Raw genomic sequence first — 57,671 nt, forward strand, 5'->3', positions numbered from 1 at the left:
TTTCACTAACTTGTTGAATTTCTGGCTGCTCATCCGTATCAAACTCATCCTGAATATCTCCAACAATTTCTTCCAAAATATCTTCAACAGTAACAAGTCCAGATGTCCCACCATATTCATCTATCAATATAGCAATATGTGTTCTTTCTTTTTGCATTTTTAAAAACAAATCATGAATTGGAATAGAATCGATAACTAAAATAATTGGTCTCATATATTGCTCTACTGTCTTCTTATTAACAGCTTTATGTTGTACAAACTCAGTAAAAATATCTTTAAAATTCACAAAACCTATTACGTGGTCTTTGTCGCCATCAACAACTGGATACCTTGTATATTTTTCGCGAGACATTTTTTGCAAAGCTTCTTCAGCAGGCATTTCTTTACTTATAATATTCATTTCAGTTCGAGGTACCATTATTTCTTTTGCAATCCGATCATCAAATTCAAAAATTTTATTTACATATTTATATTCAGATTGATTAATCTCACCATTTTTATAACTTTCTGAAACTAACAACCGTAATTCTTCTTCTGAATGAACCTCATCATGCCCCTTCGGCGGTTTCAGCCCTAGCAGCTTCGTAATGATTCGAGCTGAACCATTTAATAGCCAAATGAATGGGAATGCAATACGATAAAAGAAAATTAACGGCTTAGAAACAAGCAAACTCACTTGTTCAGATTTTTGAATTGCAAATGTTTTTGGGGCCAATTCCCCTATTACAACATGTAAAAAAGTAATTAACAAAAATACTAAAGTTACAGCAAAAATGTCTGCTAGTTGAGTAGAGATATTCCAATTTGCAAAAAGCGTATCAAACATTTGCTTTAACGCAGGTTTACCAAACCACCCAATTCCTAAAGCTGTAACAGTAATTCCTAACTGACAAGCAGATAAATATTCGTCTAAGTTTGTAATGACTGTTTTGACCGATGTTGCACGATTATTTCCTTCTGCAATTAAATAGTCAATTCGTGAACTTCTCACTTTAACAATTGCAAATTCTGCTGCAACGAAAAATGCCGTTAAGGCAATTAAAACAATCACTATACTTATACTATATATGTCCAAATACTTTTCCTTACTTACTTTGTAAGCAAGGAAGCCACCTCCTACTTAATTTTATTCAAGTGAAGTAAGCATTCTAATACTCTAACAAAATTCTACATTAGCAACCACCTTTTTATATATTATATGCATACATAAAAAAGATATTTATCATTATGATAATCTAATTCATTTACACTCGTCAAATTATTCTAAATGTTACGATAATACATTTTTATTTAAAAGAACTATTCTCCTCAACTCAATTTCGTGAAAAAACACTTTCTTTGCCGATTCCACACTTCTTTTGTCGCACTAGAAGGGAACTTACTTCATAGCTCGAAATCATTCAACAGGATATATATAGGAGGGATTATTTTGGAATATAAAACACCATTTATCGCAAAGAAATTAGGTGTTAGCCCAAAGGCTGTTGTCCGGATCGCGCAACAATTAAATCTTACGATAGAGAAAAACAAATATGGCCACTTTATTTTCACACAAGAGGATGTCGATCAAATGTTAGAACACCATCGATTTCAAATAGAGCAATCTCAAAATTCTCAATCTACTCAAAAGGCTTCCTCAAATGAAGTTGAGGAATTAAAAACTCAAGTTAATACAATTGTTCAAAACATATCATCGAATGATTTTGAGCAATTAGCTAATCAATTAAACACTATTACGAGAAGACTTGATCGAATGGAAGAACAAATGCAAGATAAGGCAAATGATGTCGTCACGTACCAACTTTTACAACACCGTCGTGAAATGGAGGAAATGTTAGAGCGAATTCAAAAGTTAGAAGCTGCCCTAACGAAAGAAGAACCCATTTATATTACTCCGGATTCAAAACCAACATATGAACGAGAAAAGAAACCGAAGCGCCGCAAAATGATTTTTAGTATATTTGGATTATAATTTTTAGACCCTTATTAAAATAATAAGGGTCTTTTTTAATGAAGAGTTATATCCTATACAAATATTATTCTCTTTATTATACATATTCACTTCGCTTTATTTCGTTAACATAATATTTTTACTGTATTCTGTAATTAATGCCTGTGCATGAGCATTCCCTTGAATCACATCACGAAATTCTTTTAAAGAATACAAATGCGTAACCCCTTTTCGAGCATGAATTCTTACTGGTACACCTTGTAAAGTATCATGAAACTGAAAAGGATTATCTATTGGTTCAATTGGAAAACCAAGTGTAAGTAAATACATATACATTCTTTTTGTTACTGCTGCAATGTACCATTCAGCTTTTGTTTCTAACGCATGTATAAATAAAATAGCTGTTAGCCTTTTGAAATGTCCTCTTCCACGAGACGTTTTCGAAATACTTAACTTGCCTATTTCATATACATTCTTCAAATCTTTTACTAAATCATTTTTAGAAAACGGATAGAAAAACTCAGAATTCGATTGTTCAGGTACCGTATACTTAATACATTCTACTGTACCAATAGGATGTTCATCTTCTATTAATAAAAATCGTGATGGATTTAAATTACGTTCTACGAACATTAAGTTTCTTTCTTCACAAAAATCTCCCCATAGTTGCTCGAACCCAAAATGTTCTTCCTTTGTTTGAACACGCTGGAACATATTTAACCGCCTTTCCCATCGCCGCTCTGTTTTTTGATAACGCTTTCACTATCTATCATATAAGAACAAATCTTCGTATGCAACTAAAAATATTTATGACTTATTATATTCTGCAAAATGAATTAGATTCCAATTTAATCGACTTTTATCCCGCGCTCACATTCCTTTTAATAACACATTTGTAGCACTTTTCAAATCTAAATTACACTACGTTTCTTTCCATACAGCATATAATTCTTCTTAATCTAAAGAAATCCTTTATGAAAAAGGATTTCTTTTACTTCTTAATGCTTTTTAGCCATTTTTCAAAAATTTGTACCATCCCATGTTTTCCAGCTAATTTCTCTTCCCCTTGTTTCGTCTTATATGGATATAACTGCAAGAAAACACCGCATCCAGATTCAATTTTTTTACTATGCATATGGCTTCCTGGATATACACAAATGACTTCATAAATTGACCTTCGATAATAGACTCGCTTTCCATCCTGTTCTTCTACATACTTTATAGACCAGTACTTATACATTTGCTCAGTTGCTTTCGTATTTCCGACGTGCTGAAAAATATTGTACATTGGACTATACTTCACTTCAATAATAATAGAAGATTTATATACGTATTTCCCATCTTCTTTTACATAACAGTCTAAGCGAATATCTGGCTTCTTCGTATCCTCACCATTGTAAAAATTACTACCTTTACTTAATGCAATAAGAGGATGTGTTTCAATTAAGTCATTAAATGCGACATGCACCTTTATATCATCTCGTTCTAAAACTACTGTCGTTCCATCTTGTAATCCATCTACATAAAAATGTTCTTGTATTTGTTCACGGATGGAGTTTCTAGCCTCAAAACCAATTTGCTCTAAAAGTGAAATAACGATAAAAAAAGCGTAATATTCATACACTAAAAACGTTGGCTTATAAACAAATAATAATGATGGAGATTGATCCGTATATTGCGGGAGTACTTCTAAATGATGTAGTAATTGTTGATGTGGTATCGATAAATCATGTAAGTTCATGTTACTTGTTTCAGTAACTTCCCTCCAAAATGAAGAGTGCATTAACATTTGAAAGTATTGTACATTTTCATGCACAATATGCGCCAATATTTTATATTCTTGTATTTTCATTGAGCTCTTTCGTAAATCGGCTTCTTTTAGTAAATGTATATTTTTATATTTTTGCTTCTCTCTATCGGTTACTGATCCATTACGCTCAATTGTTTGTATAATCGTTTTTACAGCTTGAAACTCTTCTGATTTTTTCTTTTTTTCTCTTTCTAATATTTCAATTGTTTGACGTAAAAAACTTTTAGCTTCAATTAAATAATGATAAAATTGCATCGCTTTATATTTAAGAAATGCATTTTCCTTACTATTTTTTTGTTCCATAAACTTACGATTATAATGTTTGGCATAAGGTTTTCGTTCTGCCACTATAGTTCCTTTTCTTGTTGGCTTTCGCTCTTTTCCTTCCCATTTATATTCATTTATAAATTTTGAGCTTGATTCTATTTTCTTAAAGATTTGCTTTATCATTTTCATTTTTTGCGGTAACTTTCTAAGTAACACTAAATAAGAAGAATCCTCAATATCGCTAAGTGCAGAGAAGGTTTTTTTATAGTAACCTCTATCCAAAATCAACTCATTTAAAATTGACTTCACATAGTCTTGAATCATTTCAAATTGATCATCAAAAAAGTTTTTCGGTACGATTTGAAATGCGCCATAATACGTTGTATCTTCTATACGCACTTCAAAATGGTATAGACCACAGCGCCATGGATAAAAGAATTCTGTTTTCCCGTGTTCATATATTAATACTCTTTGTTTTTTTTCATTTATTTCATATTGAGCCTCTTTTATATTTTTCTGTCCCTCATATACTTTATTCCATATAAAAGTAATATTCATTGGGATTTCATAATTGTACTGCAATCTTATTGGTTTTAATTCTTGTACTTTATAAATACATTGAACTAATGCTGTAGTAGATGTACAAAGACGATTTAATAAAATATAATCTCCTTTCCCCTCATTTCCAATGATTAACTTTAATACAAAAGGGAGCGTTTCATTCGTATCAACGATTTTTGTTTCATAACGCCCTTCATTTTGCATATCCATACAACTCCAGTTCTCTACGTTTTTCTCGTATATATGCTAAAGAGTGTTCAAATGTAGATACTCTGTTTGCAAGTGTAGATTGCAAAAGAGGTACTAAGGTCGCCCCCCTTTTTGCTTCTTCAGAAAGTAAAGGCCCAACCATCATTTCGGTCCCTCTGATTTTCGTCAATACACGCTGCTTTATTTGTAAATCAAACCCCTCTTCTCTACTAATCATATAGGTATGGTTATTTTGAAACGGTATGTTTTGCAAATAAGTCGCAATTGCATTTGCACATCGGAAAGAAATCCCCTTAGACGCGTCATGTGATGACAATACGACATGCAACTTATCTAATAGCTCTAATTCTTCTTCAGAAAACACTTCAATCATCGCTTTATTTCTCATCCAATTTATCCGAAATTCTCCCGCCGTTACTTTCAAAGGTGGATGTAATACGACTTTCCCCTGTTCCATGCCCATCTCACAAAACGGAATTTTCTGTAACGTTATTAGGTTCGTTCGGTCTAATAATCGATCAGAGAGCTCTTTCGTTGTTTCATCAAAATTTACAGTACCTACAAATATAATATTTTCTCCAATTTCAATTGTTGATGGAATTGAATTCTCTATGTCCTGTACACCCTCATACAAGTTTAAAATACGATTTTTTGTTTCAAGTTCAAGAACAGATAGAAACGGAGTAAACCAATGCTCAATATGAGACATGTTCATTTCATCAAAAACGATTATATACAGTTGATTTGGATTTTCTTTCGCCTTCATTAACGTCCTAACTAACTTCGCTTCAGATTCAATAAAAGTACCATTTGGATGAAGGTAACCAAGTAAATCATGTGGTTCTTGATACGATGGCGAAATTGGAATCCAAACCAACTCTTCCCCATACTGTAACCCTAATGCTTCTGCATAAGTTTGCACAAAACGTGATTTCCCAACGCCCGGTATACCACCAAGAATCGTTAACATATTTGTTTTTACACTTATATGGAAATTATAAATATCCGTTTCATCCAAATATAACCCTTTATTATGCACCATACTTTGTACATACTGTAAAAAGGACGATTCACGCTCATCCCATTCCCATTCATCTTTTTGTATTTTTATATCCTCTACTTCAACTAGCTTACCTTCTTCATGCATTCGTTTTTTTAATTGCTCATATACATAATCACTTACAAAATATAATTGATCTTCTACCGCTATTTCTACATACTTCGTCCAGTCACTGCAGTTTATATATTTACATTCACGTTTCTGTTCAAAATAGGCGATTGAGCTAATTGATGACTTTAGGGATATGTTTCCGTACAGTCTTCCATCGTGCCACAATAATTCGGGAGGCTCAAAGTCTTTCGGAAATTTTGGCATAAGAAATGATAAATAACCGTTGCTAAGTTTTCGCTCTAAAGATTCTCTTTTTTTATGATTTGTAACTTTAGGTGCCGGAATCATTTTATAGCTGCTTGCTATTTCTTTCGGTTCTTCTGTACATATTAACTCCACGTATACATTTCCTCTTTCATAATAAAGACGAAACATTACTAATTGCTTTTCTAATTTCCTCTTCTTTAATTCCGAAAAGATTTTTTCATTCTTTTTATTGCTACATAACCCTTCAAATACATATGGTTCATTTGTAAATTGTTCCTGTAAAGTGAATGGTATTGGCGATAAGCAGTGTACAAAGAAATTCTCTCCACTCTTCTCTTTCTCAGCTTTTGTAAATTTCCCTAAAAATCTCATATAGTACATTCGTTTTATAAAACTTGGCTGAAGAGCTTTATGTAATTTCACCTTAGTCACCTTCTTTTTTCATACTATTCTTAGTGTATGAAAGAAACGAAAAACTAGAAATAAAAAACCTGACGTTATCCGCCAGGTTCAAAATAAAAACTTATATTAATGAGAAGGAAATGCTTTTTTCTCTTGTAAAATTGCATTATGAGCAATTTTCATTTTCGCAAGTACGTAACGTAATCGATCTTCAGCGTTTTCATCTTTACTTATTTGTAATTCAGCCAAATTTTCAACAGAACTTGCTAAATTTTCAATGACTCCTCTTAGTTCAGGATGATGATTAAAAAAAGATTCTTGCACTAATACTTTCCTTAACTCACTAGCTAAATCAATTATTCTAGACAACTGTTCTTTTTCTTCCATTCTCATCCCTCCTGAATATCTTATGTAGTAAATATTCTCTAAACAAAGAAAAAAGCCCTTTAAATGAAAAGGACTTTTTACATTTTTATATTTCCAGTTAACAACATATATATTGATGTGATAGCCGCAACAATAATTGCCCACATCACATACTTCTCTGCACCTACAAAGCAACGGTTCCCTTGTTCTTTTCTTGCAAACGTGTAAACAATAATTCCAATTCCATACACAATTGAAACGAGTAGTAAATTCTTTAAACCAGCTGCATAAAGAAGCCATACAGAGTAAATAGAAGCAATTAAAGCTAACGCTCCGTTTTTTAATTTAGCGTCTTTTAGTTCGTTTGTAATGACTAATTTAAATTGGAATAACGCTGATAATAAATATGGTAATAAAATTGATGTTGATGCAATGAAATACATAATTTGATATGTTGATTCCGAAAACAAAACGATGATAAATATAATTTGGGCAACACCATTTGAAATCCATAATGCCATGTGCGGTGTTTGCTTCTTATTTGTTTTCGTAAAGACTTTCGGAAATACGCCATCTTTTCCTGCTACATGAGAAATTTCAGAAACAAGTAAAAACCAGCCAATTAATGTACCGACAAGTGAAGCAACTAATCCGATGTTAATCGCAACTGCACCCCATGGACCAACAACGTGCTCTAATACATGTCCCATGGACGGAGTTTCTAACACAGAAAGTTCGCCTCTTGTCATAGCTCCCATTGACAGGACAGAAATTAAAATATAAATGGACATTACTAAAATAAGTCCCAATACTGTTGCCTTACCAACATCTCGACTATTCTTCGCTCTTCCAGATAATACAACCGCTCCTTCAACTCCAATGAAAACCCAAAGTGTTACAAGCATTGTATTTTTCACTTGACCAAGTATAGCGGAAAGTGAGATCGTTCCTTCTCCCCAAAAATCATGTGTAAATGTGTCCCAGCGAAAGGCTGTTACCATTACAACAATAAATAAAACGATTGGAACTAACTTCCCTATTGTTGCGATCACATTCATAATAGAAGCTTCACGGATTCCAAATAAAATTAAAAAATGAAGTGTCCATAATAAAAGTGATGCCCCAACGATAGACGCAACATTATTTCCTCCTTTGAAAATTGGAAAGAAATAACCTAATGTACTAAACAGTAACATAATTGTTGCGACATTACCTAAGATTCCTGCTAGCCAATATCCCCAAGCACTATTAAATCCAATATATTCACCGAAACCAGCACGTGCATAACTATAAATTCCACCTTCAAGTTCCGGTTTTTGTCTTGCTAACGTTTGATATACGAGCGCAAGTGGAATCATTCCCATCGCTGTAATACACCAGCCAATTATTATTGCACCACTGTTTGCTCCTACTGCTAAATCATGCGGTAAACTAAAAACACCGCCACCAACCATTGTTCCAACTACTAATGCGATTAATGGAAAAAATCCTAACTTCTTTTCTATTTGTACCACCCCATCTGTCATTCTAGGTGTTATGTTCGTTCAACTATTAAAGTCACCTTTTTCTCTAATAGACGTTTCTCTTATATTTTTTCAGGAAAACATTACTTATTCTAAAAGAAAATGAGCAAAAATGGAATACTTTTTTGAAAAAATGTATAAGTATGCACAAAAAAACCGCTCATTTTGTAATGAACGGTCATTTCAAACATATAAATTTGTATATTTCTTGTAAATTTAACGAAGTAACTTCTCTTTTTGTAAAAATTGTTTTGCGACTTCTTCACTACTTTTACCATTTACGTTAACTTCATAATTCATTTTTCGCATTTCTTCATCTGTAATCTTTCCAGATAATTTATTTAATACCTTTTCAAGTTCAGGATATTTCTGTAACGTTTCTTTTCTTAATAATGGTGCTCCTTGATAAGGTGGGAATAACCCTTTATCATCTTTCAGCACTTTCAGTCCGTATTGCTCCAATTCACTATCTGTTGAATATGCATCAATTACGTTAACATCTCCAGATTCAATTGCGCTATAACGCAGCTTCGGCTCCATCGTTTTAACATTCGAGAACTTATAGTTATATAATTTTTGCATTCCTTTATAACCATCTTCACGATCAGCAAATTCCAATGTAAATCCTACTTTGGCTTCCTGTGCAACATTCCCTAAATCAGAAATTGTATTTATATTCTTTTGATCTGCTATTTTTTTCGGCATAGCTAGTGCATATGTATTGTTATACTCCATTGGCTTCAACATAATCATATTATATTTCTTTTCCATTCCAATGCGAGCCTGCTCATATACTTCATCACGATTTGTACTCTTTGGTTCTTCTTTCACGAAAGTAGATAAAGCTGTTCCTGAAAATTCTGGGTATATATCTACTTCCCCTGATTTCAACGCTTCAAATACAAATGCTGTTTTTCCAAGACCTGGTTTTAATTGTACGTGTAAATCTGTATCTTGTTCAATAAGCTGCTTATACATTTGAATTAAAATTTCAGGTTCTGATCCAAGTTTGCCCGCAATAACAATATCTTTCTTTTCTGTACTCCAAAGAAATGGAGAAGCAATCATTATACAAACAATACATATCGTCAATATAACACGCTTAGAAGAGCGTTTCGGTCGTTCAAGTATGCGAAGTACTATATCAAAGAATAAAGCGAGTAACGCGGCTGGTACGGCCCCTAAAATGATAAGTGCATGATCATTTCGATCTATACCTAATAGTATAAGCTTACCGAGCCCACCAGCACCAATGAGAGCTGCTAATGTAGCCGTTCCAACAATTAATACCATCGCTGTACGAATACCGGCCATAATGATAGGCAATGCAAGAGGAAGTTCTACCTTCCACAATCTTCTCCAACTATTCATCCCCATAGCTTTCGCGGCTTCTATTAGAGATTCATCTAATTCCCTTATTCCTGTATATGTATTTCGTAAAATAGGTAATAGTGCATACACAACTAATGCGATAATCGCTGGAAGTTTTCCGATTCCTACTAATGGAATTAATAGTCCGAGTAATGCAAGTGATGGCACTGTCTGCATTACTGCAGAAGTTCCTATTATAAATTCAGCCATTCGTTCTTTTCTTGTTAATAAGATGCCAAGTGGCACCGCTATAATTACTGCAAAAAATAATGAAATAAGCGATATTTGTAAATGCTCACTTAATGCAGTTAGTAATTCTATTTTTCGTTCTTGGAACGTTTGTATAAAATTAGTCACTGTTTAGCCTCTTTCCTTCATTTGTTCAACAATGTAATTGACAATATGACGACTTGTTAACGCTCCAATATATTGACCGTTTTTTTCAACTGGAACGACCTCCTCATCACGCACACGAATTAACGCTTCTTGTAAAGAAGAATGTAATGATAGCGCCTGCCCTTCTAATTGCACACTTTGATCAAGCGGCAATACATCTGCTATACTTTTCCCCTGATACCAAGTTCGTCCGCGATTTCCAATAAACTCCTCTACAAATTCATTTTTCGGATTATGTATAATTCCTTCTGGTGTATCTAGTTGAACAACTTTTCCTTCTTTCATAATACAAATGCGATCTCCAAGTGATAATGCTTCTTGCATATCATGTGTTACAAATACGATTGTTTTTTGAATCTTTTTTTGCAACTGTACAATATCCTTCTGAAGCTGTTCCCTACTTAATGGATCTAACGCACTAAATGGTTCATCCATAAGAACGATTTTCGGGTTTGCAGCTAATGCTCGCACGACACCGACACGTTGTTTTTGTCCTCCTGACAATTCATCAGGCATACGATTTCGATAAATATCCGGATCTAATCCAACCATATGTAACAATTCATCGACGCGTGCTTTAATTTCTTTTTTGCTCCATTGCCTCATTTCAGGAACAATTGCAATATTTTCAGCAATTGTCATATGAGGAAACAAAGCAATCTGTTGCAACACGTATCCTATATCCCAACGTAATTCGTTTATATTATATTGTTGAATATCTTTTCCATCGATTAAAAGCGATCCTTCAGTCGTTTCGATTAAACGATTAATCATCTTCATTGTCGTTGTTTTACCGCATCCACTCGGACCGATGAGAACAAAAAATTCTCCCTTTTTAATTTCTAAATGCAATGAATCCACTGCTTTCGTGCCATCTTCATACGATTTTGACACATGATTAAATTGAATCACAAATACAACTCCTTTAATGTTGTTTCCTTTATTTTGATGGAATATGGCATTCATTTCAAATGATACGCTTTTAAATTAAAAAAGAGCTCACATTTGAGCTCTAACGGTCGAACAATATTGTTTTCATAATAGCAGCATATTCGCGAACATACATTTTTCTCTTAGAACGAATTGGTGTTTCAGCAGCTAGTGCCTCCATCTTCATGCCTAAACGCTTTGCAATTATTTTCGTTCGATATAAATGATACGTATTACTTACAACTACTGCATGTTTCACATTATATAAATCCATACTAAACTTTAAGTTTTCATACGTATTTGTAGATTGATCTTCTATTAAAATACGACTCTCATCTATACCGTGTACCATTAAATAGTTTCTCATGCTGTGAGCTTCCGGTATATCTTCATCTTCTCCTTGACCACCTGAAACAATTACTTTCGCTTCAGGATGGGAAAATAAATACTCCACCGCTACATCCAAACGATTTTGAAGAGATAAAGACGGTCTATCTCCAAATAACTTTGCACCCAGTATAAGAACGTACGGAGAGTGATAGCTCAACTTTTCACGAGCAACTTTGTTCATTCTAAACGTCATATAAATGATGTATAGTGGCGGTAATAATAAAATGATAAGAAAGATCCATTTGTTCATAAATAAGTTTGCACTCCCTTTCTTTTTATTATACAGAAAAAGAAAGGGCGGCAGAAGTGTTTTTTAAACGATTGATTTATTAGAAACATTCGCCGCTACTTTACGTTGTGATAGTACATAATAAATAGCGATTCCTAATGAGAAGATCAATATGCAGCTTAATACGTAAAACGGAAGCATTACTCCGGCTTTAGATACACCCGCTGTAAACAGCATTAATAATACAATTCGTATTCCAGTACCAATTAGGCGAAATAAGCTGTCTACACGTCCCATTACTTCGTTTGGAATTTCCTCCATCATCAATACATTTCTCGCCACTCTTGTACCCGCATTTCCAACTGCATGAAAAATTGCAAGTCCATATAAGAAAATTACGGAAGGTTCAATAATCATTGCGGTAATTGAAATTACATAAATGAACATCGTCATAACGATTGAAACTTCTGTTTTTACATATTTCATTATGAGTGGAATACAGATTCCTGCAACAACCGCTCCGACACCGTACATCGTGCCCTCTATTGCGTATACAGAGGCATTGGCTTTAAGTATATCCGAAATATAAACTGGTATTAAATAATTTGCCATCATAACGCCTATAAACGGCATATAAGTGGCCAGTAAGAACCAAAAGAGCTTAGGACGTTTTTTCATAAAGTGAATTCCTTCAAACAATTGCTTCTTAAATGTTATTTTTCTTTTCACTTCTTTTTTCTTTACGTACGGTATACATAAGAAAAGAAAAAATGCTCCAGCAAAAGTTAACATGTCTACTAACAAAATCCACTTCAAAGATACAATTTCAATTAAGAAGCTCGCAGCCGCTCCAGAAATAACTTGTGTTAACTGTCCTTGTATTTCCATCGTTCCACTTAAACTTTTATAATGTTCTGCTTGAAATATCTCTTGGTTGAACGCAAATATTGTAGGATAAAACAATAAATAGTAGAATGATCCGGCTATATAAATAAGAATATAGTGAATAGAATGATAAGGTTGCCCAGCAAATCCCCATATAACCATTATTCCGATTACGGCTATTCCGATTCCTTCGTTACATAGCAATAAAGATTTTCTTGAAAAACGATCAATACTTTGCCCAATGAATGGTGTTAATAAAAACATAATGAGGGTTGCAATGATAGAAACATAACCAAATGTTGTCTCTCCTCCACTCTCTTTAATTAACAGCCAAGGAATCGTTATCATAACAATTCCGGAACCAATAGCAGATAGACTATTGGCTCCTAGAATGTAATACAAGCGAGAATCATGATAAAGTGAGGACATATCACTCCACTCCTAGTTGTTTTTTCACCTCTTTATATACGCTCATATATGCTTTTAATTCTTTAACTACATCATGAATTAATGGTTTTGCATCTTCCCCAAGTTCACCATCTTGCACATGTAATCCATCAAGCACAACTTGTTTTGGAATTGCATTTGCATAAACACCTCTAGCGACCGTTCGCATGCTGTTTAATGCATTTATTCCACCTTTACCGCCACCAGCAACCGCTAACAACGCAACTGGTTTATGAATAAATTCACTACTACTTAAGTAATCTAAAGAGTTTTTCAGCGCACCGCTCATCGCATTATGATATTCTGGTGTACATAATACAACCCCATCCGCAGCTTTCACTAACGTTTTTAATTTTTTTACTGCCTCTAAATCACGTTGTGACTCTTCTCCATTGTATAAAGGTAACTCCTCAATTGCTAAATCATATAATTCCCCTTCAAATTGATCCGCAATATATTTTGCCACCACACGAGTTCGACCAAATTTTCTTGGTGTACCGTTAATAACGACTAGTTTCATGATTATTTCTCCCCTTTGTTTTCAAGTTCTACTTATATATTATCAGAAATTTCTATACAAAACACAATATAAAGAGTTAACTTGTTTCATAAAATAGTATGATAAACAAAAAAGAACTCATACTTTCGTATGAGTTTTGTACAATTACTTTGTTTCATCTCTCATGCTCAATGTACCTAAACTTTCATTTGCTTCAAAATGATTATATGCTTTTTCCGCTAATCTTTTCCGTTCTTCTGGTAATTCTATATATTTCATTACGTTTTCAATTATTTTTTCGTACGGAGTAAACACAATTCCTGGCCACTCTACCTCATCTTCTGGATTACTATTTTCGGAAATAATAAATTTCTTATTTGCGACTGCATAAGACACGCGAGGTGTTTCAAGAATTCCTGATAAATAAAAATGAATATTTAATATAATTTTAGCTCTAGCAATCAATTCATTTCTAACAATTCCCCACGCATTATTTTTAAAAACTATATTTAAATTCGGGGCAATCGCTTTTAGATGATCAAAAATAGCTTGTCGCCTCGGATTAAGAGCACCAATAAACAGAATATCAATATCTTCAATAATCTCATCTTCAAACGCATCTTTTTTTATTTCCAAAGTTGGAGCGTAGTTCATTTCTACATGTTTTATTTCTTTTCCTACCCCTTTTTGTTTAAGCCATTCTATATTTTGTTTACTATAATCCCAAATCACTCTATCTTTTAATAATATTAAATAAAGGGGGTGCGCATATGGACTTCCTTCGTATAGCTGTTCTAAATTATAAACAATTGCATCTTTCGGAAGAAGGTTCGGGTTATATGCGTATGTATGTGCTCCAAAAACAACTGTATTCTTTACATTTTCCAGTATTGTTTCTGATATAATTACTGTATTTCCCTCCTGCTCCAACCTCCACTTTAAAGCTCGCGCAACATCTATGAAACTACCGTATGTCTTTGGGCATATAAAAAGACAATAATCATATTCTTTATTCAAATAAACTTCCATTAATCTTAAATTATTTTTATATAGATCTACATCCGGATGTTTAAGTACCAACTCATTTGCATGTTTTCTTGCTACTTTATATAATCCAGCATAATAAGCAGCTATGCATCTTCTTAATTCGATTCTTTCCCGGTCCTCATCTAATACATCCATGTTTAAAAGAAGATTTGCGATACAATACGCTTTTAAATGATCACGATCATAATAATAGTCTAGTAGTGGCATCAATTCTTCATACGTATTTCCATGCACCGATTCTCCTAGTTCAATCGCCCATCGTATTAATTCCATGATTACTCCACTACTCCTTTAATCGAAAATGTATTTAATAAAATTTCGCATTATTCTCTACTATATTTGCTATATGAAATGGAATCTTTTCTTTTATCGATTCCAAATACTTTTGCGACACCGCCCCTAAATGTTTTTTATGAGGTATATAGAAAGCACTAATAGAAATTTCATAGTCAAATAAGTAATCATACACATGATAATCTACAAATAGTAGATCATCCTTTGGAAAAGGAATTTCCTTCCCTTGCAGAGCATACATCAAAGCAATATTGTTTTGAGATCGTAATCGATACAACCTTGCAAGTTGGTATAATGGTTCAGCCCGGGTTGGTCTATATTCCCAAGCTTTTTGAAAATAAAAAACAGCTAACGCTAAATATTGCTCTTCTTGCCCTTTAACAGTTTCTTTTTCATCAGCATCTGTCACTTCATTTTGTTTATTTGCTGAACGATTTGCTAACTGCTCATAACAAAATCCTATTCGCAATAACGAATAGAATACCTCTTCAACCCATCCTCCTGCTTCCACACGTTTTTTATACCATTTAATTGAATTCTCAAATTGACTTAAATGAAAATAAGTCTGAGCTAAATAAAATAAATATCTTATATGCAAATCTGGCGTTGTTTCTGGGTCGTTTATTCCCTGTAACAACAACCTCTCATCTCTTTCAAATTTATCAGCTTTGCTCCCGCCATCTCCGGGATCATTCACGACAAGAGTCTCTAACCGAGCTACCCTCGTATTGTAATTCGCTCCAACTTTTGAACGATCTATATCCCAATACTCATGAGTAACACCGACAGATTTCCATGGTAAAGAAGCTTTTAAAAGACGTGTAAGCCAATATTTAATATGAACATCATATTGTAATGTAAGATAATGATCTTCCGTTAAGCTCGTTTTATCGAAATTCGGATCAACCTCTAAAATCATATCCGCATCTAATATTAATAAATAATCTGCTTCTGGGTATGTTTTTTGCGCTAACGAAACAGCTAAGCTTCTGTTATAACCAAAGTTTTTAAACGGCTCATGATGAACCGTCCCAGGTATCTCATTTTCCTTACACCAATTTTCAATAATTTCAGGCGTATTATCCGTCGATCCAGTATCACAAATAGAAACAAAGTCTACAATTGATTTTGTTGCATTTAAACATCTTTCCATAATTCTAGACTCATTTTTAACGATCATACAAAGACATAACTTTTTTTCTTCCTTTACAGACTTCACTTGCTCATTTCCCATTTAACCACCTCATATTTTATTAACACGCTCTTCTCATATGTAACAACATTTCTTAGCTATACTGATGACATAAGCACCCTTTTACTATTTATGAAAACTTCATTTTATTTATTCTTACTTTTATGTTGGGACATATTTCATGCTTCGCTTTATATTTGATACAATCAATACAAAAAACATAATACGGGAATCCGTACATTTCAAAGTCTAAGAGGAGGTTATATTTTGTTGGATTACATTTGGCTAGATGACAAATCACCAATTTTAGAACAACTACCAAGAAACTTTAAATCTGCAGCTATATTGCTACATCCTTTTATCCAAATGCCTTTAGGATGGGAAAAGTCTGTGAGAAAAAGACCATATGAGCACATCTATCCTAGCGCTGAAGAAATCATTTATAATGGGAAATCCGTTTCTTGGAAGGAAATGATGTCTTGTAGTGGATTACATTCATACGCAGACCTAGCAATGGCCATGTTGACTTCCATTAGTGCCCTTTCAGAAGAATATAAAAGAGAGGATTTAGCTGAAAAGCTACATTCAAACTTAAAAAAAGATCTTTATTATCCAACAGAAGATTATACGTCTATATTTTTATTACACAAATTACTTAAACTCCTCGGTTCTAAAGGTGCAAAAAATCTATATTTCTCTGAACCAATTCTTGATACAAACGGATTATTACAGGTAAATAATACTACTCCATTAGATATTTGGGACATTAGCAATAATGAGTTAATTATTACTGGCGAAGATAATGAGTATGCGTTTATGAGTATATACGATTCCTTTACAACCTTATTATTAGCTAAAGAAGAAAATATAGAATATATTGTTCATTCAATGAACGTTGAAGCTATCATTTGTGACAAAAAAACGATGATTGATTGGTATTTTTAAATTAGTAATTTCTTAAACTATAAAAAAGAAACTTGCGCTTATACACAAGTTTCTTTTTAAAAACATCCTTATTTTTTCACAACTTCATGTCCACCGAACTGATTACGTAATGCTGAAACTACTTTTCCATGGAATGTATCATCTTCCTGAGAACGATAGCGCATAAATAATGACATAGCGATAACTGGTGCTGCAGCTTGAAGTTCAAGTGCAGTTTCAACAGTCCATTTTCCTTCTCCTGAAGAGTTCATTACACCTTTAATGCCATCTAGTTTCGGATCTTCTGCAAATGCTTTTTCAGTTAAGTCCATTAACCAACCACGGATAACTGATCCGTTAGCCCATACTTTTGCAACATCTTCATAATTGAAATCAAAGTCACTCTTATCTAGTACTTCAAATCCTTCAGCGATTGCTTGCATCATGCCGTACTCAATACCGTTATGAACCATTTTCAAGAAATGACCACTACCAACACGGCCAGCATAAGAATAGCCATTTTCTACTGCTAAATCTTTAAATAAAGGTTCTAATTGGTCGTAAATTTCTTTTTCTCCACCAACCATTAAGCAAGCACCGTATCTAGCTCCTTCTACACCGCCTGATGTACCGATATCTACATAATGTAATCCGAAGCTTTTTGCTTCTTCAGCACGGCGTAACGTATCTTTATAGAATGAATTTCCGCCTTCAATAACGATATCACCTTCATCTAATAATGGATATACATCTTTTAGTACTGACTCTACAACTTCTCCTGCAGGCACCATTACCCAAATTGTACGAGGAGCTTCTAGTTCAGCAATCATTTCTTTTAATGTATGACGTGCAGTAATTCCTAGTTTTCCTGCCTTTTCAACAAGCTCTTTATTTACATCGTATACAACTACTTCATGCTTGTCTTCATATAAGTGTTCAGCTAATGGAAATCCCATTTTTCCTAATCCAATTAAACCTAGTTTCATATTAATCAATCTCCTATTCTATACAAATATATTTAATATCGAAATTAGCCCAAGTGCTACTACAGATAATATAGTCTCCATTGCAGTCCATGTTAATAATGTTTCTTTCACAGTCATTCCGAAATACTCTTTAATCATCCAAAATCCTGAATCATTCACGTGTGATAAAATTAATGACCCTGCACCAGTTGCAAGTGCTAATAATTCAACATTTACACCTGGTGTGCTTGCTGCAATCGGCGCAACAATACCAGCTGCTGTCATCATAGAAACAGTTGCCGATCCAGTTGCAATTCGGATTAGTGCCGCAATTCCCCACCCTAATAATATCGGTGAAATATGTGATTCTTTCGCCATATCTGCAATTGTCGTTCCAATTCCAGAATCTAATAATACTTTATTAAATGCGCCGCCTGCACCAATCACTAACAATATGTTTGCAATAGGTCCAAGGCAATCATTTGTAAATTGTAACACTTTATCTTTTGAGAAACCTTTTGCATATCCAAGACTAAAGAAAGAGTAAATGGTTGCAATTAATAAAGCCACAATCGGATCTCCAATAAAGTGTAATACTTGTGCTAGTTGACTCGTTTTATTTAATGCAACTTCTGCTATTGATGCACCAAGCATAAGAAATACTGGAAGTAAAATTGTAAACAATGTATTCCAAAAGCTAGGAAGCTCTTTTTTATTATCTTTCTCAACAAATTGCTCCGCTATATCTAATGGTACTTCCTTATGTATACGAGCACCAATCCATTTCCCGTAAAGTGGACCTGAAATAATTGCAGTTGGAAGTCCGACAATTAACGCATATAAAATTGTCTTCCCTACATCTGCTTTAAAAATACCAACTGCCGCCATTGCCGCTGGATGCGGTGGAACAAGTCCGTGTACGACTGACAGTCCTGCTACTAGCGGAATACCAATTGTAATAAGTGATACCCCAGTTTCTAACGCAATTGTAAATACTAACGGAATTAATAGTACAAATCCAACTTGGAAAAATACCGGAATCCCTACTAAAAATGCAACGAACATCATCGCCCAGTGAACTCGTTTCTTCCCAAAACGATTAATTAATGTGTTAGCGATACGTTCAGCACCACCAGATTCGGCCATCATTTTTCCAAGCATCGTTCCTAGTGCTAAAACTATCGCTAAAAACCCTAACGTATTACCAAGCCCTAGTTTAATAGAATCAATAATCCCTGGATCTTTTGGTGAAGTTCCAATTAAAGGCATTCCCATTGCTAATCCTACACCAATTGCTGTTAAAATTAATGCGACAAATGGATGCCATTTTACTACCGTAATAAGTAAAAGTAGTATGACAACTGCCGCTAGTACGATCCCAACTACCATTTCTCCCAATCCCCCTATTGTTTACGTTGGAAAGCAGCTATACAATCAAATTCTTCTTTCAAGCGATTGTAAAGTCGTTCATACATATAAAACATTTCTAAATATATAGCCGTATTTTCTTTATTCGGTACATGGTGATGGACAATATCAATCCAATCCTTTACCTCTTCAAGAGAATCAATTTTTCCTACAGCATATAAAGCAACTGCCGCTGCCCCAAGCGCAGATGCTTCATGACTTTCAGGTACAAGCAATTCTTTTCCCATCATATCGGACAACATTTGTCTCCAAAATGCAGATTTTGCAAACCCTCCTGAAACTCGTATTTCAGTAAGTGGCCCTGTACAATCCCTGATTGCGAGTGCTACTGAATATACACTCATACAAACACCTTCCATCACTGCACGTATAAAATGTTCTCGCTTATGTTGAAGATTGATTCCAAAGAATGTACCACGAGCATTTGCATTCCAGTAAGGTGCGCGTTCTCCAGATAAGAAAGGTAAGAACAATAGCCCATCCGCTCCAGCTGGTACGCTTTCTGCATATTTAATTAATAAATCATAAGGATCAATGCCGAGCTTTCTTGCTACTTCTTGCTCTGGACTACCAAATTCATCACGTAACCATCTCAGTAATATTCCGCCGTTATTCGTTGGACCACCGATTACCCAGTGCTCATCTGTTAATGCGTAACAAAACGTTCTCCCTTTCTCATCTGTATTTATATTTGATGAGATTGTTCGAACCGCACCACTCGTTCCAATCGTAATTGCAGCCGCACCCGGTGATATCGCACCAACTCCTACATTTGCAAGAACCCCATCACTTGCTCCGATGACAATTGGTGTTTCTGCACTTATCCCCATCTTCTGTGCTAACTCTGGCTTCATACCTGATAAAATATATGTAGTTGGTACAGGGGTTGATAATTGTTCTGGTGACATATGTAACATAGTTAAAACATCTTCATCCCAGTTTAATGTTTCTAAATTAAATAACCCTGTAGCAGAAGCAATCGAATAATCAACTACGTAGCGTGAAAATAATTGGTAAATCACATACTCTTTAATGGAAATGAATTTATAGGCACTTGTATATAACTCTGGTTCCTCTTCTTTCATCCATAACAATTTAGAAAGTGGTGACATCGGATGAATCGGTGTACCTGTACGTCTATAAATTTCATGCCCATTCATTTGTTGTAATAATTTTTCTGATTGCTTCGTACTTCGATTATCTGCCCAAATGATAGAACGCGTTAATGGCGCACCATTTTCATCTACTGCAATTAATGCGTGCATAGCTGTACTAATACCGATTGAAGAAATATCTTCTGGTAATACATTACCTTTTTCAATGGCAACGCTTACACTTTTGTATACAGCGGCACATATTACATCAGGATCTTGCTCAGCCCATCCTACATTCGGTTGAATAATTGGGTAATCGATTGCATGTGATGCAATGACTTTTCCTTTTTCTGTGAACACAACCGTTTTTGTACTTGTGGTACCGATATCAATCCCGATTACTCTCCCCCTTGTTTCCATGCGAATCTTCCCTTCATTACTAGCAAAATACGATTTAGTAAACCGTTTACATGAATTAGTATATAAAATATTTTTTCATTTATCAAGTTATAAAAAGAAAATTTTTTTCATACCAAAAATAAATCCCCTCATTCCATTTCACTTATATACTAAATTTAGCTTTTCCATGCGGTAAAATTACGTTATATTCGTTACGCAATACACTCTTTCCTCTCATTAACAACACATACATAATCCTCCATACGTTCTACTTATTTGCTTGAAGAAAAAGTTGAAAAGCAATATTCATTTTTAGCGGTCACGTAACATCACCATCAAGCCAAGAAAAGTAACTAACCGCAGAATGAGAATTCTGTGCATTTTACTCATATTTATTGTTTTAGGTTCACTAGTCTTTTATCTTGATAAACATAGAGCGTGGCCCCCTACTATCACTTTTTTATCTTGTAAATATATCTTGCATACTATAAAACCGAAAAGTATTTTTATTTTTCAGAAAAATAAAAACAATAACACGAAATTTATTGTATAATGTTGTAAAAAGATGTCGGAGGGATTTAATGTTAAATAAAATATCTCAATTCACAATTAAGCTTTCATCAATTCTTTTATCACTCTTACTATTATTAAATTTACCTTATTTATTTATCACTCAACAAGGATTTACCTTTCAACCAATTTATTTTTTTAATCAGACCGTTACTATGTTAAAACAAGTTTTTTCCCCTGAATCATTAGTGATTATAGGATCAGACCCGAAGTTTGGCCATTTCAAAAAAACACCATTATTTCCAACTGTTTTAGAACCTTACCTATATTCATTTACTATATTATTTTTAGCCTTTTTTCTTGCTCTCTTTTTATCATCTAGCATGGCATTTTTTTATTTTTTAGCAAAAGATTATATAAAAAAATGGATAAACCGAATTGTGTTCATATTAGAAGCTGTCCCTGATATGATGATGATGATCTGTTTGCAAATATTTTTCATATGGGTACTTCAGAAATTTGGGGAATCTCCTGTCACTATTATTTCCTTTAATGAAAATCGAGCTTATTTACTCCCTATTTTATCATTAGCTGTCTTACCTACATTACAAATGTTTCGGATGATGGTGTTATACATAAAAGAAGAGCAAGGAAAACATTACGTAGAGGTTGCATATGGAAAAGGCCTTTCATCAAGTTATATACTATGCATTCATTTATTCAAAAATATATCTATCCACTTCTTCCACCATTTAAAAACGATTTTTGTTTTCTTACTTTCTAATTTATTCATTTTAGAATTTGTTTTTAATATGGAAGGCATTATTCAATTTTTATTTAATAAGGCGTTTGTTTCACCTCCAGCTGCATTTATCATACTTGTTATGATTATTTTACCATTTTATGCTATTTTCCAAATAGTCTCATTCATGATGAATAGATGGAAAAAGCAATTGAAAGGAGTATCATTATGAAATCTATTTGGAAATCAAAACGCTTTTTAATCGGCTTTACTTATCTATTCATACTTATTTCAGCTAGTTTTATTTATAGTTGGTTCTTTAAAGATAACATCCCAAAACCTCCTCAGTTACTTTACAATGACAATAACGAATTACTTGGAAAGGCCCCCTTTCCGCCATCGTTAATTCCACCTTTTGGATCTGATCGTTTTGGAGAGTCTGTTTTCTTACAAATTGTAGAAGGAGCAAAATTCACTATTTTATTAGCCATGGCAATTAGCTTCTTTCGAATTTTATGCGGAACATGTATAGGAATCCTCTTAAGTTTATTTGCTCCAAAACTCAAGAGATTTTTCCAGTCATGCTCAGAAGTTTTTTATTACATTCCAACTCTATTTATCGCATTCATACTCATCACGCCCGTTAATATTATAATCACATCAAATGCTGATGGGGTAGATCCAAATATTTCATTTACGTTTTATCAAGTACTCGTACTTATTTTCGTCGCTCTGCCTACACTTTCTTTATACATATCCTCAGAGGTTGATGAATTTATGAAACAAGATTACATCTTAAGTTCACAATTACTGGGGGCTAGTCGTTTTCATATTATAAAAAAACACTTACGAGTCTTATTACTTGACCGCTTATTTGTATTATTTATGGAACATATCGTCCAAACACTCATACTCGTTATCCATTTAGCGTTGCTTAACATTGTAATTGGCGGCATACAAATGCGTGAACTCTATGACGGAGTGCCCAAACCTGTTTCTCTATCTAATGATTGGGCAGGTCTTATTGGATTAAATCGTAATGAAATGAATCTTTCATGGTGGATTATTTTTTATACTCTCGCTTCATTCTTTATTACGATTCTATTTATTAAGCTTATGACCATCGGGATTCAAGATGCACTGAAAGCAAGAGATTCGCAAATTGTAGCAATTCAAAACGTTCCAGATCATAAAAAATTTGTTAAACATAAAGATTCCTTTTCGTTTGCAAATAAAGTAAACCTTTAATCATTTCTCATTAATGAAGTATTAATTGGCATCGATATTAGTAGAAAATAAAGAAGATGATCCCTATTAAATACAGGGATCATCTTCTTATGCTGTCTAACTTTTTTACATGTCCTTTGCTAGACTCATGTTTTTTATATTTAAAGTGAATTATTTGCAATCACAATTATGTTTTTTAAAATCAATTACCATACGCCCTTGAATTCTACCTTGTTCCATTTCTTCGAATACATTTTGTACTTTATCTAGCGAACAAGTTTGAACAACCGGCACTACTTTTCCTTCTGCCCCAAACATAAACGCCTCTTCCAAATCTTTACGAGTACCAACTAGAGAACCAACTACTTCAATTCCATCCAGTACAAGTCGTGGGATGTTTAAGTCCATTGTTTCTACTGGTAGCCCTACTGCAACTACTTTACCGCAAGCACGTACTGCATCAACTGCTGAGTTAAAGGCTACTTTAGAGACTGCTGTTACTACCGCAGCATAAGCGCCACCAAACTTCTCTTGCACAATTTTATCAGCAGGACCTTGAGAAATTGGATTGATAGTCATATCAGCACCAACTTCTTTCGCTAAGGCTAATTTATCGTCATTAATGTCTACTGCGATTACCTTTGCACCAAATACATTTTTAGCATATTGGATAGCTAAGTTACCTAATCCACCGCAGCCATAGATTACAATAGGTTGACTAGGTTTAATATCTGATACTTTAATAGCTTTATATGTAGTTACACCAGCACAAGTAATTGATGATGCTTGAGCAGGATCTAATCCTTCTGGTACTTTTACCGCATAATCAGCTGTAACGATACATTGTTCAGCCATACCACCATCCACTGAATAACCAGCGTTTTTAACTTCACGGCAAAATGTTTCTCTACCAGTTACGCAATATTCACAACGTCCACAAGATTGGAACATCCATGCAATACTTACACGGTCACCTATCTTTAGTGAAGTAACATCATCAGCTATTTTCGTAACAATACCTACACCCTCATGACCAAGAATACGGCCATCAGTGTTACCAAAATCATGATTCGCAACGTGTAAATCAGTGTGGCAAACTCCACAATACTCTACATCTACTAACGCTTCACCTGAGTGTAACGGACGTAATTCTTTTTCAATCACTTCGATGTTTGCTTTGCTGTTTTTATTAACCACTACTGCTTTCATATGTGATCTCCCCTTTAGTGTTTTAGCATTTTAATGAGTTTATCTCACAACTACTTTCTTCACTACTTTGGCTAGTTATTGTACCAAATTTAAGTGTTCAATCATCATTACATCTTCATCATAACATGACACTTCATAAACAATTTGTGAAATTATGAACAATATTTGAATTATTACATAAATCGGTCTTTATTTTAAATTTTTAAAAATGAGAGTTTATCACTGACTATAAGTAAGTCATACATTTCTAAAACAAAATAAAGTAACAAACTTCTCATCGATAAAAAAGCTCTTCACTCAATATTTTCTATATTTAAACACTTAGTTTCACAGTAATAGCCTTTGCCACCAACATAAACTTTTTCTATTTTATTCTTGCTATTGGTTGCTAATTTAACTAATATTTCGGAAGGCGAGTGTAAAGAATAACCTTGTTCAAATACATAGACTTCTTTTTGCAAATAGTGCTGTTCATAAAGATAGCAAGCTAATGCACCGTTTGAAGTTCCAGTCGCTGCTTCTTCATTAATGTCGTATAGTGGAGCAAAATTTCTGCATATAATTCGATTGTCATTAAAAGTATATAAATGCATCCCGACAACATTATAATACTTGCTGATTTCTTTAATTTTTTCAAAATTAGGTTGCAGTGCATGTAATTGTATTTCGCTTTTTATAGGAATTAAAATATCTTTTAAGCCAGTGGAGACAATTTGAATTGGGTATTTATTGTCTATATCTTTACTATCAAAACAGTCGATGAACTCGTTTGGAGATACAACATCATAGAATCTCGGTTTATTTTGTTCCATGAATATGATGTCATCTTTTATAGTGATAGTAAGAACACCGCTGTTCGTTTCAATCGTATAGCGATTCCTGAAAAGTTTATTTAAATACATCAGTATCGCGAAAGAGCCAATTGTGGCATGACCACATAAATCAACTTCTTCTTTTGGAGTAAAATACTCAAATTTATAATCAGCAATTTCAGATTCTGATATAAATGCGGTTTCCGCATAACCCAGTTGTTTGGCTATTTCGATTTTTTGAGTAGTGGTCAATGTATTTGTATTCTCAATAAATACCACTCCTGCTTTATTTCCGCCTTTATGCTCCTTGCTAAATGCACTTGCAACATAAACAGATATTTTCATAAGACATCTTCCTCACTTATAGTAAATTATAGTATAGAAAGCACTACATATAAATTCCATTGGATAAATTATCCCTAAAATAAGAAACAAACTATTTTTAGCATTTGAACTCTCCAAAAATAGTTTGTCTACAGTCTGAAAGCTCTTCATTTGAAGAGCTTTTTTTATATTCGCTTCATCGAAATCGTTTCACGTATACTTTGTAAATTTTTTAGAGTTTCCTCTTGTCGCTGCAACGACAACCCTACATACAAAGTATCTAATAAGCTTAACTGTGCTAATCGTGATGAACTTGCTTCTGTGCGGAATTCAGTCTCACGTGTTGATGTATATAACGTTATATCAGCAAGTTGACTTAATGCTGATTTCTTATAGCTCGTAATCGCAATAATTTTGGCTCCTCTTGCTTTCGCTACTTCTAACGCTTCAAGTAATCCTTTATTGCTACCAGAATGAGAAATACCAATAACAACTGAATTTTCTGAGAGTAAACCTGCTCCCATAATTTGAAAATGCGAATCAGTATGAGCGATACAAGAAATACCCGTTCTCATAAACTTATGATACGCATCCATTGCAATAATACCAGAGCCACCATTTCCATAAAACTCAATTCGACTTGCTTCTTGTAAGGCTCGTACAGCCTGCTCAAGTGCCCTTTCATTAAGCAAATGTAAAGTATCTTGCAGTCCTGTAATATGCGAATGAAAAACTTTTTTAGCAACAGTTACCATACTATCTTCTGCTGATACCTCTTCATGAATATTTTGCATCGGTGTATGTACAATTTCACGAGCTAATGTAATCTTTAAATCTTGAAAACCTTGCAAACCAAGGTTTTTACATAAGCGGAATATCGTAGCTTCGGAACTATTCGTAACTTCAGCTAATTCTGTAATAGATTTATGTACAACATCTTGTGGATGTTTCAAAATATGTTCGGCAATACTTCGCAATTTCGGTGATAAACCATTTAACGAAGCCTGAATCTTTCCAATCCCACTTCTTGTACCAGGCATAGCATATCCTCCCCTTCCATCGTAGCTTTATCCTGTAAAAACCGATTAGTTAAACTAATCATCAGTGGGGATGGTCCCCCACTGATTAGAGTTTCACTTTATTGTACCTAATTATCGAAAGAAGAAAAACCTATATTAGGGATTACTATAAATTTTAATTGCTCCTATGTATTCTGTCATACGATATAACAGAATTATTCATGCTTATGAATAATTCTCTCCATGTTTCACTGCGTATAATGCGGCTTGCGTACGATCATCCACTTCCAATTTAGCTAAAACGTTTGAAACGTGTGTTTTCACAGTTTGTTCTGTAATATGAAGTTCTGCTGCAATCTCCTTGTTGCTTCTTCCTTTCGCAATTTCGCGAAGTACCTCTTGCTCTCTTTTCGTTAACATTGAAAAAGGATTTTCTACTTCCTTCTTTACTGCAGAACGCCCCATTAATGCAGGTGTTACTTTCGGGTGAAAATTCGCATTTCCTTGATGTACTGCAATAATAGAAGCGACAAGTTGCTCAGGTTGTACTTCTTTTAATTGATAACCATCTGCTCCAGCTTCAAGTGCTGGTATAACATAATCTTGCTCTGAAAAACTACTTAATATAAGTACCTTTATTGTCTCATCATATTGCTTTAGACGTTTTGTTGCCTCAATTCCATCCATTTTCGGCATCGATACATCCATTAGTACGACATCTGGTCTTTCTTTTTGCATGAAATGTAATGCCTCTTCGCCATTTTCCGCTTCCCCAATAATTTCAAATTCTTCTCTCGTTTTCAAAAAGAATACAAGTCCTCTTCGAACGATATGATGGTCCTCAACTAGTAGCAGTTTAATCTTCAACCTTATTCTCCCCTTCAAATCGGCAATTGAATTTCTATTTTTGTACCCTTTTTCAGCTCTGTTATAATTTGAAACGATCCCTTCATTAACTGAATACGTTCCTTCATACTTTTCAGGCCAAGTGCTGATTCCCTTACTTGTTCTTGTATAAATCCTATTCCATTGTCTTCTATGTAAAAATGTAACTGGTTATTTTCTATTTTCAAAAGAATATGTACCTTTTCACACGAAGCATGCTTTTTACAATTATGTAGCGCCTCTTGGCTAATACGCCATAAAACTTCTTCTATTTCATCCCCAATTGAAACCATCCCATCAATTCGAACTTCCACTTGAACTCCTAATAACTTCCCGTAATTTTGAATTGCTTCTGCTAATCCTTTCTCCAATCCTTCAGGTCTTAATTGCCAAATTAATAGCGTCATCTCTTGTAATGCTTCTTGTGATAATTCCCCAATATAACTTAACATCTCTTGCAATTCTCTATCTTGCGTCATATTCAGAGTACCTTTCGCTGTTAGCATAATAGAAAATAACAATTGTTTTACTGAATCATGTAAATCACGTGCAAGTCGATTTCTTTCCGCTACCACTACATATTTACGTTCTTTCTCAACTAATTGAATACGTTGTATTGTCGTTCCAATTTGAAATGCAATTGATTCTAATAACGCTAACTCTTCCTCAGAAAAATGAGTCTTATGAGGTGCAGCCACATTTAGTAGACCAAATTTTTCTGATCCAGACCTAAGCGGAATTGTCGCATGATGTGTAACATCTTCTGTCTCTCCCCAATTACATTCAATTGCATCTTCTATTCGCTTACATTCAATAATATTAGTCGCTTTTTCCAATCTCCCATTCACAAAACGTTCTACACACCAACAGTTTCCTTCACACATCGGCTTCTTCTTTTGCCACGTAAGAGCCTCTGGTAAATTTTCGTCTACAAGCATGCTGTGCTTTCCACTTTCATCAATAAAGAATATCCACCCTGTTTGTAAATTCATTACTTGTAACAATGTATGCAACACTTTTTCCAACATATGCTGTAAGTTTGTTGCTTCATTTAATAATTCAGCAATTTCTTTTAATGCTTCTAAACGACGCATCTCTTTTTCTTCAAAGTTCATTCTCATCACCAACTACAATTATAACATTAAGAAATTTCTAAATTCTATAAATAAAAAAAGAACCGAATTCCTTCAGCCCTTTCTTTATATCAATCATTTTATTATTGTTATTCTATCCAATGTTGGAAGCAGAATTTTTGTTAACAAACGATTCTACTTTAGCTGTCCGATAAAGATTGTCCACCATGGATATGCTGTAAACCTTCAGTAGTAACAACCATATTCGCTGCTGGCATTTGCACTTGATTCTTATGGAACATAGACATTAATTCAAATCTTACTTGTCTAGAAGTTTCAAAATAATCTTCTGGCTTTATTAAACCTGTAATACAAAATTCATAGCCAACATATTTCAAGTTAGGATTTAAGTCTGTAACACCGACGTATTTAAATGGTTCAACAGCCTCATCCTCTACTCTATAAAGAGTTTGATTCAATTCTTCATTACATATAATACATACTTCTTCTAACAATTCCTTCACTCTTGTTGGATCTTCCTGATAACTTACCGTTATGCGTTCAATTACACGCATCCATCCTTTATTAAAATTTTGTATCGTTCTAATCTCTCCGTGCGGGATGGTAAGTAGTTTTCCTGACCATTCACGAATTTGCATAAAACGAATACTAATCTCTTCAATAGTTCCTGAATTTGTTCCGTTAAAAGTTACAAAATCACCAACCCGAAACTCTTTGTCCGCTAATCTTGCAAAGCCTAATATAACATCTTTTAGCATCTGTTGTGCAGCAAAACCGATGACAACTCCAGCTATCCCTGCACCTGCAATAATACTTTTTATATCTACAAATTGGCTAATTAAATATATGATAAGACTGATGATAATAATATATCTAAAAATAGATCGAATTACACTTTGAATCGTCTGCTCTACCTCTTCATCAAAAAAGCTTGATTTCCTAAAAAACCAATCAATAATACGGTTTATTACAAAAGAAATAATGATTAAAACTAAAGCAAATAGTAAAAATCTTAAAAGTAAAAACTCTCTTACATAATTAAAAAATTCTTCAGTATACGTTAATAAGCTCATTTAACCACTTCCTTACTAATTAAAAAATTCATAATCGCCTAAGTTTGTTCCAGAAAAATCTATTATCCTAATCTAAAATGCCACTATCCTTACTATGTATTTTGACTCTATTACTAATTCACCTTAAACAGTATGTCTAGGTGTTCTTTTTCCTTTCCCTTTAAATATACCCTTTTTAATAACCTAAGGGGGAGCAAATCGTGAAATTTTTTTATACGTTAAAACTTTATTCATCTCATTACGATTTCAACTCATTTATTCATTAACTACGTAAAAAAAGAGCTGAATTTATCAGCTCTTTTATTCAATATTAATTGTTGTCTTACTACTTTTTTCTTCTTTCAATTTTGGCAATTCAATTGTCAATACGCCATCTTTATAATTTGCTTTAACATTTTCTTCCTCAACTTGTTTAAAACTAAAGCGTCGAGTTACAGAACCTATAGAACGTTCTTTACGAATATATGTGCCATTCTCATTTTTTTCTTCTACTTCATTATGATTAGTTGCTTGAATCGTTAATACATCTTGTTCAAAATCAACTTGAATGTTTTCTTTTTGAAAACCTGGTAAATCTGCTTTCACAGTATATTTATCAGATTGCTCATGAACATCTACTTTAAAAGTATCCATGTTCAGTGGCTTAAAGAAAGCATCTGTCATCCCTTCTAATAAAGAAGGCCCAAAATCAAAAATACCATTTTGACGTTTTGTTATCTCTGGAAATAAATTACGCATATTTTTCCTCCTTATTATTTATGAATGAAAGATTATCTCTTTCTGCCTTTATTATAACATTTGGTCAAAAAAGGTCAAAGTTTTTGTTTGACCTTTTTTGATGTATATTTTACCAAATAAAACACATGAGATATTTGACATCTCTTACATTTATAAAGAGGAATATATTTATATAATAACGAATAGTTTATATGCTCTTATTTTTCCTTAATGAGGTTACCTACAATGGGGTATATCGAAGAAATTAGAGAAGTTGTCGGATCAAGACCACTCAATTTATTAGGCGTTGCGGTAGCTGTTTTCAATGAACAAGGACAAATAAAAGAGACCTTTTTTAAAGGCCTCTTTTTTCACTTCACTTCTGCATGTAGGCATGACTTAAAATGTCCAAGTGCATATTCATGCCCTTGTGCATTAAAAGATGCAACCGCCTTTTCATAAACAACAATTTTAAACCCTTTATTATAAGCATCTACTGCTGTATGAAGAACACAAATATCAGTACAAACACCTACAAGATGAACTTCTGCTATTCCTCTTTCTCTTAGCTTCATCTCTAAGTCTGTTCCTGCAAATGCACTATACCGTGTTTTATCCATGTAATATACATTCTCTGCATTTTTATACGTTTCGTACACATCTTGTAATTCACCAAACAAATCTCTTCCATTTGTACCAGCTATATTATGAGGCGGGAATAACTTTGATTCTGGATGATATACATCATTTTCTTCATGTTTATCAATAGCAAAGACAACGTAATCTCCATTTTCAATATATTGCTTCGTTATATGTACAATTTCCTTCTCAATTTCCTGTCCTGGTTTCCCGCATGTTAAAGCGCCTTTCTCAGCTACAAAATCATATGTATAATCAATATTTATAAGAGCTCGTTTCATTACTATCTCTCCTTCTCCTGTTTCACAGTAAACAATAGAAAATTTGTTATTACGACATCGTATGTACTATTCGACATTTCAAATGAAATACCTACATTTTTCTTGCAAAACTCACCTTAATCCGAGTTTATCATAAAGTGAAACTTTAATCATTGGAGAGTTTGTTCATCTCCAATGATTATCAGCCCTCATCAATCGTGCATTTACAGGCAGTTGATCTCCCACCTAATCTCCTCACCTATACCGAGTTTTAAGGTAAGGTCTTACTGCCCGTTAGTGCGGGATATAATAGATAAACAATGGTAAAACAAATAGCTCCTATTAATAAGTCATGAATTTGATAATTGAGCGTAGCTTGAATCATCTCTTGTATCGTAAACCAAAATACTGCCATCATCATACTAATCAAGACGATACGAATACACCGATTCACATCTTCAACCTCTTTCTCTGTCATAGTAGTAACAAGTGATTACTTCCTATTTAATCGTATTAGAAAATGAAATAAGTTATTCACTCTTGCACACTCTAGTCCAAACAAAAAAGCACACTACTTTTTGAGTAATGTACTTTTTATTCTTATTAAGACGCAGGTTTTGTCTCAAATGTTGCTTGATTAAAACTAATAACCTTTCCTTTCGGGTCATTGTTTTCATACTGAACTGCAGTAATTGTATGACTACCTGTTTCCAGCGTTTTTTCTTTTAACTGCACTGTTGTCTGCGTTGTACTAGTTACTTGATGTTTATCTGTATACATTTGATCTACAAATATGAATGTTTCTTTATCACTTTGAAAATTAGAAAGTTCTAATTCAACTTGCTGAATTAACGTATCCTTTTTGATGAATACAGTCGGTATATTGCCGTTTTCAGAAGTACCATCTGGAGTAATAACTTTTACTTTCCCTTCTCCAATTGACATTGCTCCTTCAGGAAATACAACCATATTCTCATCACTTGCGTTTACAACTTGTTCTTCCTGTTTTGATTGCGCGTCCTCTTTTTCCTGTGGAGCACCGCAACCAACTAATAACAATACAGACAATCCAGTGATTATGAATTTTTTCAAAATTCATCCCCCCTGTAACTTCATTATAATTTATTATACAAAAATAACTTTTAAATTTTGAGACTACTTTCAACACTTTCATGAACAAATAGAATCTTGCTCACGATTAATGTATCATACTTTCCTTAATAGAACATTAATTTTTTTTATGAAATAAATAGTAATTTCCTCTTATCTATCATTTTAGCCCAACATATGAATTACATACCCTCAAAAATAAAAAGACATTGTTAATTCAATGTCTTTTCTATACAGCAATTAAAAAACAAACGTTGTAATCTCATCTACTTCTTTTCTTGGAAGTTTCTTCGGTTTATCTTTCGGAAATCCGAGTGAAATAACCATATTTATTTGTTTTTCAGGCTCAACTTGTAAATATTGGCGCAGTTCATCTTGAGCTAGCAATACTGGCCCTGTCATTGGACAAGTACCAAGTCCCTTTGCATGTGCAGCTAACATTAAGTTTTGTGCCGCTAAACAGCTACTCTTAATGCCTTCTTCCTCCCAAACTGAATTTGGAACAAAAGCAATTGGATCAAATATCTTTTCACGGAACTTTGATTCATATGGTGTTGCCAAACATACGATTAATACTGGTGCCTCCGAGAAAGCTGTTGCATATGGTCCGAAAGAACGTGTAAGTAATTTCCCTGCTTTCTCTTCTCCATTTTCTGCTGCTTTTGCCGCAAGTTTATGTAATGCATCCCACGTCATTTGTTCAATTTCTTTAATCTTCTCTCGATTCATGATAACTAAGAATTCCCACGTTTGTGAATTCGTATCACTTGGTGCGTAACGAGCACAATCAATTATTTCTTTTATATCATTAGTAGATACTTCTTGATCTGTAAACTTTCTAACACTTCGTCTTCCGTGAATTACTTCTTTAAAATCTTCATAATTCATATATTAAATCCCCTTTTTACAGCGTTTTCAAAACTTGTCCTATGCTTGAATTATATCATGAAAAAAAGCCGGAAGAATACCAGCTTTTTTCTTCATGATTAATTTGTCACTTTAAACAAACGAATACTCTCTTCGTATGCAGCTTGTAGTTTTTTCGTAATTGGTCCTCTTTCACCAGCCCCGAACTGTTCATCACCAATTTGAACGACTGGGAATATTTCAAGTGGCGTCGCTGTAAAGAAGCACTCCTCAGCGTCATATACTTCTTGTAATGAAAACTCTCGTTCCTCTACATCGATATGTAACTCTTTCGCTAATGTAATTACATAGTGACGTGTAATACCATGTAAAATGAAATGATCCGCTGGATGTGTAATCAACTTATTATTCTTCACGATAAAGAAATTGGAATGACACCCTTCAGTCACAATACCATCTCGTACTAATATTGCTTCTTGATACCCTTGTTCATTTATTTTGTTTTTGATCATGATATTAGGAAGCAAATTTAAAGATTTTATATGGCAAAACTTCCACCTGATGTCCTCTTCTACTGTCACCTTAATCCCTGCCTCCATTGAAGCAACTGGTCTTGGGAACGAAACAAGATTTGCAAAATATGTCGGTTGTAAATCTGATTCATATACATGATTACGCGGTTGTGCACCTCTTGATATTTGTAAATATACATTCCCATCTTCTTGAAATTGATTTTTTTCAATCATTTGATATAACTCTTCTACTAATTCTTCCTTTGTAAATGGTGGAATTAGTTTTATTTCTGCCATAGAGTTAAAGAATCGTTCCAAATGTAAATCTAATAAATGAGGCTTGCCATCGTATAGTCTAAATACTTCATAAATCCCATCACCAAATTGGAAGCCTCTCTCTTCTAATGCTACCATCGGCTGTTCTTCTTTCGTATTAATCATTCTCCCATTAAACAAGATCCAATCTTTATGAGTAGCTTTCATTCTTCCCCACTCCTTTATCACATGATTGATTTTATTGTACAACTTATGACACCCTGAAAGAAGGAATTTTCTGTATTTTCACAAACTAAAAATACATCACTTCGTAAAAGTGATGTATTTTATCATTTATTTAAGGAAATATTTTTCAATATCATCTAACATAAGGTTCGCAGCTTTAATACCGCCTGCTGTATTCCAGATTACCTCATCCACTTGGAATACTTTATTATTTTTAGAGGCCTGTAGTTGCTTAAAGAGTGGATCTTCTGTCCATTCCTTCGCTAACGAATTTCCTTCATTATTCTTATCTGCATCTTTATCAGACGTGAAATAGAATAAGTAGTCTCCGTCCATATTTGGAATCTGCTCTTTTGTAATTCCTTTTATCGCAAAATCATCTTTATCTTGTAATGGTGGTCGTTTAAATCCAATATCATTTAAAACAACGCCCGAGAATGAGTTTTTTTGATAAATACGAACATCACCTGGCACGAAACGAATAATAGAAACTTTAGAATTCAATTTATCGCCTAACTTCTCTTTCATTCCTTCAATGCGTTTTTTATAATCATCAAGAGCTTTTTGCCCTTCTTTTTCTTTATTTACAGCTTTTGTATAAAGTGTAAAGTTTTCTTTCCAATCACCGCGTAATGTTTCTGCATAAACAGTTGGTGCGATTTCTTTTAGCTGATCATATATTTTTTCATGACGCATTTTATTTCCGATAATTAAATCTGGCTTAAGCTTCATTATAGCCTCTAAATTAATATCACGTTCAGTTCCTACAACTTCCGTGTTTTTTAACTCTTTCGCTAAATGAGGATACCATTCATCACCAGCACGTGGTTTCGTAGTCCCCACTGGCGTTACGCCCACAGCTAGGAGAGCCTCTGCGCCTTCATTTGTTAAAACAACAACTTTTTTAGGTGTACCATTTACTGTCGTTTCACCCATTGCATGCTTTACCGTATATGAATCTTTTGCTTTCGCTGATATATTATTTTCTTTTTTCTCTTCTTTACTACATCCTGCAATTACAACCATGAGTATCATAATGCAGAACATAATTAGTTTTTTAGTATGTATCATATGTCCTCCCTAGATGAAATCGATTATCATTAACATTTAAAGATTAATGTATCTTACATACATTGTCAATGTATATCAGAAAACTTTTTTAATATATACTATTTAGATTCTATCCGCTTTTCTAATGTTTCTTTTTAAAACATAGTGCATAAGTATGAAAAAAATGTTGTTATTAAAATGCGTATCCTTGTTATACATAACAAGGATACGCATCCATATTGCACTATCATTTCAATTCCTAATATTGAGTATACTTAATATACGCTGGGTCATTATATACCCACTGATTTCCACCAAGGTTTAACCAACCATTTTCATTTATATATACTAAATAAGATTCTGAAGAATTTAATTGGCGGATAACTGCAGATGTAGTTGATGGACCACTTCTTAAATTTACATTCATCCCTTGTATATATGCAACCCCAATCGGGCTTCCATCACTATTGCTTGTCTTTACAAAATTAATGTAAGAAGAATCATTATACACCCATTGTCCATTCCCCAAATCTAGCCATCCGTTACTTTCTTGATATACAACGTAAGATTCTGGAGAATTTAATTGACGAATAACTGAGGAAGAAGTTGATGGACCATTTCTTAAATTTACATTTTTCCCAAGAACATAAGCGATTCCCTTCGTTTGAGGTACCGGTTGTGGGTTAGGAGGTTGTGGATTTGGAGCTACTCCAAAAATAGCTGCTATTCCATTTGCATACGCTTGACTTAGATCTTCAATAAATTGTGGATTTTTTAATAAATTTGCATCAAAAGCTGTATCAATAAAAGCAGTCTCAGTTAAAATTGCATCCATTGCGGTTTCTCTTAATACCGCATAATTTTCTTTTTTTGCTCCTCGATCACGAAGACCATATTTTGTTAATACAGGATTGACAGCTGTATGCATTTTTTGTTGCTTTGCATATGCAGTGCTGCTATTGGATAACGCATTATAAATATAACTTTCAAAACCTGTACCCCCGCCGCTATTAATATGAAATGAAATAAAATAATCCGCACTGAAAGCATTAGCAATATTAGCACGTTCAGATAAAGAAATAAACACATCACTATCACGTGTCATTTTAATTGTAATTGGGTAATTTACCGTTAAAATGTCTCGAACGCGTCTAGCAATTTGAAGTGTTAAGTTTTTTTCTACTAAACCATTACCAACAGCACCAGAATCATATCCACCGTGCCCTGCGTCTATAACAAGTTTCATTTTATTGCCCCGCCCCTTTCTTGTAATATGTTTGCATTTCTACTCGTCCTATTTTATGTGAAATGTACAAGTTCTGTTACAATTGCAAATAAAAAAACCGCCTTATGTAAGGCGGTTTCTATCATCTTGCTTTAACCAATTTAAAATAAATATATACGATTGATAGTGAACATAACGTATGCAAAATAAAATAAATAAAAGTGCTATTCCAACACCACTATAAAGTAAACCGAACTTTAAAAAAACATTTACAAGTGGTGGAAAGTTTATTAGATTTTGTAATGTACTAAGCATGCAAAACATAATGAAAAAGACAGGGACGTATTGTAATTCATACGGCTTTTTTTTCTTAATCATTCTTTTCCGAATGATTATATGACATAATTCTGCTACTATAAAGCACCCTCCAATTAATACAAGACCAGAAGTCATCGTCATACATCCACCTGCCTTATATTTATTGTATCGCATAAATAATCATCGTTATATTTTCTTTACATACTCTTCATCTTCTGAAGTAAAACCAAAACTCTCTATGAAAGACTTCGCCTTTTCTGTTAATTTCTCTTGTAGCACTTTTATTTCTTTCACATTTCTTTGTTTCATCATTTCTTCAAATGTAAAATACGTATTTGTACCATAACCGTAACCTTGGTAATCAAAATGAATAATTAGCTGTGATAAAACAGCCCGTTCCTCTTGTACACTATAATCTATTACACCAATATATGTATCATCAACTTTCACACAGTACTGTACCTTTTTCTCACCTAAACTATGCGATTTAAACATTTCTTTAACAACGCTTTCATTTTCTACAGTAACTTTCTCAAACGTAATCATATGTTGTCCATCCTTTTACTATTATTGTATCAATAATACTTCCTATTTATGAAAAAAACCTTAAGACCGTATGCGATCTTAAGGTTTTTCTAATTAAACTAAGCTATACGCACGTTTTGTTTCTTCATGGAACTTATTCGTATCGTATTTATGCTCAACATAAATTTGGTGCCATACCATAAACGCAAGTACAGTCCAAATTTTACGGCTATAATCGCCTTTATCTGCACAATGTGCTTCCAGTAAGTTTAATACATACTGTTTGTCGATTAAATGCTCTGTCTTACTTTCGTTTATAATATTTATAGCCCAATCATGCATTTCGTCTTTTAACCAGTGACGAATTGGTACTGGGAATCCAAGTTTTTTACGATCTAATACGTGATCTGGAACGATTCCGCGTGCTGCTTCACGTAAAATAGCTTTCGTAGTTCCGTTAGCAATCTTAAATTCAGTTGGAATTTTAGATGCAACATCGAATACTTCTTTATCTAAGAACGGTACACGAAGTTCTAATGAGTTCGCCATTGTCATTTTATCAGCTTTTAATAAAATGTCACCGCGTAACCATGTGAACATGTCAATGTACTGCATTTTACTTACATCATCATAATCTTTAATCTCGTTATACAATGGTTTCGTGATATCCATATAGTTAACACTTTCATTGTAATACTTCATTAATTCAGCTTTTTCTTCTTCACGGAAGATTTTAGCATTTCCATAGTAACGCTCTTCAATTGGTGTACATCCACGCTCTAGGAAGCTCTTACCTTTAAATCCTTCTTTAAGAGCACCACTTAATGCTTTTAGAACGCTCTTACCTGGACTAGGAATGTAAGAGAACATTTTTAGTGAGTTTGGCTCACGGTAAATGTTATAACCACCAAATAGCTCGTCTGCGCCTTCACCAGAAAGAACAACTGTTACATGTTTACGTGCTTCTTTCGCAACGAAGTACAATGGTACAGCTGCTGGATCAGCTAAAGGATCATCCATATGCCAAATGATTTTTGGGAACTCATCCATAAATTCTTTCGCTGAAATGAATACGTTATGGTTTTTAACGCCTAATTTCTCAGCAGTTTCTTTCGCAACATCAACTTCACTGAAACCACGTTGCTCAAAACCAACAGAGAATGTTAAAAGATTTGGATTCATTTCTCTTGCGATAGAAGCGATGATAGATGAATCGATACCACCAGATAAGAATGAACCTACTGGTACATCACTACGCATATGCACTTTTACTGAATCATATAACACATCACGAATTGCTTGGATATGCTCCTCTTTCGTTGCACTTGAAGCGTTGAAATAAGGTTTCCAGTAGCGATGGATTTCCATCTCTTTACCGATTTCTTTTACGAAATAATGACCAGGCTCGATTTTATTAACATCAATTGTTAAAGTTTCTGGCTCTGGACCATATTGGTACGTAAAGTAATGTTGTAGTGACGTTGGATTAACGCCTTTATCTTCCATCACATGCATAATACTTTTCTTCTCAGATGCGAAGAATGTAGTATCACCTTGTTGTGCGATGTATAAAGGTTTAATACCGAAGTGATCACGTGCACCGAAAAGTTTCTTTTCTTCACGATCCCAAATCATAAATGCAAACATACCACGAAGGTAATCTACACATTTTTCTTTCATATGTGCATACAATGCAATGATAACTTCTGTATCAGATTGCGTTGCAAACGTTGCACCTTTTTCAAGTAACATTTCACGTAATTCTACATAGTTGTAAATTTCACCATTAAAAATAATTACATATCGATCATTTTCATAAGTTAGCGGCTGATGTCCTGCCTCTAAGTCAATGATGCTTAAACGGCGGAAGCCAAATTGTACATGTTCATCACGAAAATATCCTTCGTCATCTGGACCACGGTGGAAAATCATCGTGTTCATATTTTCAAATTGATGTTTTTCTGTTTCTGAAAACTCTCTAGGGTTTTCACATAAACATCCTACAAAACCACACATACTTCTTACCCTCTTTCAGTTTTCATTCTGTCTCTATACTACTATATCAACCCTATTTATACTAGCATAATCAACTGAATATGGCGACCAAAAACTATAAAAAAATCACTCCATTTCACATTTTTAACAATTTTTTATGAAAACATGAAAACTAGGCACTCACCTTTCTCCGCTTTTGTCATATGATATTGCAAATTGATTTCTAGGAGGGAATACCATGAGTGAAGAAAAAAAAGATTCTTCTCGCCCACCGGTTCGTAATTACTTAAAGCAAATTGATGATTTCTTCGAGCAAACACCTCTTCGCAATGTAATCGCTGATTTAAATCATTTTTTCCAAAAAGGAAACCGTTTATTAACATTCCCTGTAGATTTATATGAAGTTGGTGAAGAACTCGTTGTTACAGCTGAACTACCAGGTATACAAAAAGAACAAATCCAAATTGAAATACAAAGTGAATACTTAAAAGTCTCTGTAAAAGAAGAGATACTTGAAGAGGAAGAAGAACAAACATCCCATAACTATTATCGCCGAGAACGTTCCATTTCAGAAGCATCAAGATTGATTAAATTGCCGTATTCAATTAATAAAAAAGCGGCAAAAGCTTCTTATCAAAACGGCGTATTAGAAATTCGGGCGCCGAAACTTCCCCAGCAACATGACATTTTATCGATAGACTAATGCAAAAAAATAAGGGTGCTATGCACCCTTATTTTCAACCCACTAATCGCTTCATATCACGTATAATGTCTTCGTATGGCGTATTACTAATGCCACTATACTTTTTCATTACTTTTCCGTTTTGATCAATTAAATAAAATGATGTACCATGCATGACCTGACCGTTCTCCGGCTTATCTACAAGTGATTGGAAATTATCTTTTGAAAACTTTGTAATATCTTCTAACGAATACCCCGTTAATAAATTCCAGTTACTAGTATCCTCTGTAAACTTTTGAATAAAAGCTTTCAGATTTTCTGGCTTATCAAGGTCTGGATCTACACTAAATGAAACAAACTGAACGTCTAATTTCTCTTCTTTTGCCATCTTTTGAAGCTTGGCCATATTTGCAGTCATTGGTGGACAAACTGTCTGACAATTTGTGAACATAAAATCTGCAACCCAAACTTTCCCTTTTAAATCTTTTGTACCAAATTTCTTTCCATCTTGATTTGTAAATTGGAAGGTTTCTAAATCCCAATTTAATGGTTTACGAAGCTTTGAACCTGATTCACTACATCCAGCAAGTACAAAGAGACAAAATACAACCATAAGACCAATTATTTTTTGATAACGCTTCATTTATAAACCTCTTTTCTCTATCCTAAATTTAAATAGGTTATGTTTATAATAACAAAAGTTAACACTACGAGAAAATTGTTTACTACATTTGTTCACGAAATCGTACGAATTTACGTATGTTACTTTTTTATTTCAAGCGAATTACTAGACAAAATATATTTTTTTACTATTATTTCTCTAAATAAAAGTGATAAAACTAATTTTATTGTTACTTTTGTAAATACCTCTCCCTATTTTTTAACAATTCCTTAAACATTAATCCATGTTTTACACTGTATTCCTTAACAACATTTCGGTACAATACAAATACAACGATTTTAAATGAGGTGATGTTCATGGCAAAGCGCTATGAAAATATGGATAATGTTAGTACAAAAAAATCAATTCGCTCTTTTTTACGCTGGCGTAAAGAACGAAAGCAAAACAAAAAAGATTTTTCTTTCTTAGTAGAACAATCACCCGTTAAACAAAGTGCATTTTTGCAAAGTAATGTTGAAAAAACGACTATCACATGGATTGGGCATTCCACTTTTCTTATCCAAACGAATGGACTTAATATATTAACAGATCCAGTATGGGCTAATAAATTAAAGCTAGTTCCAAGACTTACAGAACCTGGACTCTCTATAGAAACACTACCTAAAATTGATATTGTCCTTATTTCACATGGTCATTATGATCATTTAGATTTTTCAACTCTTCGTCAGTTGAATGATGATGTTCTATATCTTGTACCTATTGGATTAAAAAAATTATTTACTCGTAAGAAATTTAAACATGTAGAAGAGTATAAATGGTGGGAAAGTACGATAATTAACGAAGTTTCTTTTCACTTCGTACCCGCTCAGCACTGGACGAGAAGATTCTTATTTGATATGAATACGTCTCACTGGGGTGGATGGATTATTGATAATGAAACGACTATGGAAACCATATATTTTTGTGGTGACAGTGGCTATTTCCAAGGTTTCAAAGAAATTGGTGAACGCTTTTTAATTGATATTGCTCTTATGCCCATTGGCGCTTATGAACCAGAATGGTTTATGAAAGTATCTCATGTTTCACCTGAAGAGGCCGTGCAAGCTTATTTAGATTTAAACGCTACGCATTTTATACCAATGCATTACGGAGCTTTTGCACTCGCCGATGAAACACCTCGTGAAGCAATAACTAGACTTCGAAATAATTGGAATTTGCGCATGTTACCGTGGGAACAACTGCATGTACTCTTTTTAGGTCAAACTTTTATTTATAGTAACGCAACAAATAATAAGCAAATAAACGAAAAAATTGAAACTTTACATGTGTAACGTAATGACTGATTTTCTATATCCAACATATAATATAGAAAATCCTATAGTGAAAATTTAATTAGTGGGTTTTCTTCATCCCCACTGATTATTTGCCTTCACCAACCAAGCTTTTACGGGCAGCCCGCTACCTAACCTCTTTGCTCCAGCTAAATTTGAGGTAGAGAGTTTTACTGTCCGCAAATAGCGGGATAAAGGGTGTTTTCTATGAATGAATATTTACAGACTCGCTATATCATTAGCGGTAGTGCCTGTGTAGCTCTTCTTATTTCTTACTTTCTATTTACATAAAAAAGCTACTTGAAATATATTTTCAAGTAGCTTTTTTATTACTCTGCTAAATACATAAATCCGATTGCGCCCGGACCTGTATGAGTACTAATAATAGGCGTTGTATAGAAAATTTCTGATTGAGCAAATCCACTCACTTTTTCAACCGCCGCTTTCATACTTTCAGCTAAAGGAATTGCTTTCGCATGCGGAATTGCAACAGCTTTTACGACTTTTCCAGCCGTATCTTGCTCAAATAACTTAGCTAATGTTTTTACAATTTGGCCTTGGCTACGAACTTTCGTTACAGGATTATAAACACCGTCTTCAAGACTAGCAATTGGCTTTATATTAAGTAGCGAACCGATAAACGCTTTTCCTTTACCGATACGTCCACCCTTCACTAAGTTTTCTAATGTATCCACTACTACATATAAACGAGTATTCTTTCTTACTTCATCTACACGTTTTAAAATTTCTTCTAGTGAGCGTCCGTCATTTGCCATTTTTGCAGCTTCAATTACTTGATATGCTAAAGCATGTGTAATAAATTGAGAATCAACAACTGTTACTTTTGTATCAGTCATTGATGCAGCGCTATTTGCAGTTGCTACAGTACCGCTCATTCCACTTGTCATATGGATAGAAAGGACTTCGCTTCCATCTTCCCCTAGCTTGTCATACATTTCTACAAATGTACCCATAGCTGGTTGTGATGTTTTTGGTAATTCCTCTGATTTAATCATTTCTTCAATAAATTCGTCAGGTTGTAAATCAACGCGATCTAAATATGTTTGTCCATTTACAGAGATTGATAATGGTAAAACATGAATGTCATACTTTTCGATTACGTCTTGTGATAAATCTGCCGTTGAATCTGTTACAATTTTAATTTTTTGCATACTATACTTCTTCCCTTTCCAATACGCTCTCCTTGTTATTATACTAGTATTCCCATTGCTTTCAACAATTTGGAACGAAATTTCATCAAATTAATTATATTTTCATATCTAAAATGAAAAAGACAGAGTTTACTAACCCTGTCCGTACTTCGTATCATGCATTTTTTTCAAGGGTATTTGTTTTATATACATTTAAATAATCATTCCACTTCAAACAATTTTGTAAATATTCACGGAAAGAATACGAAAATCTTGGGTGTTTTTGTTTTTGAATTTTTGCAATAAATAATTGAAGACGAGACTGAATTAGAAACGATAATGGATGCTGTGCCTGTAGGACAGGGATTTCGAATATTTTAATGCAATCCCCTGTTGAATGAGTGAAATAAAAACTTTTCGTAATCACAATATCAATCCTCTTTTTCATTGGATTTTTGAACTTCCTCTACTTTGCGCTGTAACACGTTGTTTAAAGTGGAGTAAAATCAGACTTATATGATTTCTGTAGTCCTTATGGCTAGAAGATTTATACTCTATTCATCTCCACCTAATTCACCTTCCCGCCCTAAATATCTCTGAGACGGGAATCTCATTATCCATCAATTGTTTAATACATTTAGTATAAGCTTATAAAAGCGCAAAGTTTGTCTAAATTTTGGAGATTCTATAATTTTTTTCTTCTATATATTGTATACGTTTATAGCTATAGTATAACAAATAAATAAAAAAGTGCCTTTATAACGAGGCACTTTTCGACTGCATTTCTTCTCTTTTCTTTTTCCTCTTACTAACAACCTTTGATAACGCAATACTTACTTCATAAATACAAATAAGCGGCACTGCAACTAAACTATGAGATAAAAAGTCTGGCGGTGATATACAAGATGCAATGATAATTAATGCTACGTAAGCATACCTTCTTATTTTTATTAAAAATTCCGCCGTAAGTATTCCAATACTAGTTAAAAACATTACAACGACTGGCAATTCAAAAATCACAGCAAATGGAACTGTTAAATTAAGTACAAAATGAAAATACTTTTCTGTCGTAAACATCGTATTAAACATTTCATTACCTATCGTAGTTAAAAAGTGAAATAGAAACGGCATTACAATAAAGTATCCAAAACATAAACCTGCAATAAATAATATAGACAATACCGGTATATACATTATTGTCATCTTTTGTTCATTTGGATGTAAACCCGGTTTTACAAATAACCAAATTTGTATAGCAGCAAAAGGAATTGTACAAACGATAGCAAATACTGTAGCAATCGAGAAAAAAATCCACAATACATCACTTGGACCGAGAACAGTTAATTTCATTGGTAAATCTTTTACAAGCCAAAAATAAATATCCTTTGTAAAAGTAAATCCAATAATTAAAAATAGTACAAAGGATAACACCGTATATATTACTCTTTTTCGAAGCTCAACAATATGTTCTACTACGCTCATTTCCCGATTTTCCATCTCGTTCACCACACTTTATTTATCCATTACAAGGAAAATACACTACATTTTTTCTTTCTTTTCCTTTTCTTGAAATGCGTCATCTGTCAATTCTTTCGTTGATTTTTTAAACTCTTTTAACGTTTCCCCTAAAGCCTTCCCGATTTCCGGCAATTTTTTAGGTCCAAATAAAATGAGTACTGCTACTAAAATTAAAATTAACCCTGGAAAGCCAATATTTGAAAACATTTCCCCATCCCCTTTATTAGTAGTTTCCTTGTCCTACTATTACATAATTTTATTTTGTCAAAAAAGTTTGAAAACGTCAACAAATCCATTGTCTTTTGTCAAAAAAATTCAAAAATATAATCAATTATACAAATTTCATTTTCTATTGCTCTTGTGTATGATATGGTAAGGGAAATGACATATTATTTTATGATAGTAGAAAGGATTTGCATTATGACTGAAAAAATGACACGAATGACCCAATTTGTAAAAGAAGAAATTGCAAATGCAATTACACATGGTATCGGTGCCATTTTAAGCATCCCTGCCTTAATCATATTGATTATTCATGCTTCTAAGCACGGTACCGCATCAGCCGTAGTTGCATTTACTGTTTATGGTGTAAGTATGTTCTTACTGTACTTGTTTTCAACATTGCTACATAGCATTCATCATCCTAAAGTAGAAAAAATATTTACTATTTTAGATCATTCAGCCATTTACTTATTGATTGCTGGCACGTATACTCCTTTTCTACTTATTACACTTCGTGGCCCATTAGGATGGACGTTGCTTGCTATAATATGGACACTAGCAATCGGAGGTATCGTCTTCAAAATTTTCTTTGTACGTCGCTTTATTAAGGCATCAACGCTATGTTATATCATAATGGGATGGCTCATAATCGTTGCTATTAAACCACTTTATGAAAATCTAACTGGACATGGTTTTTCACTACTTTTAGCAGGTGGAATTTTATATTCTGTTGGAGCTATATTCTTCCTTTGGGAAAAGCTACCTTTCAACCATGCCATATGGCACCTGTTCGTTTTAGGTGGTAGTGCGATGATGTTCTTCTGTGTACTCTTTTATGTCTTACCTACAGCATAATAAAAAAGGATTCAGCTTACGATAAGCTGAATCCTTTTTTATTACTTATGTAATTGTGATGCGATAACTTCCTGTGTATGCTTCGTTAATTCTTTAATATCCATATTCGCATAATCTTCAGGTGTAATCGGCTTAGAAATTGTTACTGTTGCATGAGCTGGCTTCATACGATTTCCATTCGCTTCAAACATCTTATATGTACCATCTAACGTTACAGGTAAAATTGCTACACCTGACTTTACTGCCAGATGAAAACTACCAGCCTTAAACTCTCCAACTTCGCCACCCTTACTTCTCGTTCCTTCAGGGAAAATTACGATAGAATGTCCATTCTTTAATAGTTCAATTCCATCTTTAATCGCTTGAAGAGATTGACGACGATCGCTACGATCCATAAATACACAATTCATAAGTTCCATCCAAGTTGGTACAACTGGGAACTTTTTAATCTCTGCTTTTGAAACGAATCCAATTGGTTTATTTAAGTAACCTAGTAAAACAGGGATATCCATATTACTTTGGTGATTACTTACAACTAGTACTGGCTTGTCTTTCGGAACATTTTCAAGTCCTTTCACTTCTACTGCCCCTCCAGCTACACGTACCATTTTCTTACCAAACCAATTTGTCGTTTTATACACAGCATTATCTTTTTCTTTTGGCGCCATCGTATTTACTTGTCTTTTAAGACGCCACATTCTCGGTGTAATCGCAATTACGATTAAAATTAAATAAAAGATTTTAAAAAACGTTTGAATCATACAGAACCCCCACCTATTATCATTCCGACCTTCATTATACTAGACAAACGAAGGAAAAAGAAGAAAAAAAGTCCAAACAGCAAGTGTTCGGACTTTTTAAGCATTCTATATTAGAAACGTTTTGCTAATTCACGAGCATTAGCAATTGCTGCTTCTTTAATTTCTTGTGCTTTTTCAGGGTTTGCATTCATGCCTTCAACTGCAATATATTCAGTATCATTCACACCGACAAATCCTAATACAGTCTTTAAGTGATTACGACCGAAGTCTACAGCTGCGTATGCTCCTTCAGAATATACGCCACCTGTTGCTTGAATGTGAAGTGCTTTTTTACCTTCTAATAAGCCGACTGGACCATTTTCAGTATATTTGAATGTTTTACCTGCGATTGCTACGTTATCTAAGTATGCTTTTACTACTGGTGGATAGCTAAAGTTCCACATTGGAGTTACGAATACATAACGATCTGCATTCATAAATGTTTCTAAGTTTGTGTTCATTGCTGCTACTTTTTGTTGTTGAACTTCAGTTAAAGCTTCAAAGCCTTCACCTGCTGCAAATTTACCCCAAGCAGCAAATACATCTGCATCAATTGCTGGTACTGTAGTGTTGAATAAATCAATTGTTACAACTTCGTCTTGTGGATGTTCGTTTTTATAAGCTTCGATGAAAGCTTCCCCTACTGCCATTCCGAAAGAACCTTCTGCTGAATTTGGATTTGCTGTAATAAATAGTACTTTTGTCATTGTATTCTCTCCCTTTTTTCTCTTTATCTTTAATTCAAGATTTGTTTTTTAAAAGTTAATAACTTACCTTATGTAAGTATAATACAAAAAGTTTTAATCAATGTCAATAAAAAATAGCTACTCTTTTTTCGTAAGTTAATGATTTACTTTGTTTCCTTAAAATTTAGTATACAGATATTACAAACTCTTTCATATAAAAAGGCTACCTCTACAACCTATAGAGATAGCCTTCTATTACATATTATTTTTGAAATACATGTTTTACTTTTTCAGCTGGAATATTACTTCCGCCTCTACCTTTTACATCTTCAATCATCATTGTAATGACCATATCTGGCGAATTTAAATCAAATGCAGCGAACCAACCTAGTTCTTTTCCTTCGGCCTCTTTTGATACTTTTAATTCCGCTGTACCTGTTTTTCCAGCAAGAGTCATACCATCAATTTTAGCAATTTTCCCTGTACCATCTGGATCATTAATTACTTTCGTCATTGCAGTTTTTAATATATCCTGATTTCCTTTAGAAATTACATTTTCTTTCCAAGCTTTTGGTTGTTTATCTGTTTTAATAATATACGGTGACGGAATCGTTCCATCATTTACAATTGGCGCATACGTTAAAGCTAAATGAAGAGGAGTCATTAATACTTGTCCTTGTCCATATCCCGTATCTGCCATTTGAATATCATTTTTAATGCCGTCATTTGCAATTTTAGAAGCAGGGAATCCATATTCAATTGGTAGTTTCTCATCGAATCCGAATTTTTTTGCTTCACTCATAAACTTGTCTTTTCCGATTTTCAAAGCTTCTTGTGCGAAGTAAATATTATCCGAGTATTTCATCGCCTTATCAAGATCAATCGGATTTGCATCTTTCACACGCGTTACATAGTAATTACCCCAAGAAGAATCTTTTGTCCATTTTAATCCTTCAATTTTCAACTCTTCTTTTGGATCAATTGTTTTCGTTTCAAGACCAATTGCAGCTGTAATAGGTTTAAATACAGAACCTGGTACCGACAATTGTGTAAAGCGATTTGTCATTGGTTTTTTCGGATCATTATTCCAAGCTTCGCGTTGTGCCTTCGATGTCCCTCGTGCAATTATATTAGGATCATATGCTGGACTACTTACTAGTGCAATTGTTTCTCCACTTTTCGGATTAATTGCTGCACTTGAACCAGCTTCGCCCTTCATTTCATTATACGTTTTTTCTTGAACAACACTATCAATAGTTAAAGTTACATTTTCTCCATCAACAGCATCTGTTTTTGCTAAATTTTTAATTTCTTTTCCTTGCGCATCTTCTACAAAGACACGGCCACCTTTTTTACCGCGTAGCTTTTCCTCTAATACTTGCTCTAAGCCAGCTTTACCAACTGGGTCATCAGCTTGATAGCCTTTCTTTTGTAGCGTTTTTAAATCTTCAGCATTTACCTTTCCAATATAACCAGTCAGATGAGCTGCCGCTTCCCCTAACGGATATGTACGAACATTTACAGGTTTTGTTGAAACACCTGGTAAATCAATGTACGTATTTTGTGTTGCCCCTTCAGGCAAAATTCCAATTGGTACGAGATACCCTGGTTTTACCCATTTAGCAGCTAATTTTTGATCAATTTCTTCTACAGACATATTTAATAACTTCGCTACTGTTTCTTTCGTTTGCGGAGCAGTATCGCCTAACTTTTCAGGAATCAATCCGATTTCAGAAGCTTTCCCATTCGTTGCAAGACCTTTTCCATTACGATCGTATATTTCACCACGTTTTGGCTGTGTTGTCTGCATACGCACTTTACTATCTTTCGTCATGCCAGGGAAAATAAAATCAGGAGTCCAATCTATTTTCCAAGATTCTTTATCTCCATCTTTTTCTTTCACCATTTTTGCTTCATGACCAAATGTGATTTTACCACCAACTGTATCCATGCTTACTTTAAAAGGAACAGGACCTTCATCTTTTTTATCTTCTTTTACTTCCCCTGTTTCTACCTTTAAGTCTTTCACTTCGATACCAGAATAAATTTTTTCATATTTCTCAGTAAACTCTTTCTTTGAAATATCTTTTTTTGCATTTTTTGATAGTTGATCATACATATCTGCAAATTTTTGTTTATTCCACGCTTTTACATATGTATCAAACGCTTCTTGTGGTTTTTCTTCTTTACCACATCCAACTAACATGAATGTTAAGCAAAGAAAAAGAATCCCCCATATCTTTCTCAATCGATTCTCCTCCTCTTTCTATATTAGTACTTTTGAAAATTTTAGCATTTTTACATGCTACCTATCATTATAGCACTATCGAATCTCATCTATAAACTTATATTGGTGAATACAAATAAAAAGATTGATGTGAATTCTCACATCAATCTTTTTTATTATTGTTGCTTCTCATATACATGGTAATAATACGTATACGGGTTTTTTTCATCCGTTAAACCTTTTTCTACAAAAATCTCTTTCCAATTTGTCATATCCATTTCTGGGAAGAATGTATCTCCTTCAAATGCATAATGGATTTTTGTTATATATAACTTGTCTACATAAGGTAAAAAGAGATCGTAAATTTGCGCTCCGCCAAAAATAAAAATCTCTTCTTCATTTTTACATAGTTCAAATACTTCTTCTACAGAATGAACAACTTCACAGCCTTCAACATGATACCCTTCATTACGAGTTACAATAATATTACGTCTTCCAGGCAGTGGTCTACCAATCGCTTCATAGTTCTTTCTTCCCATAATAAGCGGGTGGCCCATCGTTGTTTTCTTCACGTATTGTAATTCACTCGGTAAACGCCAAGGTAAATTATTATCTTTACCAATTACTCTATTTTCGTCCATCGCGACCATAAATGAAACAATCATTTTTTCATCTCCTCTACAATTATACTGCAACCGGTGCTTTAATTGCTGGATGCGGATCGTATCCTTCAATCTTTAAATCTTCCATTTCAAAATCAAACACAGATTTCACATCTGGATTTAATGTAAGTTTCGGGAATGGACGTGGTTCACGTGCCAATTGCTTTTCTACTTGTTCAAAATGATTTGTATAAATGTGTGCATCTCCAATTGTATGAACAAATTCTCCTACTTCAAGACCACATTCATGTGCAATTAAATGTGTTAGTAGTGAATAACTTGCGATGTTAAATGGAATTCCAAGGAATATGTCACCACTTCTTTGATATAGCTGACAAGAAAGTTTTCCGTCCGCTACATAAAATTGGAATAATGTATGACAAGGCGGTAATGCCATACTCGGTACGTCTTCAGGATTCCAAGCAGAAACGATTAAACGACGTGAGTCTGGTGTTTTTTTAATCATTTCAATTACATCTTTTAATTGATCAAGTGTCTCACCAGCTGTCGTTTTCCAAGCACGCCATTGTTTACCGTAAACGTCTCCTAAATAACCATATTTATTTGAGAACTCATCATCTTCTAAAACGTTCTTTTTAAACAATTCCATTTGCTCGTCGTACTGTACTTTAAATTCTTCATCTTGTTGTGAGCGAAGACCAAAATCAGTCATGTCAGGACCAGTATACTCATCACTTTCTACCCAGCTCTTAAACGCCCATTCATTCCAAATGTTATTATTATGCTGCAATAAATAGCGAATATTTGTATCACCTTTCATAAACCAAAGCAGTTCACTTGCTACAAGGCGAAACGGTACTCTCTTTGTTGTTAATAAAGGAAAACCTTTACTTAGATCAAAACGCATTTGATATCCAAATACAGATACAGTGCCTGTCCCTGTACGGTCTTCTTTCTTCGTACCATGTTCCATTACATGGCGGCATAAATTTAAGTATTCATTTTCAGCATGTTTCATATGTAGGAAAACCTTCTTTCAATCGTATATGCAATTTATCATAACATGAAAAATGATAAATTTAATAATCCTAATTAATAAAATTTCTTGCGCTAATTCTTACAAAATTATTAACTTTCCAAATATAAAAAGGTTTTCATTTTCTATTACCGAAAGTATAGTGCGGTAGAACAAAATTTATATTTGGAGGTTAGAAGTATGTCTAAAATTGAAACGCCTGTTATGACTTCTTTACAAACAACGGCTGAAAAAATGATGAAGGATTTAAATGTTCCTGGTGCTGCTGTCGCTGTTATAAAAGACGGTGAAGTTATTATTTCAGAAGGTTTCGGCTATCGTAATATAGAAACAAAAGAGGCTGTTACACCGAATACTCGATTCGCAATCGGTTCCTCAACGAAAGCATTTGGCACACTTTCATTAAGCTTGTTAGCACAGCAAAAAAAGTTTAATTGGGATACCCCTATCCAGTCTTATATACCTAACTTTACTTTATCTGAACTACTTGCTAGCTCACAAGTTACAGGACGGGATTTAGCTTCTCATCGAACTGGAGTGAGTCGTCATGAGGCTCTTTGGTACAGTTCTTCCTTATCTCGAAAAGATCTCGTTGAAAAAATAAAACATTTACCACTTGATGCACCGTTCCGAACTGCATTTCTATATAACAATTTAATGTATGCAACAATTAGCTACATTGTTGAAAACATTACAAATCAAACGTGGGAGCAATACACTACAGAACATATTTTAGAACCTTTAAATATGAGACATACAAACTTCTCTGTTAACGATTCACAAACTACAGATGATTACGCTTTACCTTACATTGAAAATGACGGTGAAATAAAAGCAGTTCCATTCCGTAACATCGATACAGTTGGCGCTGCTGGGTGTATTAATTCCACAATTGAAGATATGGCAAATTGGGTACTTCTCCACTTAAATGAAGGAAAATTTGGAGATCATGAATTAATCTCCTCTGAATTATTACAACAAATGTATACACCACACAATTCAATTCCAGACCAACCGGTTTTATCACTCCCTGAATCTCCATTAAATAGTTACGGTCTTGGTTGGTTTATTAGCGCTTATCGTGGTAAAAAAGTGATTCATCATGGCGGTAATATCGATGGATTTTCAGCGCTTGTTTCATTCATACCAACAGAAAACATAGGCCTTGTCATTTTAACGAATGCTGGAGGAACATTACTTCCTACTTATCTCGCTAATCAAATTTATGACGAACTACTTGAATTAGAATCCATTGATTGGCATAAACGTGCTGTAGAAGATACTAAAAAAATGAAGGAAATGATGAAAGAAGCAACTGAATCCCTCCCTGAACAAATTAAAGGGACTACACCTTCGCACAAGTTAGAGGATTATACTGGTACTTTTGAACATCCTGCATACGGAACATTACAAGTATACAAACGAGATGATTCGTTATATGTACAATTTATGGAAATGGATATTCAATTAGGGCATCATCATTACGACATCTTCTCTGCAAAAGTTGACTTATTCCAAATGAAAATGAGCTTATTATTCGCTTATGAAATGAATGTAAGTGGTGAATTCCCATCCCTTCAGTTACATGTACCAGCTACATTAAGTACTCAGCCGCTTACATTTAAGAAAATTAAATAAGTATTTTGATGGTAAAAAATAAAGGTAGGTGCGAATCACACCTACCTTTTCTATTTCATATCAATCTTATCTGATTGAAACCAAATTGGCTTCGATAACTCAAAGTTATTATGATCCTCTAAAACTATAGTAAGGCGCTCTAACATATCATCTAACATATGCGGCGCTGCTCGTAATGTCCAGACAACTGAGGAGAAAACTGTCATACCAACGTACACCGTGTATAATTTCCAGAATTCCTCTGGTATTTTTCTATTAAAGTATCCTTCTATTTGTCCGATTGAATACGGAATACTAATATCCCTTGCAAACAGTGCAATTTTCACAAAATCATGAAGTGGGTCGCCCCAGTCGTAGCCATTAAAATCAACAACACCTACATATTTTCCATCCCGTACAATTATATTTTCTAAATGAAAATCATCGTGTTGAAATCGATTGGGGCGGTTCTTTAAAGATATTTCATTTTCTTCAATAAACTTTATGATTTTATCATCATTTTTTATGTTTATTCCACATGTTTTATATGCCTCTAAATATTTACTATGTTTTTTCATTGCTCTTTCATACCATGGAAGTATATTATTAGGAGCTTCATATGTATGCATTTTTGCTAAATCTTTTCCTGCCTCTATACCAATATCATATTGTTCTTTTGGTGAATACGTAGGCAATAGCTTCTTCGCATCCTCCCCTTCTAAATATGAAAAAATGCCATAGCATAAACCTTCTTCTGCCAACAAACCCATTTCAATTGGTTTTTGTGCTTGCACACTACGATTTTGCATTTCATTTAAAATTTGAAACTCTATTTTCTTTCTTTCATACTCTTTTATATCGCCTGTCCGCAATAAATATTTTTCATTATTCGTACTCGTAATTATATATTTCTTATCAGGCGAAAAACCTTTAGAAATTTCTTTAATATCCACTGCATCTTTTACTATTTGTATATTATTTTGCCATGCTGTAATTATCTTCATATCTATTCCCCTTACATTTCTGCATTTGGTGTATAGGCAACTTCTACAATAAATCCATTCGGATCGTAAAAATCAATCGTATAGTAACCTTCCGAATAATGATTCATTTCAATTGGACCACGTATTACCTTCACTTTCGTACTAGAAAGAAAATCTGCTACTTCCTCAACTACTTCTCTATGAATAGCTTGATAACAAATATGTCTAGGCCCTAACGTCCTAACAATTTCCTCATCTACTTCTTTAAAGTATATTTCACTTTCTCCTGTGCTATATGCTATTTCATTTAACTTTCTCCACCCAATTATGGAAAACAACTTATTATAAAAAGAAATGGATTCCTCTAAATTTGCTACCCAAAATTCAATATGATGAATGCCCGCTCGCAGTGTATTCATATTAAGAATACGCTCCTTGTACTACTTGCACAATTTCCATCGGCTTATGAACCATGTAATCTGGTGCATCTTTTTTCACTGTTTCAATAACATCATATCCCCAAGATACCCAAATTACGTTCACTCCAGCCTTTTTACATGCTGCTACGTCTCGCTGTTCATCACCGACATATAACATATCTTTCTCTGTTATTTTTTTTGATTTCAAAAATCTTTTTATCATTTTATCTTTACCAAACAAATTTTTAGAACAATACACTTCTTGAATATTTTCGATACCATTCTTGTGTAAAAACGCCCGAATATGCTCTTCTGAGTTCGATGATATGACTGCAATTCCGTAGCCTTTTTTATGTAGTTCATCTAATACTTCTTTCATCCCATGGAACAAAACGAGATTTTTTATAGCAGGCTGATATAATTTATAAAATTCCAACGCTAATATCGGTAGTTTATACAGTGGTACATTAAGTTGTTTACATCTCTCTGGCATCGTTAATTTACGCAAATGTTCAATTTCGTCTTCCTTTACTGCTTTATACCCATGTTTTTCAGCAAGTTGATTATAAATCGGTACAAATATATTTTGTGAATCTACTAATGTGCCATCAAAGTCAAAAACAATATATTTTTGCATTCCCATACTCCCTTTGCTTCTTTTTTCTAAACCTATGTTATTCAACAACATAGTTGTCTGTCCCTTCTATAAAAATAAAAAAGAACAAGATTTTCTCTTGTTCTTTTTAAGACAACCATTTCGGTGGTACATTCGTATTCCAATAAATATTTCCTAACTCATGATGTCCAGAGTATCCATCATCAAAACGGTGGTAATGGAAATTAAAATAATAACCATCTTGCGGTGGATGATCTCTTCTTACATGGAAACGCAATAAATCATTTCCAGATTTCGTATCGTAGACGTGAAAAATCTTCTCATTATTTCCACCAGCTGGTTTTTGAGAAATCGCTAATGATTGTAGTGAATCTTCTGGTACATCACTAGCAAGCTCAGCAATTGCCTCTTCAATTTTCGGTAATATTACATCTTTAAACTCATCTTCAATTACTGGACCAATTTTAGTCCCAAACTTTTGCATCGACTGCTTCTCTGCTTCTTGCATTGCATAAGTAATAAAAGTATCGGTGGTTAACCTGTCATTCGTTTCTTCATATGTATAGGACGTGCTCTCCAAACTTTGTTGCCCAGCTGTGCTCGTAGGCTTGTCCGCAGCTTTGGCATTATCAAGTAATATGGAAGGAGGCGTCACTAAACCAAATGTAAACACGGTAATTAATGCGACTAAGGTTTTTCTAAACCAATTTGGCATTTATGTCCCCTCCCCTTTCACTCATTATTTTTTATATAACGGTGGTTTCTTCTATTATACAAAATGATTGTAATTTTTGCACTTTACAATTTTGTTAACGTTCACATATTTTTCACTTGAATATGAAATTGTAAGATTTCATACAATAAAAATACAACAACAATAAGGAGGCGATCAGATGACTTTAGATGTCATGTATTCCGCCGCAAGTATACTCGTTTTAGTATATTTTATTTATCAATGTGTTACAGACTAGAAAAAGAGCCGTCAATGGCTCTTTTTTAATGGTACAAATACAATCCATACAATTAATAAAATAAAAACAACGCTGCCTACCACAGCTGGCAATAAATAAAACTGTGAAAGTATAACTATTCCATATAAAAGTATTGCTGGTAGTAGTAAATAACGATCTGCCTTCCATCTTAACAATAGTAATTTCCCTTCATCACAATATAAACGAAGAAACATCTTATTCGTAAATTCATTCCAATAATCACGTGCATAGCGAGAAATTGCAACTACAGCAAATACGAGAACAATAGCTGCAATCCACCTTGGAGTCATAATTATACTTGCAGTACTGATACATACAATTTGAATATAAAATATTCGTGCAGTACTTGTACGGAAAAATTCTTTCAAAAAAGATTCGACAATACGAGAATCAGCGTTTTTCCCTAAAAGTCTTTTAGAGCGCGGAAACATCCACGGTTTTTTATTCGAACTACTCGGTTTAGCCGCATGACCACCAACTTGCATAATTCCACTCGTCCAGCGCATGCTTTCCTCCTTTTCTTTCTCGATTTCTTTAAAAAAGAACTTTTTATAATTCATTTTCTCTTTTACTAATACACTACTTAAGAAAATTACTAAACCGATAAATAGAATTGAATACAACGGATTTTTATAAATAAAAAATAAACTAATTCCAAAAAAGGACACGCTCATAGAAAATACTACATTTTTTACAATCCATAAAACCCATCGTTTCCCCACATGTACATGAACAAATCTCGTTAACAACGACAACATAAATCGAAATATAGTAAAGAATACCCAAAATAATAGGACTTGTATCTCTGTTACTTCGATACTTTTCATCAACACTGGTAACATAATAACGACTACTATTATATTCGTTATCGCTATTCGAACAAATGTGTACATCATGCCATACTGGACTAATTTTCGCATATGTGTTGCATACGAAATTAAAAATAAACTATCCGCTTGCTCAAAAAATGAACGAACTCCTCTTGGATATGTTACTAGATAAAATGCGAGTAATCCTAATCCGAAATAAATCGTCTCTTCCGTTGATAATTCATTTATCCATAGCGATCGATAATAGATTCCCATAAATATAAGTGCTGGAATAATAATATATAATGCGACTGTCCAATCTGTTACCGAACGTATAGACTTCCATTTCCGCTGGAGTTCATGGCGTAATCTCTTATAAAATTGTTGTTTAATCATGTTGTTCACGCCTTACAATTACATCAAAGCAGTCTAATAATGAACTACCCGGCATTTCCGCTAATATTTGAATAGATTCTAAATGTCCATCTGCGACTAATGTACCTTGTGAAATGAGTAAAAATCTTTCACAAATTTTTTCAGCAGTATCTAATACGTGCGTACAAAGTAAAATTCCTGCCCCGCGCTCTTTTTCTTTATATAAATAATTTAAAAACTCTTTCGTAGCTACTGGATCTAAACCGATAAAAGGTTCGTCAATGATATAAAAATCTGGCTCAGTTAAAAACGCCAATATTAGCATAGACTTTTGTTTCATGCCTTTTGAAAACTTTGATAAATACTCATGTTTATGCTTATTCATTCGAAAAGTATGTAATAATTGTTCCGCTCGTTCTTCCCAACTTCCCATTTCACTTCCACGAGCTGCCATTAATAATTCAATATGTTCCCAGAGCGTCAAGTAATCATAGTATGTTGGATGTTCTGGTACGTATGCATACGGATTTTTCTT

General features: G+C 33.8%; 57 protein-coding genes and 1 pseudogene (1 of these 58 running past the window's edge). 9 read left to right on the forward strand and 49 right to left on the reverse strand.

From position 1 onward, the window contains the following. On the reverse strand, positions 1 to 1,075 hold a 1,075-nt coding region (locus MR107_RS12355; protein WP_242292405.1), incomplete at its 3' end, for a hemolysin family protein. Positions 1,076 to 1,429: 354 nt separating this feature from the next. On the opposite strand from MR107_RS12355, the gene racA reads away from it, so the two are divergent. Next, complete coding sequence (gene racA / locus MR107_RS12360) at positions 1,430 to 1,972, forward strand: chromosome-anchoring protein RacA (RefSeq protein ID WP_000456023.1); 543 nt, start codon at positions 1,430 to 1,432, stop codon at positions 1,970 to 1,972. Positions 1,973 to 2,068: 96 nt separating this feature from the next. Here racA and MR107_RS12365 read toward each other — a convergent pair whose 3' ends face one another. The 12 genes from MR107_RS12365 to MR107_RS12420 form a co-directional block, all read right to left on the reverse strand. After that, positions 2,069 to 2,665, reverse strand: coding sequence for a hypothetical protein (locus MR107_RS12365; protein WP_000487796.1), 597 nt, complete (start codon positions 2,663 to 2,665; stop codon positions 2,069 to 2,071). A 277-nt stretch (positions 2,666 to 2,942) separates the two neighbouring features. Then, positions 2,943 to 4,793: a hypothetical protein gene (locus MR107_RS12370; RefSeq protein ID WP_001178731.1), complete on the reverse strand. Its 1,851-nt coding sequence runs from the start codon at positions 4,791 to 4,793 to the stop codon at positions 2,943 to 2,945. Then, the gene (locus MR107_RS12375; protein WP_000766187.1) at positions 4,783 to 6,600 is read right to left on the reverse strand and encodes an AAA family ATPase; all 1,818 of its coding nucleotides are present in this window, start codon (positions 6,598 to 6,600) and stop codon (positions 4,783 to 4,785) included. Before MR107_RS12375 ends, MR107_RS12370 begins: the two co-directional genes overlap by 11 nt. 105 nt (positions 6,601 to 6,705) lie before the next feature. Then, entirely contained in the window at positions 6,706 to 6,966 is a 261-nt protein-coding gene (locus tag MR107_RS12380) for a hypothetical protein (protein WP_000391445.1), read from the reverse strand. A gap of 77 nt (positions 6,967 to 7,043) precedes the next feature. Next, positions 7,044 to 8,471 (reverse strand): basic amino acid/polyamine antiporter, encoded by a 1,428-nt coding sequence (locus MR107_RS12385; protein ID WP_000129444.1) that lies wholly within the window; start codon positions 8,469 to 8,471, stop codon positions 7,044 to 7,046. A gap of 213 nt (positions 8,472 to 8,684) precedes the next feature. Next, positions 8,685 to 10,196 (reverse strand): ABC transporter permease/substrate-binding protein, encoded by a 1,512-nt coding sequence (locus MR107_RS12390; RefSeq protein ID WP_000181014.1) that lies wholly within the window; start codon positions 10,194 to 10,196, stop codon positions 8,685 to 8,687. A 3-nt stretch (positions 10,197 to 10,199) separates the two neighbouring features. After that, positions 10,200 to 11,147 carry an ABC transporter ATP-binding protein gene (locus tag MR107_RS12395; protein WP_226368535.1) on the reverse strand — a complete coding sequence of 316 codons (948 nt, stop codon included), beginning with the start codon at positions 11,145 to 11,147 and terminating at the stop codon, positions 10,200 to 10,202. A gap of 100 nt (positions 11,148 to 11,247) precedes the next feature. Next, positions 11,248 to 11,805 carry a YdcF family protein gene (locus tag MR107_RS12400; protein WP_001045715.1) on the reverse strand — a complete coding sequence of 186 codons (558 nt, stop codon included), beginning with the start codon at positions 11,803 to 11,805 and terminating at the stop codon, positions 11,248 to 11,250. Positions 11,806 to 11,868: 63 nt separating this feature from the next. Next, positions 11,869 to 13,098, reverse strand: coding sequence for an MFS transporter (locus MR107_RS12405; RefSeq protein WP_000097165.1), 1,230 nt, complete (start codon positions 13,096 to 13,098; stop codon positions 11,869 to 11,871). A 1-nt stretch (position 13,099) separates the two neighbouring features. Beyond that, a complete protein-coding gene (locus MR107_RS12410; protein WP_000780355.1) occupies positions 13,100 to 13,636 on the reverse strand; it encodes an NADPH-dependent FMN reductase in 537 nt (178 codons plus the stop codon). A gap of 144 nt (positions 13,637 to 13,780) precedes the next feature. After that, on the reverse strand, positions 13,781 to 14,935 hold the full coding sequence (locus tag MR107_RS12415; protein WP_000420431.1) for a CgeB family protein: 1,155 nt from the start codon (positions 14,933 to 14,935) through the stop codon (positions 13,781 to 13,783). A gap of 34 nt (positions 14,936 to 14,969) precedes the next feature. After that, entirely contained in the window at positions 14,970 to 16,190 is a 1,221-nt protein-coding gene (locus MR107_RS12420; RefSeq protein ID WP_000526219.1) for a glycosyltransferase, read from the reverse strand. A gap of 225 nt (positions 16,191 to 16,415) precedes the next feature. Between MR107_RS12420 and MR107_RS12425 the strand changes: the two genes are divergently transcribed. Further along, positions 16,416 to 17,093 carry a DUF2711 domain-containing protein gene (locus tag MR107_RS12425; protein ID WP_000888154.1) on the forward strand — a complete coding sequence of 226 codons (678 nt, stop codon included), beginning with the start codon at positions 16,416 to 16,418 and terminating at the stop codon, positions 17,091 to 17,093. 68 nt (positions 17,094 to 17,161) lie between these two features. Here MR107_RS12425 and gnd read toward each other — a convergent pair whose 3' ends face one another. The 3 genes from gnd to gntK are packed head-to-tail and all read right to left on the reverse strand — an operon-like array spanning position 17,162 to position 20,979. Beyond that, a complete protein-coding gene (gene gnd / locus MR107_RS12430) occupies positions 17,162 to 18,058 on the reverse strand; it encodes a phosphogluconate dehydrogenase (NAD(+)-dependent, decarboxylating) (protein ID WP_000765995.1) in 897 nt (298 codons plus the stop codon). A gap of 18 nt (positions 18,059 to 18,076) precedes the next feature. After that, entirely contained in the window at positions 18,077 to 19,426 is a 1,350-nt protein-coding gene (locus tag MR107_RS12435; RefSeq protein ID WP_000260208.1) for a GntP family permease, read from the reverse strand. A gap of 14 nt (positions 19,427 to 19,440) precedes the next feature. Further along, entirely contained in the window at positions 19,441 to 20,979 is a 1,539-nt protein-coding gene (gene gntK / locus MR107_RS12440; RefSeq protein ID WP_000449999.1) for a gluconokinase, read from the reverse strand. A gap of 560 nt (positions 20,980 to 21,539) precedes the next feature. Here gntK and MR107_RS12445 point away from each other — a divergent pair. Continuing rightward, positions 21,540 to 22,442 carry an ABC transporter permease subunit gene (locus MR107_RS12445; protein WP_000932683.1) on the forward strand — a complete coding sequence of 301 codons (903 nt, stop codon included), beginning with the start codon at positions 21,540 to 21,542 and terminating at the stop codon, positions 22,440 to 22,442. After that, positions 22,439 to 23,458, forward strand: coding sequence for an ABC transporter permease (locus MR107_RS12450; protein ID WP_000836566.1), 1,020 nt, complete (start codon positions 22,439 to 22,441; stop codon positions 23,456 to 23,458). Before MR107_RS12445 ends, MR107_RS12450 begins: the two co-directional genes overlap by 4 nt. Before the next feature lie 150 nt (positions 23,459 to 23,608). Here MR107_RS12450 and adhP read toward each other — a convergent pair whose 3' ends face one another. From adhP to MR107_RS12485, 7 genes are all read right to left on the reverse strand, one after another. Continuing rightward, positions 23,609 to 24,646, reverse strand: a complete 1,038-nt coding sequence (gene adhP / locus MR107_RS12455) for an alcohol dehydrogenase AdhP (protein WP_000649120.1) — start codon at positions 24,644 to 24,646, stop codon at positions 23,609 to 23,611. Positions 24,647 to 24,939: 293 nt separating this feature from the next. Further along, positions 24,940 to 25,803, reverse strand: coding sequence for a PhzF family phenazine biosynthesis protein (locus MR107_RS12460; RefSeq protein WP_000704350.1), 864 nt, complete (start codon positions 25,801 to 25,803; stop codon positions 24,940 to 24,942). A 164-nt stretch (positions 25,804 to 25,967) separates the two neighbouring features. Then, positions 25,968 to 26,822, reverse strand: a complete 855-nt coding sequence (locus MR107_RS12465; protein ID WP_242292406.1) for a MurR/RpiR family transcriptional regulator — start codon at positions 26,820 to 26,822, stop codon at positions 25,968 to 25,970. 204 nt (positions 26,823 to 27,026) lie between these two features. Beyond that, positions 27,027 to 27,668: a two-component system response regulator CasR gene (casR, locus tag MR107_RS12470; protein ID WP_000694623.1), complete on the reverse strand. Its 642-nt coding sequence runs from the start codon at positions 27,666 to 27,668 to the stop codon at positions 27,027 to 27,029. 14 nt (positions 27,669 to 27,682) lie between these two features. Next, positions 27,683 to 28,801 (reverse strand): two-component system sensor histidine kinase CasK, encoded by a 1,119-nt coding sequence (gene casK, locus MR107_RS12475; RefSeq protein WP_001008471.1) that lies wholly within the window; start codon positions 28,799 to 28,801, stop codon positions 27,683 to 27,685. Between the two features lie 158 nt (positions 28,802 to 28,959). After that, entirely contained in the window at positions 28,960 to 29,853 is an 894-nt protein-coding gene (locus MR107_RS12480; protein ID WP_000055426.1) for a mechanosensitive ion channel family protein, read from the reverse strand. A gap of 300 nt (positions 29,854 to 30,153) precedes the next feature. Further along, positions 30,154 to 30,591: an Hsp20/alpha crystallin family protein gene (locus MR107_RS12485; RefSeq protein ID WP_063245826.1), complete on the reverse strand. Its 438-nt coding sequence runs from the start codon at positions 30,589 to 30,591 to the stop codon at positions 30,154 to 30,156. 225 nt (positions 30,592 to 30,816) lie between these two features. Between MR107_RS12485 and MR107_RS12490 the strand changes: the two are divergent. Further along, positions 30,817 to 30,912 (forward strand): annotated as a pseudogene (locus MR107_RS12490) (DNA mismatch repair protein MutT); the annotation flags it as partial. Between the two features lie 29 nt (positions 30,913 to 30,941). On the opposite strand, the gene MR107_RS12495 reads toward MR107_RS12490, so the two are convergent. The 10 genes from MR107_RS12495 to asnB all read right to left on the reverse strand — a co-directional run bounded on the left by MR107_RS12495 (position 30,942) and on the right by asnB (position 39,593). After that, on the reverse strand, positions 30,942 to 31,490 hold the full coding sequence (locus MR107_RS12495; RefSeq protein ID WP_000816758.1) for a cysteine hydrolase family protein: 549 nt from the start codon (positions 31,488 to 31,490) through the stop codon (positions 30,942 to 30,944). Between the two features lie 250 nt (positions 31,491 to 31,740). Next, entirely contained in the window at positions 31,741 to 31,947 is a 207-nt protein-coding gene (locus MR107_RS12500) for a hypothetical protein (protein ID WP_255854291.1), read from the reverse strand. Positions 31,948 to 32,072: 125 nt separating this feature from the next. After that, positions 32,073 to 32,561, reverse strand: coding sequence for a putative periplasmic lipoprotein (locus MR107_RS12505; RefSeq protein ID WP_000713494.1), 489 nt, complete (start codon positions 32,559 to 32,561; stop codon positions 32,073 to 32,075). Between the two features lie 258 nt (positions 32,562 to 32,819). Continuing rightward, positions 32,820 to 33,467, reverse strand: a complete 648-nt coding sequence (locus tag MR107_RS12510) for a nitroreductase family protein (RefSeq protein ID WP_001105288.1) — start codon at positions 33,465 to 33,467, stop codon at positions 32,820 to 32,822. A gap of 98 nt (positions 33,468 to 33,565) precedes the next feature. Continuing rightward, on the reverse strand, positions 33,566 to 34,441 hold the full coding sequence (gene dat / locus MR107_RS12515) for a D-amino-acid transaminase (RefSeq protein WP_000648383.1): 876 nt from the start codon (positions 34,439 to 34,441) through the stop codon (positions 33,566 to 33,568). 126 nt (positions 34,442 to 34,567) lie between these two features. Further along, positions 34,568 to 35,530, reverse strand: a complete 963-nt coding sequence (locus MR107_RS12520) for an ABC transporter substrate-binding protein (protein WP_227900107.1) — start codon at positions 35,528 to 35,530, stop codon at positions 34,568 to 34,570. Positions 35,531 to 35,768: 238 nt separating this feature from the next. Further along, positions 35,769 to 36,755, reverse strand: coding sequence for an N-acetylmuramoyl-L-alanine amidase (locus tag MR107_RS12525; RefSeq protein ID WP_048656771.1), 987 nt, complete (start codon positions 36,753 to 36,755; stop codon positions 35,769 to 35,771). A gap of 102 nt (positions 36,756 to 36,857) precedes the next feature. Beyond that, on the reverse strand, positions 36,858 to 37,187 hold the full coding sequence (locus tag MR107_RS12530; RefSeq protein ID WP_000200455.1) for a hypothetical protein: 330 nt from the start codon (positions 37,185 to 37,187) through the stop codon (positions 36,858 to 36,860). A 51-nt stretch (positions 37,188 to 37,238) separates the two neighbouring features. Then, complete coding sequence (locus MR107_RS12535) at positions 37,239 to 37,598, reverse strand: GNAT family N-acetyltransferase (RefSeq protein ID WP_000627523.1); 360 nt, start codon at positions 37,596 to 37,598, stop codon at positions 37,239 to 37,241. Between the two features lie 93 nt (positions 37,599 to 37,691). After that, positions 37,692 to 39,593 (reverse strand): asparagine synthase (glutamine-hydrolyzing), encoded by a 1,902-nt coding sequence (gene asnB / locus MR107_RS12540; RefSeq protein WP_000333816.1) that lies wholly within the window; start codon positions 39,591 to 39,593, stop codon positions 37,692 to 37,694. A 217-nt stretch (positions 39,594 to 39,810) separates the two neighbouring features. On the opposite strand from asnB, the gene MR107_RS12545 reads away from it, so the two are divergent. Further along, a complete protein-coding gene (locus MR107_RS12545) occupies positions 39,811 to 40,275 on the forward strand; it encodes an Hsp20/alpha crystallin family protein (RefSeq protein WP_001288085.1) in 465 nt (154 codons plus the stop codon). A 34-nt stretch (positions 40,276 to 40,309) separates the two neighbouring features. On the opposite strand, the gene MR107_RS12550 is transcribed toward MR107_RS12545, so the two are convergent. Continuing rightward, the gene (locus MR107_RS12550; RefSeq protein WP_000833331.1) at positions 40,310 to 40,897 is read right to left on the reverse strand and encodes an SCO family protein; all 588 of its coding nucleotides are present in this window, start codon (positions 40,895 to 40,897) and stop codon (positions 40,310 to 40,312) included. Positions 40,898 to 41,232: 335 nt separating this feature from the next. Here MR107_RS12550 and MR107_RS12555 point away from each other — a divergent pair, with 335 nt between their 5' ends. After that, on the forward strand, positions 41,233 to 42,207 hold the full coding sequence (locus MR107_RS12555; protein ID WP_242292408.1) for an MBL fold metallo-hydrolase: 975 nt from the start codon (positions 41,233 to 41,235) through the stop codon (positions 42,205 to 42,207). 329 nt (positions 42,208 to 42,536) lie between these two features. On the opposite strand, the gene MR107_RS12560 is transcribed toward MR107_RS12555, so the two are convergent. The 4 genes from MR107_RS12560 to MR107_RS12575 all read right to left on the reverse strand — a co-directional run bounded on the left by MR107_RS12560 (position 42,537) and on the right by MR107_RS12575 (position 45,083). After that, the gene (locus MR107_RS12560; protein WP_001169470.1) at positions 42,537 to 43,379 is read right to left on the reverse strand and encodes a DegV family protein; all 843 of its coding nucleotides are present in this window, start codon (positions 43,377 to 43,379) and stop codon (positions 42,537 to 42,539) included. Positions 43,380 to 43,533: 154 nt separating this feature from the next. Then, complete coding sequence (locus tag MR107_RS12565; RefSeq protein ID WP_000629012.1) at positions 43,534 to 43,785, reverse strand: DUF2535 family protein; 252 nt, start codon at positions 43,783 to 43,785, stop codon at positions 43,534 to 43,536. Positions 43,786 to 44,114: 329 nt separating this feature from the next. Further along, positions 44,115 to 44,855 (reverse strand): twin-arginine translocase subunit TatC, encoded by a 741-nt coding sequence (gene tatC / locus MR107_RS12570; protein WP_000431523.1) that lies wholly within the window; start codon positions 44,853 to 44,855, stop codon positions 44,115 to 44,117. A gap of 42 nt (positions 44,856 to 44,897) precedes the next feature. Then, entirely contained in the window at positions 44,898 to 45,083 is a 186-nt protein-coding gene (locus MR107_RS12575) for a twin-arginine translocase TatA/TatE family subunit (RefSeq protein WP_000492443.1), read from the reverse strand. Positions 45,084 to 45,296: 213 nt separating this feature from the next. On the opposite strand from MR107_RS12575, the gene trhA reads away from it, so the two are divergent. Then, a complete protein-coding gene (gene trhA, locus MR107_RS12580; protein WP_000136889.1) occupies positions 45,297 to 45,953 on the forward strand; it encodes a PAQR family membrane homeostasis protein TrhA in 657 nt (218 codons plus the stop codon). 41 nt (positions 45,954 to 45,994) lie between these two features. Here the strand turns inward: trhA and MR107_RS12585 are convergent, their stop codons facing one another. From MR107_RS12585 to MR107_RS12605, 5 genes are all read right to left on the reverse strand, one after another. After that, on the reverse strand, positions 45,995 to 46,714 hold the full coding sequence (locus tag MR107_RS12585) for a lysophospholipid acyltransferase family protein (protein WP_000616577.1): 720 nt from the start codon (positions 46,712 to 46,714) through the stop codon (positions 45,995 to 45,997). Between the two features lie 110 nt (positions 46,715 to 46,824). Beyond that, positions 46,825 to 47,460, reverse strand: a complete 636-nt coding sequence (locus MR107_RS12590; protein WP_000170025.1) for an FMN-dependent NADH-azoreductase — start codon at positions 47,458 to 47,460, stop codon at positions 46,825 to 46,827. Between the two features lie 241 nt (positions 47,461 to 47,701). Continuing rightward, entirely contained in the window at positions 47,702 to 49,687 is a 1,986-nt protein-coding gene (gene pbpC, locus MR107_RS12595; RefSeq protein ID WP_001227248.1) for a penicillin-binding protein 3, read from the reverse strand. A 155-nt stretch (positions 49,688 to 49,842) separates the two neighbouring features. Further along, positions 49,843 to 50,331 carry a dihydrofolate reductase gene (locus MR107_RS12600; RefSeq protein ID WP_000637207.1) on the reverse strand — a complete coding sequence of 163 codons (489 nt, stop codon included), beginning with the start codon at positions 50,329 to 50,331 and terminating at the stop codon, positions 49,843 to 49,845. 19 nt (positions 50,332 to 50,350) lie between these two features. Next, entirely contained in the window at positions 50,351 to 51,307 is a 957-nt protein-coding gene (locus MR107_RS12605) for a thymidylate synthase (RefSeq protein ID WP_000679608.1), read from the reverse strand. Between the two features lie 198 nt (positions 51,308 to 51,505). Between MR107_RS12605 and MR107_RS12610 the strand changes: the two genes are divergently transcribed. Continuing rightward, a complete protein-coding gene (locus MR107_RS12610) occupies positions 51,506 to 52,963 on the forward strand; it encodes a serine hydrolase (protein WP_000034322.1) in 1,458 nt (485 codons plus the stop codon). 50 nt (positions 52,964 to 53,013) lie between these two features. On the opposite strand, the gene MR107_RS12615 is transcribed toward MR107_RS12610, so the two are convergent. The 6 genes from MR107_RS12615 to MR107_RS12640 form a co-directional block, all read right to left on the reverse strand. Beyond that, positions 53,014 to 53,946: an aminoglycoside phosphotransferase family protein gene (locus tag MR107_RS12615; RefSeq protein ID WP_078404046.1), complete on the reverse strand. Its 933-nt coding sequence runs from the start codon at positions 53,944 to 53,946 to the stop codon at positions 53,014 to 53,016. Positions 53,947 to 53,957: 11 nt separating this feature from the next. Then, entirely contained in the window at positions 53,958 to 54,344 is a 387-nt protein-coding gene (locus tag MR107_RS12620) for a VOC family protein (protein ID WP_001094664.1), read from the reverse strand. A gap of 1 nt (position 54,345) precedes the next feature. Next, the gene (locus MR107_RS12625) at positions 54,346 to 54,981 is read right to left on the reverse strand and encodes an HAD family hydrolase (RefSeq protein WP_025687389.1); all 636 of its coding nucleotides are present in this window, start codon (positions 54,979 to 54,981) and stop codon (positions 54,346 to 54,348) included. 106 nt (positions 54,982 to 55,087) lie between these two features. After that, positions 55,088 to 55,675 (reverse strand): YpjP family protein, encoded by a 588-nt coding sequence (locus MR107_RS12630; protein ID WP_001134421.1) that lies wholly within the window; start codon positions 55,673 to 55,675, stop codon positions 55,088 to 55,090. Positions 55,676 to 55,942: 267 nt separating this feature from the next. Then, positions 55,943 to 57,157, reverse strand: coding sequence for an ABC transporter permease (locus tag MR107_RS12635; protein ID WP_242244823.1), 1,215 nt, complete (start codon positions 57,155 to 57,157; stop codon positions 55,943 to 55,945). Then, positions 57,150 to 57,671, reverse strand: the 3' portion of a protein-coding gene (locus tag MR107_RS12640) for an ABC transporter ATP-binding protein (RefSeq protein ID WP_000921912.1). It continues 189 nt past the right edge of the window; only the last 522 of its 711 coding nucleotides appear in the window; the start codon falls outside the window, past its right edge; its stop codon occupies positions 57,150 to 57,152. Before MR107_RS12640 ends, MR107_RS12635 begins: the two co-directional genes overlap by 8 nt.

Source organism: Bacillus cereus group sp. BfR-BA-01441 (assembly GCF_022663075.1).
In the GTDB taxonomy this organism is placed as follows: domain Bacteria; phylum Bacillota; class Bacilli; order Bacillales; family Bacillaceae_G; genus Bacillus_A; species Bacillus_A cereus.

Excerpts from the sequence above, each read along its gene's own strand:
- MR107_RS12365 (WP_000487796.1), bottom strand. The coding sequence starts at position 2,665 with ATGTTCCAGCGTGTTCAAACAAAGGAAGAACATTTTGGGTTCGAGCAA.
- MR107_RS12370 (WP_001178731.1), bottom strand. The coding sequence starts at position 4,793 with ATGCAAAATGAAGGGCGTTATGAAACAAAAATCGTTGATACGAATGAA.
- MR107_RS12380 (WP_000391445.1), bottom strand. The coding sequence starts at position 6,966 with ATGGAAGAAAAAGAACAGTTGTCTAGAATAATTGATTTAGCTAGTGAG.
- MR107_RS12385 (WP_000129444.1), bottom strand. The coding sequence starts at position 8,471 with ATGACAGATGGGGTGGTACAAATAGAAAAGAAGTTAGGATTTTTTCCA.
- MR107_RS12400 (WP_001045715.1), bottom strand. The coding sequence starts at position 11,805 with ATGAACAAATGGATCTTTCTTATCATTTTATTATTACCGCCACTATAC.
- MR107_RS12405 (WP_000097165.1), bottom strand. The coding sequence starts at position 13,098 with ATGTCCTCACTTTATCATGATTCTCGCTTGTATTACATTCTAGGAGCC.
- MR107_RS12410 (WP_000780355.1), bottom strand. The coding sequence starts at position 13,636 with ATGAAACTAGTCGTTATTAACGGTACACCAAGAAAATTTGGTCGAACT.
- MR107_RS12415 (WP_000420431.1), bottom strand. The coding sequence starts at position 14,935 with ATGGAATTAATACGATGGGCGATTGAACTAGGAGAATCGGTGCATGGA.
- MR107_RS12420 (WP_000526219.1), bottom strand. The coding sequence starts at position 16,190 with ATGGGAAATGAGCAAGTGAAGTCTGTAAAGGAAGAAAAAAAGTTATGT.
- gnd (WP_000765995.1), bottom strand. The coding sequence starts at position 18,058 with ATGAAACTAGGTTTAATTGGATTAGGAAAAATGGGATTTCCATTAGCT.
- MR107_RS12435 (WP_000260208.1), bottom strand. The coding sequence starts at position 19,426 with ATGGTAGTTGGGATCGTACTAGCGGCAGTTGTCATACTACTTTTACTT.
- gntK (WP_000449999.1), bottom strand. The coding sequence starts at position 20,979 with ATGGAAACAAGGGGGAGAGTAATCGGGATTGATATCGGTACCACAAGT.
- MR107_RS12445 (WP_000932683.1), top strand. The coding sequence starts at position 21,540 with ATGTTAAATAAAATATCTCAATTCACAATTAAGCTTTCATCAATTCTT.
- MR107_RS12450 (WP_000836566.1), top strand. The coding sequence starts at position 22,439 with ATGAAATCTATTTGGAAATCAAAACGCTTTTTAATCGGCTTTACTTAT.
- adhP (WP_000649120.1), bottom strand. The coding sequence starts at position 24,646 with ATGAAAGCAGTAGTGGTTAATAAAAACAGCAAAGCAAACATCGAAGTG.
- MR107_RS12460 (WP_000704350.1), bottom strand. The coding sequence starts at position 25,803 with ATGAAAATATCTGTTTATGTTGCAAGTGCATTTAGCAAGGAGCATAAA.
- MR107_RS12465 (WP_242292406.1), bottom strand. The coding sequence starts at position 26,822 with ATGCCTGGTACAAGAAGTGGGATTGGAAAGATTCAGGCTTCGTTAAAT.
- casK (WP_001008471.1), bottom strand. The coding sequence starts at position 28,801 with ATGAACTTTGAAGAAAAAGAGATGCGTCGTTTAGAAGCATTAAAAGAA.
- MR107_RS12480 (WP_000055426.1), bottom strand. The coding sequence starts at position 29,853 with ATGAGCTTATTAACGTATACTGAAGAATTTTTTAATTATGTAAGAGAG.
- MR107_RS12485 (WP_063245826.1), bottom strand. The coding sequence starts at position 30,591 with ATGCGTAATTTATTTCCAGAGATAACAAAACGTCAAAATGGTATTTTT.
- MR107_RS12495 (WP_000816758.1), bottom strand. The coding sequence starts at position 31,490 with ATGAAACGAGCTCTTATAAATATTGATTATACATATGATTTTGTAGCT.
- MR107_RS12500 (WP_255854291.1), bottom strand. The coding sequence starts at position 31,947 with ATGACAGAGAAAGAGGTTGAAGATGTGAATCGGTGTATTCGTATCGTC.
- MR107_RS12510 (WP_001105288.1), bottom strand. The coding sequence starts at position 33,467 with ATGAATTATGAAGATTTTAAAGAAGTAATTCACGGAAGACGAAGTGTT.
- dat (WP_000648383.1), bottom strand. The coding sequence starts at position 34,441 with ATGAAAGCTACTCATAAAGATTGGATCTTGTTTAATGGGAGAATGATT.
- MR107_RS12520 (WP_227900107.1), bottom strand. The coding sequence starts at position 35,530 with ATGATACATACTAAAAAACTAATTATGTTCTGCATTATGATACTCATG.
- MR107_RS12525 (WP_048656771.1), bottom strand. The coding sequence starts at position 36,755 with ATGAAACTTGTTATAGACGCAGGGCACGGTGGATATGATTCTGGTGCT.
- MR107_RS12530 (WP_000200455.1), bottom strand. The coding sequence starts at position 37,187 with ATGACTTCTGGTCTTGTATTAATTGGAGGGTGCTTTATAGTAGCAGAA.
- MR107_RS12535 (WP_000627523.1), bottom strand. The coding sequence starts at position 37,598 with ATGATTACGTTTGAGAAAGTTACTGTAGAAAATGAAAGCGTTGTTAAA.
- asnB (WP_000333816.1), bottom strand. The coding sequence starts at position 39,593 with ATGTGTGGTTTTGTAGGATGTTTATGTGAAAACCCTAGAGAGTTTTCA.
- MR107_RS12545 (WP_001288085.1), top strand. The coding sequence starts at position 39,811 with ATGAGTGAAGAAAAAAAAGATTCTTCTCGCCCACCGGTTCGTAATTAC.
- MR107_RS12550 (WP_000833331.1), bottom strand. The coding sequence starts at position 40,897 with ATGAAGCGTTATCAAAAAATAATTGGTCTTATGGTTGTATTTTGTCTC.
- MR107_RS12555 (WP_242292408.1), top strand. The coding sequence starts at position 41,233 with ATGGCAAAGCGCTATGAAAATATGGATAATGTTAGTACAAAAAAATCA.
- MR107_RS12560 (WP_001169470.1), bottom strand. The coding sequence starts at position 43,379 with ATGCAAAAAATTAAAATTGTAACAGATTCAACGGCAGATTTATCACAA.
- tatC (WP_000431523.1), bottom strand. The coding sequence starts at position 44,855 with ATGGAAAATCGGGAAATGAGCGTAGTAGAACATATTGTTGAGCTTCGA.
- MR107_RS12575 (WP_000492443.1), bottom strand. The coding sequence starts at position 45,083 with ATGTTTTCAAATATTGGCTTTCCAGGGTTAATTTTAATTTTAGTAGCA.
- trhA (WP_000136889.1), top strand. The coding sequence starts at position 45,297 with ATGACTGAAAAAATGACACGAATGACCCAATTTGTAAAAGAAGAAATT.
- MR107_RS12585 (WP_000616577.1), bottom strand. The coding sequence starts at position 46,714 with ATGATTCAAACGTTTTTTAAAATCTTTTATTTAATTTTAATCGTAATT.
- MR107_RS12590 (WP_000170025.1), bottom strand. The coding sequence starts at position 47,460 with ATGACAAAAGTACTATTTATTACAGCAAATCCAAATTCAGCAGAAGGT.
- MR107_RS12600 (WP_000637207.1), bottom strand. The coding sequence starts at position 50,331 with ATGATTGTTTCATTTATGGTCGCGATGGACGAAAATAGAGTAATTGGT.
- MR107_RS12605 (WP_000679608.1), bottom strand. The coding sequence starts at position 51,307 with ATGAAACATGCTGAAAATGAATACTTAAATTTATGCCGCCATGTAATG.
- MR107_RS12610 (WP_000034322.1), top strand. The coding sequence starts at position 51,506 with ATGTCTAAAATTGAAACGCCTGTTATGACTTCTTTACAAACAACGGCT.
- MR107_RS12615 (WP_078404046.1), bottom strand. The coding sequence starts at position 53,946 with ATGAAGATAATTACAGCATGGCAAAATAATATACAAATAGTAAAAGAT.
- MR107_RS12620 (WP_001094664.1), bottom strand. The coding sequence starts at position 54,344 with ATGAATACACTGCGAGCGGGCATTCATCATATTGAATTTTGGGTAGCA.
- MR107_RS12625 (WP_025687389.1), bottom strand. The coding sequence starts at position 54,981 with ATGCAAAAATATATTGTTTTTGACTTTGATGGCACATTAGTAGATTCA.
- MR107_RS12630 (WP_001134421.1), bottom strand. The coding sequence starts at position 55,675 with ATGCCAAATTGGTTTAGAAAAACCTTAGTCGCATTAATTACCGTGTTT.
- MR107_RS12635 (WP_242244823.1), bottom strand. The coding sequence starts at position 57,157 with ATGATTAAACAACAATTTTATAAGAGATTACGCCATGAACTCCAGCGG.